This window comes from Rheinheimera soli (assembly GCF_031457405.1).
GTDB classification, from domain to species: domain Bacteria; phylum Pseudomonadota; class Gammaproteobacteria; order Enterobacterales; family Alteromonadaceae; genus Pararheinheimera; species Pararheinheimera soli_A.
On sequence record NZ_JAVDWR010000010.1, the window covers coordinates 57,672 to 115,342 of the forward strand.

Annotated in this window: 47 protein-coding genes (1 of these 47 only partly in view); 16 read left to right on the plus strand and 31 right to left on the minus strand. The window is 45.5% G+C overall.

Annotation, left to right across the window (positions count from 1 at the left end):
- A protein-coding gene (locus J2W69_RS14145; RefSeq protein WP_310279629.1) for an amylosucrase crosses the window boundary here: on the minus strand, nucleotides 1-1,278 show its 5' portion. The gene continues 651 nt to the left of window position 1, outside the view; 1,278 of the gene's 1,929 nt are visible here — the first part of the coding sequence; its start codon is at nucleotides 1,276-1,278; its stop codon lies beyond the left edge, outside the window.
- Nucleotides 1,279-1,472: 194 nt separating this feature from the next.
- Between J2W69_RS14145 and J2W69_RS14150 the strand changes: the two genes are divergently transcribed.
- Nucleotides 1,473-2,423, plus strand: coding sequence for a carbohydrate kinase family protein (locus J2W69_RS14150; RefSeq protein ID WP_310279631.1), 951 nt, complete (start codon nucleotides 1,473-1,475; stop codon nucleotides 2,421-2,423).
- 51 nt (nucleotides 2,424-2,474) lie between these two features.
- Here J2W69_RS14150 and J2W69_RS14155 read toward each other — a convergent pair whose 3' ends face one another.
- The gene (locus J2W69_RS14155; protein ID WP_310279633.1) at nucleotides 2,475-2,675 is read right to left on the minus strand and encodes a hypothetical protein; all 201 of its coding nucleotides are present in this window, start codon (nucleotides 2,673-2,675) and stop codon (nucleotides 2,475-2,477) included.
- A gap of 201 nt (nucleotides 2,676-2,876) precedes the next feature.
- Nucleotides 2,877-3,518, minus strand: coding sequence for a DUF2726 domain-containing protein (locus J2W69_RS14160; RefSeq protein WP_310279635.1), 642 nt, complete (start codon nucleotides 3,516-3,518; stop codon nucleotides 2,877-2,879).
- A 220-nt stretch (nucleotides 3,519-3,738) separates the two neighbouring features.
- On the opposite strand from J2W69_RS14160, the gene aceB reads away from it, so the two are divergent.
- Entirely contained in the window at nucleotides 3,739-5,343 is a 1,605-nt protein-coding gene (gene aceB, locus J2W69_RS14165; protein WP_310279637.1) for a malate synthase A, read from the plus strand.
- Between the two features lie 36 nt (nucleotides 5,344-5,379).
- Here aceB and J2W69_RS14170 read toward each other — a convergent pair whose 3' ends face one another.
- A complete protein-coding gene (locus J2W69_RS14170; protein WP_310279639.1) occupies nucleotides 5,380-6,321 on the minus strand; it encodes a LysR family transcriptional regulator in 942 nt (313 codons plus the stop codon).
- A gap of 180 nt (nucleotides 6,322-6,501) precedes the next feature.
- Between J2W69_RS14170 and J2W69_RS14175 the strand changes: the two genes are divergently transcribed.
- Nucleotides 6,502-8,100, plus strand: a complete 1,599-nt coding sequence (locus tag J2W69_RS14175) for an isocitrate lyase (RefSeq protein ID WP_310279640.1) — start codon at nucleotides 6,502-6,504, stop codon at nucleotides 8,098-8,100.
- Nucleotides 8,101-8,299: 199 nt separating this feature from the next.
- Nucleotides 8,300-8,539: a hypothetical protein gene (locus J2W69_RS14180; protein ID WP_310279642.1), complete on the plus strand. Its 240-nt coding sequence runs from the start codon at nucleotides 8,300-8,302 to the stop codon at nucleotides 8,537-8,539.
- 227 nt (nucleotides 8,540-8,766) lie between these two features.
- Here the strand turns inward: J2W69_RS14180 and J2W69_RS14185 are convergent, their stop codons facing one another.
- The 4 genes from J2W69_RS14185 to J2W69_RS14200 all read right to left on the minus strand — a co-directional run bounded on the left by J2W69_RS14185 (nucleotide 8,767) and on the right by J2W69_RS14200 (nucleotide 12,155).
- Entirely contained in the window at nucleotides 8,767-9,090 is a 324-nt protein-coding gene (locus J2W69_RS14185) for a DUF3718 domain-containing protein (RefSeq protein WP_310279644.1), read from the minus strand.
- Nucleotides 9,091-9,296: 206 nt separating this feature from the next.
- Nucleotides 9,297-10,028 carry a LytR/AlgR family response regulator transcription factor gene (locus J2W69_RS14190; protein WP_310279646.1) on the minus strand — a complete coding sequence of 244 codons (732 nt, stop codon included), beginning with the start codon at nucleotides 10,026-10,028 and terminating at the stop codon, nucleotides 9,297-9,299.
- Nucleotides 10,015-11,100, minus strand: coding sequence for a sensor histidine kinase (locus J2W69_RS14195; RefSeq protein WP_310279649.1), 1,086 nt, complete (start codon nucleotides 11,098-11,100; stop codon nucleotides 10,015-10,017). Before J2W69_RS14195 ends, J2W69_RS14190 begins: the two co-directional genes overlap by 14 nt.
- Nucleotides 11,097-12,155, minus strand: a complete 1,059-nt coding sequence (locus J2W69_RS14200; protein ID WP_310279651.1) for a sensor histidine kinase — start codon at nucleotides 12,153-12,155, stop codon at nucleotides 11,097-11,099. Before J2W69_RS14200 ends, J2W69_RS14195 begins: the two co-directional genes overlap by 4 nt.
- Before the next feature lie 371 nt (nucleotides 12,156-12,526).
- On the opposite strand from J2W69_RS14200, the gene J2W69_RS14205 reads away from it, so the two are divergent.
- Both J2W69_RS14205 and J2W69_RS14210 read left to right on the plus strand, forming a co-directional pair.
- A complete protein-coding gene (locus J2W69_RS14205; RefSeq protein WP_310279654.1) occupies nucleotides 12,527-14,044 on the plus strand; it encodes an alanine/glycine:cation symporter family protein in 1,518 nt (505 codons plus the stop codon).
- Between the two features lie 59 nt (nucleotides 14,045-14,103).
- Nucleotides 14,104-14,628, plus strand: a complete 525-nt coding sequence (locus tag J2W69_RS14210; protein WP_310279656.1) for a GNAT family N-acetyltransferase — start codon at nucleotides 14,104-14,106, stop codon at nucleotides 14,626-14,628.
- 22 nt (nucleotides 14,629-14,650) lie between these two features.
- Here J2W69_RS14210 and J2W69_RS14215 read toward each other — a convergent pair whose 3' ends face one another.
- Nucleotides 14,651-15,826: an MFS transporter gene (locus J2W69_RS14215; RefSeq protein WP_310279658.1), complete on the minus strand. Its 1,176-nt coding sequence runs from the start codon at nucleotides 15,824-15,826 to the stop codon at nucleotides 14,651-14,653.
- Nucleotides 15,827-15,924: 98 nt separating this feature from the next.
- Between J2W69_RS14215 and J2W69_RS14220 the strand changes: the two genes are divergently transcribed.
- Complete coding sequence (locus tag J2W69_RS14220) at nucleotides 15,925-16,812, plus strand: LysR substrate-binding domain-containing protein (RefSeq protein ID WP_310279660.1); 888 nt, start codon at nucleotides 15,925-15,927, stop codon at nucleotides 16,810-16,812.
- Here J2W69_RS14220 and J2W69_RS14225 read toward each other — a convergent pair.
- Complete coding sequence (locus J2W69_RS14225; protein WP_310279661.1) at nucleotides 16,778-17,023, minus strand: hypothetical protein; 246 nt, start codon at nucleotides 17,021-17,023, stop codon at nucleotides 16,778-16,780. The two genes, J2W69_RS14220 and J2W69_RS14225, sit on opposite strands and share 35 nt — an antisense overlap.
- Before the next feature lie 300 nt (nucleotides 17,024-17,323).
- Here J2W69_RS14225 and J2W69_RS14230 point away from each other — a divergent pair, with 300 nt between their 5' ends.
- Together J2W69_RS14230 and J2W69_RS14235 are read left to right on the plus strand one after the other, a co-directional pair.
- Nucleotides 17,324-18,337: a DUF2817 domain-containing protein gene (locus J2W69_RS14230; protein WP_310279663.1), complete on the plus strand. Its 1,014-nt coding sequence runs from the start codon at nucleotides 17,324-17,326 to the stop codon at nucleotides 18,335-18,337.
- 16 nt (nucleotides 18,338-18,353) lie between these two features.
- Complete coding sequence (locus J2W69_RS14235; protein ID WP_310279665.1) at nucleotides 18,354-19,139, plus strand: alpha/beta fold hydrolase; 786 nt, start codon at nucleotides 18,354-18,356, stop codon at nucleotides 19,137-19,139.
- Here the strand turns inward: J2W69_RS14235 and J2W69_RS14240 are convergent.
- From J2W69_RS14240 to J2W69_RS14250, 3 genes are all read right to left on the minus strand, one after another.
- Complete coding sequence (locus J2W69_RS14240) at nucleotides 19,090-19,767, minus strand: tRNA-uridine aminocarboxypropyltransferase (RefSeq protein WP_310279667.1); 678 nt, start codon at nucleotides 19,765-19,767, stop codon at nucleotides 19,090-19,092. The genes J2W69_RS14235 and J2W69_RS14240 overlap by 50 nt on opposite strands.
- Nucleotides 19,768-19,871: 104 nt before the next feature.
- Nucleotides 19,872-21,602 carry a bifunctional isocitrate dehydrogenase kinase/phosphatase gene (gene aceK / locus J2W69_RS14245; protein ID WP_310279669.1) on the minus strand — a complete coding sequence of 577 codons (1,731 nt, stop codon included), beginning with the start codon at nucleotides 21,600-21,602 and terminating at the stop codon, nucleotides 19,872-19,874.
- A 54-nt stretch (nucleotides 21,603-21,656) separates the two neighbouring features.
- Nucleotides 21,657-22,556, minus strand: coding sequence for a hypothetical protein (locus J2W69_RS14250; RefSeq protein WP_310279671.1), 900 nt, complete (start codon nucleotides 22,554-22,556; stop codon nucleotides 21,657-21,659).
- A 206-nt stretch (nucleotides 22,557-22,762) separates the two neighbouring features.
- Between J2W69_RS14250 and J2W69_RS14255 the strand changes: the two genes are divergently transcribed.
- Together J2W69_RS14255 and J2W69_RS14260 are read left to right on the plus strand one after the other, a co-directional pair.
- Nucleotides 22,763-23,701, plus strand: coding sequence for an SPFH domain-containing protein (locus J2W69_RS14255; RefSeq protein WP_233079209.1), 939 nt, complete (start codon nucleotides 22,763-22,765; stop codon nucleotides 23,699-23,701).
- Nucleotides 23,702-23,721: 20 nt separating this feature from the next.
- Nucleotides 23,722-24,195, plus strand: a complete 474-nt coding sequence (locus tag J2W69_RS14260; protein WP_310279675.1) for an NfeD family protein — start codon at nucleotides 23,722-23,724, stop codon at nucleotides 24,193-24,195.
- A gap of 77 nt (nucleotides 24,196-24,272) precedes the next feature.
- Here the strand turns inward: J2W69_RS14260 and J2W69_RS14265 are convergent, their stop codons facing one another.
- The gene (locus J2W69_RS14265) at nucleotides 24,273-26,816 is read right to left on the minus strand and encodes an EAL domain-containing protein (RefSeq protein ID WP_310279676.1); all 2,544 of its coding nucleotides are present in this window, start codon (nucleotides 26,814-26,816) and stop codon (nucleotides 24,273-24,275) included.
- 266 nt (nucleotides 26,817-27,082) lie between these two features.
- On the opposite strand from J2W69_RS14265, the gene J2W69_RS14270 reads away from it, so the two are divergent.
- On the plus strand, nucleotides 27,083-28,144 hold the full coding sequence (locus J2W69_RS14270) for an alpha/beta hydrolase family protein (protein ID WP_310279678.1): 1,062 nt from the start codon (nucleotides 27,083-27,085) through the stop codon (nucleotides 28,142-28,144).
- A gap of 17 nt (nucleotides 28,145-28,161) precedes the next feature.
- Here J2W69_RS14270 and J2W69_RS14275 read toward each other — a convergent pair whose 3' ends face one another.
- The 12 genes from J2W69_RS14275 to J2W69_RS14330 all read right to left on the minus strand — a co-directional run bounded on the left by J2W69_RS14275 (nucleotide 28,162) and on the right by J2W69_RS14330 (nucleotide 48,110).
- Nucleotides 28,162-29,979 carry an Lnb N-terminal periplasmic domain-containing protein gene (locus J2W69_RS14275; protein ID WP_310279680.1) on the minus strand — a complete coding sequence of 606 codons (1,818 nt, stop codon included), beginning with the start codon at nucleotides 29,977-29,979 and terminating at the stop codon, nucleotides 28,162-28,164.
- Nucleotides 29,980-30,080: 101 nt separating this feature from the next.
- Complete coding sequence (locus tag J2W69_RS14280) at nucleotides 30,081-30,566, minus strand: DUF3015 family protein (RefSeq protein WP_310279682.1); 486 nt, start codon at nucleotides 30,564-30,566, stop codon at nucleotides 30,081-30,083.
- Nucleotides 30,567-30,693: 127 nt separating this feature from the next.
- Nucleotides 30,694-31,410: a cupin domain-containing protein gene (locus J2W69_RS14285; RefSeq protein WP_310279685.1), complete on the minus strand. Its 717-nt coding sequence runs from the start codon at nucleotides 31,408-31,410 to the stop codon at nucleotides 30,694-30,696.
- A gap of 5 nt (nucleotides 31,411-31,415) precedes the next feature.
- Nucleotides 31,416-31,667, minus strand: a complete 252-nt coding sequence (locus J2W69_RS14290) for a TIGR03643 family protein (protein WP_310279687.1) — start codon at nucleotides 31,665-31,667, stop codon at nucleotides 31,416-31,418.
- Between the two features lie 78 nt (nucleotides 31,668-31,745).
- Nucleotides 31,746-32,774 carry a DUF2804 domain-containing protein gene (locus tag J2W69_RS14295; RefSeq protein WP_310279689.1) on the minus strand — a complete coding sequence of 343 codons (1,029 nt, stop codon included), beginning with the start codon at nucleotides 32,772-32,774 and terminating at the stop codon, nucleotides 31,746-31,748.
- A gap of 44 nt (nucleotides 32,775-32,818) precedes the next feature.
- Entirely contained in the window at nucleotides 32,819-34,726 is a 1,908-nt protein-coding gene (locus J2W69_RS14300) for a propionyl-CoA synthetase (protein ID WP_310279691.1), read from the minus strand.
- A gap of 264 nt (nucleotides 34,727-34,990) precedes the next feature.
- Nucleotides 34,991-36,403 (minus strand): FAD-dependent oxidoreductase, encoded by a 1,413-nt coding sequence (locus tag J2W69_RS14305; protein WP_310279693.1) that lies wholly within the window; start codon nucleotides 36,401-36,403, stop codon nucleotides 34,991-34,993.
- A gap of 11 nt (nucleotides 36,404-36,414) precedes the next feature.
- Nucleotides 36,415-40,881 (minus strand): glutamate synthase large subunit, encoded by a 4,467-nt coding sequence (gltB, locus tag J2W69_RS14310; RefSeq protein ID WP_310279695.1) that lies wholly within the window; start codon nucleotides 40,879-40,881, stop codon nucleotides 36,415-36,417.
- Between the two features lie 383 nt (nucleotides 40,882-41,264).
- Nucleotides 41,265-42,191, minus strand: coding sequence for a GTP cyclohydrolase FolE2 (gene folE2, locus J2W69_RS14315; protein WP_310279697.1), 927 nt, complete (start codon nucleotides 42,189-42,191; stop codon nucleotides 41,265-41,267).
- A gap of 270 nt (nucleotides 42,192-42,461) precedes the next feature.
- The gene (iadA, locus tag J2W69_RS14320) at nucleotides 42,462-43,643 is read right to left on the minus strand and encodes a beta-aspartyl-peptidase (RefSeq protein ID WP_310279699.1); all 1,182 of its coding nucleotides are present in this window, start codon (nucleotides 43,641-43,643) and stop codon (nucleotides 42,462-42,464) included.
- 9 nt (nucleotides 43,644-43,652) lie between these two features.
- Nucleotides 43,653-45,134 (minus strand): putative basic amino acid antiporter YfcC, encoded by a 1,482-nt coding sequence (gene yfcC / locus J2W69_RS14325; RefSeq protein WP_310279702.1) that lies wholly within the window; start codon nucleotides 45,132-45,134, stop codon nucleotides 43,653-43,655.
- Nucleotides 45,135-45,197: 63 nt separating this feature from the next.
- Nucleotides 45,198-48,110 (minus strand): TonB-dependent receptor domain-containing protein, encoded by a 2,913-nt coding sequence (locus J2W69_RS14330; RefSeq protein ID WP_310279705.1) that lies wholly within the window; start codon nucleotides 48,108-48,110, stop codon nucleotides 45,198-45,200.
- 472 nt (nucleotides 48,111-48,582) lie between these two features.
- Here J2W69_RS14330 and J2W69_RS14335 point away from each other — a divergent pair, with 472 nt between their 5' ends.
- Entirely contained in the window at nucleotides 48,583-50,868 is a 2,286-nt protein-coding gene (locus J2W69_RS14335) for an ATP-binding protein (RefSeq protein ID WP_310279708.1), read from the plus strand.
- A 99-nt stretch (nucleotides 50,869-50,967) separates the two neighbouring features.
- On the opposite strand, the gene arcA is transcribed toward J2W69_RS14335, so the two are convergent.
- Complete coding sequence (gene arcA / locus J2W69_RS14340) at nucleotides 50,968-51,675, minus strand: two-component system response regulator ArcA (RefSeq protein ID WP_008900668.1); 708 nt, start codon at nucleotides 51,673-51,675, stop codon at nucleotides 50,968-50,970.
- 185 nt (nucleotides 51,676-51,860) lie between these two features.
- Nucleotides 51,861-53,474, minus strand: a complete 1,614-nt coding sequence (locus J2W69_RS14345; RefSeq protein ID WP_310279709.1) for an ATP-binding protein — start codon at nucleotides 53,472-53,474, stop codon at nucleotides 51,861-51,863.
- Between the two features lie 151 nt (nucleotides 53,475-53,625).
- On the opposite strand from J2W69_RS14345, the gene J2W69_RS14350 reads away from it, so the two are divergent.
- Nucleotides 53,626-54,024, plus strand: a complete 399-nt coding sequence (locus J2W69_RS14350; protein WP_310279712.1) for a DUF3293 domain-containing protein — start codon at nucleotides 53,626-53,628, stop codon at nucleotides 54,022-54,024.
- Between the two features lie 6 nt (nucleotides 54,025-54,030).
- On the opposite strand, the gene J2W69_RS14355 is transcribed toward J2W69_RS14350, so the two are convergent.
- The 3 genes from J2W69_RS14355 to trmB are packed head-to-tail and all read right to left on the minus strand — an operon-like array spanning nucleotide 54,031 to nucleotide 56,101.
- Nucleotides 54,031-54,324: a hypothetical protein gene (locus tag J2W69_RS14355; protein ID WP_310279714.1), complete on the minus strand. Its 294-nt coding sequence runs from the start codon at nucleotides 54,322-54,324 to the stop codon at nucleotides 54,031-54,033.
- Between the two features lie 12 nt (nucleotides 54,325-54,336).
- On the minus strand, nucleotides 54,337-55,365 hold the full coding sequence (locus tag J2W69_RS14360) for a class I SAM-dependent methyltransferase (protein ID WP_310279716.1): 1,029 nt from the start codon (nucleotides 55,363-55,365) through the stop codon (nucleotides 54,337-54,339).
- Nucleotide 55,366: 1 nt separating this feature from the next.
- The gene (gene trmB / locus J2W69_RS14365; protein WP_310279719.1) at nucleotides 55,367-56,101 is read right to left on the minus strand and encodes a tRNA (guanosine(46)-N7)-methyltransferase TrmB; all 735 of its coding nucleotides are present in this window, start codon (nucleotides 56,099-56,101) and stop codon (nucleotides 55,367-55,369) included.
- A 170-nt stretch (nucleotides 56,102-56,271) separates the two neighbouring features.
- Here trmB and mutY point away from each other — a divergent pair, with 170 nt between their 5' ends.
- Together mutY and J2W69_RS14375 are read left to right on the plus strand one after the other, a co-directional pair.
- Entirely contained in the window at nucleotides 56,272-57,297 is a 1,026-nt protein-coding gene (gene mutY / locus J2W69_RS14370; protein ID WP_310279721.1) for an A/G-specific adenine glycosylase, read from the plus strand.
- Between the two features lie 62 nt (nucleotides 57,298-57,359).
- The gene (locus J2W69_RS14375; RefSeq protein WP_008900661.1) at nucleotides 57,360-57,632 is read left to right on the plus strand and encodes an oxidative damage protection protein; all 273 of its coding nucleotides are present in this window, start codon (nucleotides 57,360-57,362) and stop codon (nucleotides 57,630-57,632) included.
- Nucleotides 57,633-57,671 lie beyond the last annotated feature (39 nt).

The following is a 57,671-nucleotide window of genomic DNA, read 5'->3' on the forward strand; positions in this document are numbered from 1 at the left end:
CTGATTTAAAAACTGGCGGTGATGATCCGGATTGATCCCCAGTTGCCAGGCTATACTGTCATCAAAAGTCCAGCCTATATCGTCATGGCAACGAATGTAATTCACCCAGCTGCACTGGGGGTCAATGTCAAAACGCTTGCGCAAGGATTCTGTTAATAGTCTGGTATTGCGGGTGGCTAAACTATCCCACAACAGCGCCATCAACAGCGGGTTATAGGACAACTGGCATTCTTCTGGTGCTATGTATTTCACCACTTCATCCGGGTGCACTATAGCTTCAGATTTAAACTGCAAAGCCGGAGCTGCAATGCGGGCTACTGCATTAAAAGCTTTAATTAAACTATGGGCTTTGGGCAGGTTTTCGCAGCTGGTGCCCGCTTGTTTCCAGACAAAAGCCAAAGCATCTAACCGCAGTACCGAAGCGCCCTGATTGGCCAGAAACAGCATTTCTTCAGCCATGGCATTAAACACAGCAGGGTTGGCGTAATTTAAGTCCCACTGAAAGCTGTTAAAGGTGGTCCAGACCCATAAGCCAGAAGTCTTGTCCTGAGTAAAACAACCCCGGCGAATTTCCGGGAAAATTTCACGTAAGCTTGGGGCAAATTGATCGCGTTCCTGTTCGGTCAGGAAAAAATAAAACTCACGATACTCTGCATCACCGGCTTTGGCTTTTTCTGCCCAGCGGTGTTCGTCAGAGGTGTGGTTAAAGACAAAATCCAGTACTGGCTTAATGCCTTGCTGGTGCAGTTGCTGCATCAGATCGGATAACTGCTGCATAGAACCCAGCTGTGGCATGGTGCTGCGATAATCTGATACGGCATAGCCGCCGTCGCTGTTAGGTTCTGGCGCTTTAAACAGTGGCATCAGATGCAAATAGTTAATACCACTTTGTTTTAAGTAAGGGATGCGTTTTGCAAGGCCTTTAAAATCTTTGGCAAATAAGTCGACATAACAGGCTGCACCTAAAGCGCTGGGTGCCTTATGCCAGTCTTGTGGCTCTGCATCTTCAAGTCGCAAATAGGCCGGACGCTGCGCCGAGCTTTTTGCCAGCAGCTTTAGCAACTGCTCCAGATGGTAGTAGCAGTCGTAGTGCTCGCCGTATAGGCTTAAATAAAGTTCAAGCAAAGCGGGCAGCTGTTGCTCCAGCCTGGTTTTCAACTCAGGCCAGCTGTCTTTTGCTGCTGTTTTTAAAGACTGGCTTAATCGTTTAAGTGCCTTTTCGCTTTCAAATTGCAACAGCTCTGGGTTTTCCAGCAGCTGTGCTGTGGTTTTTTGCATATAAACTGGTCCGGACCTACAGTGTGATATGCCTAATAGAACTTCATTTTCTCTGTTTTGGCAAGACTTTTAACTGTGAAATGTTTAAATTCAGTGTTGAATATTTACACTTCAGGTTTAAATAGTTAAAGTTAGTCTGAAACGTTTTAGTTTGTTGCCTCATTGTACTGGGGTATTTAAGGGGAATAAGGCAGATGAAACCGACTCCGGTTTGTTGTTTTGGTGAAGTACTGATCGACTTTTTACAGGATAAGGCCCAGCCAGGTCTGTTTCATCGTTTTGCTGGCGGAGCTCCGGCTAATGTGGCTGTGGCAGTGGCCAAATTAGGTGGCCAGAGTAAATTTATCGGTATGCTGGGCAAGGATATGTTTGGTGATTTTTTGCAACAGGAACTGCAAAGTTATGGCGTGGATTGCAGTGCAGTGCGCCAGACTATGGATGCTAAAACGGCCTTAGCTTTTGTGGCATTAAATGATCAGGGCGATCGCAGCTTTTCATTTTACCGGCCGCCTGCCGCAGATTTACTTTATAAGGTGGATCATTGTCCGGCCGACCTTTGGCAAAACAAAGGCATTTTGCATTTATGCTCCAACAGCCTGACAGAACCTGATATAGCCCAAACCAGTTTTGCTTTGGTGCGACTGGCCCAGCAACATGGCTGGCTGGTATCGGTGGATGCCAATTTACGTCACAATTTGTGGACTGAAGGCAAAGCCAGCATTGAGCTGGTGACACAATTGCTGGAAATGGCTGATCTGGTGAAGTTAAGTGAAGATGAACTGACTTACCTGGCTGGTGAGCAAAGTACGGAACACTGGTTACAGCATATTCTGGATTTTCGACCTTCATGGCTGGTCGTCACTGCGGGTGCAGATGAAGTGAAAAGTTACAGTAAAACAGATTCCTTTTCCGTTGCTGTGACTACAGTGCCTGTGCTGGATACTACTGCAGCAGGTGATGCCTTTGTTGGCGCCTGGTTATTTCAGGCAGCGCAGCTGCTGGATTCAGGTTGTAGTGTCGCTGATTTGCTGATGCAAAAAGAACTGCAACAGCAGGTGATCCGCAAAGCCATTAAAGCCGGGTCCCTGACCTGTCAGAAGTTCGGCGCTTTTGCTGCTTTACCTACCGCAAGCGAATGGAATTAAAGCAGTTTGTGTGAAAAGAAGAAGGGCTAACTTGCGTTAGCCCTTCTTTGCTTATACCGTGATGTCAATATTCTGACCCAGGTTGCCGACAGAAACCGGACTTGGCGACTGCAATGCCGGAGACGAATTTACAGCGCTTTCCAGCAACTGCATTGTTTGTCTCCCTTCCTGTTTTTGCTGGGATTTTGCCAGACTGGCACCCAGTAGTTCATAGCTCTGGCTGACTGCAGCTGAGCCTACGGATTGTGTCATAGTCACTCCCATGCCATATTTCCAACCATCTTATCGGCAAAAGGATCGCGGACTTTAGAAAAATTTTCAGGATCTGAGAAAAAATGAAGCCGCTCGTTGCAGCGAGCGGCTTCGGTCTTTAGGCGAGCGGAGTGACTTATGTTCCAAATGCCTGAAGTTGTTGAACTCTTTCTAAAAGTTCGTCTGTTAACAGCTGAGCTGTCAGTGGATCATGGCCGTTGACTGTGAACGAATACCACGCTCCGGAATAATCGAAGGCAAAGTGCTTGCTTCAACCACGGGTTGCAGAGGGCGTATCGGCCGGGTCGGGCTTTTCTTCACAGTGCCTTTTAATATAGGTTCTGGTTTTAGACCACTTTGACCAATTTTCGCCGCTAAACCTTGCTGGATATCGGCTATGGAATAACCTGCTTTAATTTTCATCCGTACGTAAGGAATACCAGCTGCTTCAAAAGCACCGCTGACAAACCAGTCTGGCACAGCTTTATGACCGTCTTTGCTGTTATTGTTCACCAGATCAACAGCAGCAACAATGCTCATGTCATCAGGATCACACAATACAAAATCCAGGTACTTGGCATTCAGCTTTACCGAAGCCGCTATACGGGACTTGGCATCAACATTGCTTTTTAATTCAAGAATATCGGCCATTTTTACTCTGTTCATGACTTTGTACTTACCTTTAACGGCTTGTTCCAGCATGTTCAGGTAAGAGCGTTCGACCTGAGTAAAAAGGCTGCTTTTTTTACTAAATGGAAAGGGGTTGCCATGGCTCATAAAACGGCTGGCTAAAAAAGCGGCAACCACAACCAATACGGCTAAGACTAAAATTAAAACTTCCATTAATGACCTCCGACAAACTTTTGACTCTGCAGCTCTCATTGGTTGACTGCAGAGTAGATAAAGCATAAGACGTGCCAATAAGTTAGTGTTTGTGCTCTAATTTATATAAGTTTGCTGAATGTCTGGCATATGGCCTATTGATGGTTGAAATGGTGGGGTTCGACCTCTGTTCGGCTTATAGTGAAGAGACTTCCTATTGCTACAGACAAGGAGCAACACAATGACAAGCAGCAACACTGCAGGATTAGAGATCAAAGGCCGTTTACCGGCTGAATTCCAGACTATTTTAACGCCGGAAGCTTGCCGTTTGGTGGTTGAACTGACCCGCGAATTTCGTCCTGCTTTAAAGCAGTTACTGCAGCAACGTACAGCAGAGCAGGCGCGTTATGATAGCGGTGCTTTACCGGATTTCCGTGTTGACACTGCTGATATCCGTGCTGGCAACTGGAAAGTAGCTGCTATCCCTGCCGATTTACAGGACAGAAGAGTAGAGATCACCGGCCCTGTCGATCGCAAGATGATCATCAATGCGTTAAACGCTGATGTAAAAGTCTTTATGGCTGATTTTGAAGACTCGCAAGCGCCAAGCTGGGATGGCGTGATAGAAGGCCAGATCAACTTACGTGATGCCAACTTAGGCACTATCAGCTACAGCGACCCGCAATCAGGTAAACAGTACGCGTTGCGTGATAAACAGGCCTTATTGATAGCCCGTGTTCGTGGTCTGCATTTATGGGAAAAACATTTAGAAGTGGATGGCGAGCCAGTTCCGGGTTCGCTGGTTGATTTTGCTTTGTATTTTTTCCACAACTACCAAACCCGTTTAGCCAATGGATCTGGTGTGTATTATTACCTACCGAAGCTGCAAAGCTACAAAGAAGCAGCCTGGTGGGATGCGGTTTTCCGTTTTACTCAAACTAAATTTGATCAGCCTGTCGGCACTATCCGCGCTACGGTATTAATTGAAACCTTGCCTGCAGTGTTTGAAATGGACGAAATTCTGCATGCGCTGCGTGAGCATATAGTGGCGTTGAACTGCGGTCGTTGGGACTATATTTTCAGCTATATCAAAACCTTAAAAAATCATGCTGACCGCGTATTACCAGACCGTCAGGTCGTGACTATGGATCAGCCATTTTTATCAGCTTATTCAAAACTGTTGATCAAAACCTGCCATAAACGTGGTGCTTTGGCCATGGGCGGCATGGCGGCTTTTATTCCGGCTAAAGATCCTGTAGCAAACCAAGCGATTTTAACCAAAGTGACTGCGGATAAAGAACGTGAAGCCAGCAATGGTCATGATGGCACCTGGGTGGCGCATCCGGGTTTAGCTGCTACGGCCAATGGAGTTTTTAACAAATATCTGCTTGATGGTAAAACCAATCAGTTGCATATCAGCCGCGCTGACGATGCGCCTGTGACTGCTGCCGATTTATTGGCGCCAAGCGCAGGTGAACGCACAGAAGCAGGTATGCGTATCAATATCCGCGTGGCTTTGCAGTACATAGCGGCCTGGATCAGTGGTAAGGGCTGTGTGCCTATTTATGGCCTGATGGAAGATGCGGCTACAGCGGAAATTTGTCGTACTTCCATTTGGCAGTGGATTAAACATGGCAAAAGCTTAAACAATGGCCAGCTAGTGACCAAAGACTTGTTTGCCCAAATGCTGCAGCAGGAAGCTGCTGTGGTAAGGCAAGAAGTAGGCGAAGAGTTGTGGCAACAACAGCAGTTTGAGCGAGCTCAGGCACTGTTGCTGCAAATCACCACAGCCGATCAACTGGTCGACTTCCTGACCTTGCCAGCTTATGAGCTGTTAACTGCTTGATACAAGAGGAGCCAGAGCCAAAGCTCTGGCTCCTGATTACAAGTGCAGCTCGTCTGCTACTTCTGTAATTAAGCGCCGCAACCAGATATGACTGGCATCCTGATGCAATAACGGACTCCAGATCATTTTCAGCTCTATTGATGGAATAGGGAAAGGCGGATCCAAGACTTTCATCGTCGCGTCATTCTGATACAAAAGCGCTGCCCGTAAAGGCAAGGTCGCAATTAAATCTGTTTCTACTGCTAAGTGCATAGCCACATGATAATTACGGGTAAAGACGCTGATAGTGCGCTGTTTACCGAACTTTGCTAAGGCTTCATCCACCCAACCCAGTTTTTGCACATCAGCCGGATCCATACCCACACCTACACCAAAGCCGGTTTTGCTGACCCAGATATGCTGGGCTTTTAAATAAGAGTCTAAATTAAAGTTACCCAAAATTGGATTTAAGCTATTGACCAGGCAAGCAAAACTATCGCGCCATATGGTCTTTTGATGAAAAGACTGCGGCAGTTGATCAAAGCGGTTTATCGCCATATCCACTTTGCCGTTTTCCACGTCATGAAAGGTGACATCGGACGGCGTCATAATATCCAGCGAGGTGCCTGGAGCTTGAGCCCGCAGCTTTTTCAATAAGGCCGGAATAAGAGTAGAAGCAGCGTAATCACTGGCCATAATACGAAACACTCGATGGCTGTGTTCTGGCTCAAAATCTTTGTTGGGTTGTAAGGTTTCTTCCAGAGTTAGCAAAACCCCACGCACTACAGGAGCTAATTCCTTGGCTCGTTCTGTCGGCACCATACCGTCCGAAGTACGCACCAGAATAGGATCGTTTAATAAATCACGCAGCCGTTTTAAGCCATTGCTCATCGCCGGTTGGGTGATATTTAACTGGTTGGCAGCCCTTGTCACGTTCTTTTCCCGCAACAATACGTCCAGATACACCAACAAATTCAGGTCAATTTTACTGATATTCATTTGTTTCCACTTTTTATGGCTGATGAAGTCTTGCTTGCATGCTTTCTATATTCACACAATGAATGATGAGAATCAAAAAAATCAGCTATATGAATCTGTATTTTGAAACCTATAGTGAATGTCAACAAGGGTACTTACCAAATGCCAGCTAAACAAAAGACAACATAACGAGGATGCATCATGTCAGCTTATCAACAGATCATTAAACAACTGGAACAAAGCTGTAAAGCGCAAGGAGCAGGCTGGAATGCTATTAATGCTGAGTCTGCTGCCCGCATGCAGTTACAAAACCGCTTTAAAACAGGTTTGGATATAGCGCAGTACACTGCTGATATTATGCGTGAAGACATGGCAGCTTATGATGCGGACAGCAGCCAGTACACTCAGTCTTTAGGCTGCTGGCATGGCTTTATCGGTCAGCAAAAACTGATTGCTATCAAAAAACATTTTGGCAGCACTAAACGAAAATACCTGTATTTATCCGGCTGGATGATTGCAGCTTTGCGTTCAGAGTTTGGTCCTCAGCCGGATCAATCCATGCACGAAAAAACGGCAGTACCAGCTTTAATCGAAGAGTTATACACCTTCTTAAAACAAGCTGATGCCCGTGAATTAGGTGGTTTATTCCGTGAGCTGGATGACGCCCGCGCTAAAGACGATCAGGCCAAAGCTGCTGAAGTACTGGCTAAAATCGACAACTTTGAAACTCACGTCGTGCCAATTATTGCCGACATAGATGCGGGTTTTGGTAATGCCGAAGCCACTTACTTACTGGCGAAAAAAATGATTGAAGCCGGTGCCTGCGCCATTCAGATTGAAAACCAGGTGTCTGACGAAAAACAATGTGGTCACCAGGATGGCAAAGTGACAGTGCCCCATGCTGATTTCTTAGCAAAAATTAACGCTGTGCGTTACGCCTTCTTAGAATTAGGCATTGAAAACGGCATTATCGTGGCCCGTACTGACTCTTTAGGTGCTGGCTTAACCAAACAAATTGCGGTAACGGATCAAGCCGGTGATTTGGGCGATTTATACAACAGCTTCCTGGACGGTGATTACATCCAAAGTGCTGACGATATTCAAAACGGCGATGTGGTGGTGAAAGCCAACGGCAAGCTGTTAAAGCCAAAACGTTTAGCCAGTGGTTTATTCCAGTTTAAGCAGGGCAGCGGTGTGGATCGTGTGGTGCTGGACTGTATTACTTCGTTGCAAAACGGTGCCGATTTATTGTGGATTGAAACCGAAAAACCTCATGTCGGTCAGATTGCTGAAATGGTCAATCGTATCCGTGAAGTGGTGCCCAATGCCAAGCTGGTGTACAACAACAGCCCGTCTTTTAACTGGACACTGAACTTCCGTCAGCAAGTATTTGATGCATGGAAAACAGCAGGCAAAGATGTGTCGGCTTACGACAGAGCCAAGCTGATGAGTGCAGATTACGATACAACAGAGCTGGCGTTGGAAGCGGATAACCGTATCCGTACTTTCCAGGCTGATGGTGCCCGTGAAGCTGGTATTTTCCACCACCTGATCACCTTACCTACTTACCATACAGCGGCCTTGTCGACTGACAACTTAGCTAAAGAGTACTTCGGTGCCGCCGGTATGCTGGGTTATGTCGAAGGGGTGCAACGTAAAGAAATTCGCCAGGGCATCGCCTGTGTCAAACACCAGAATATGTCTGGCTCTGATATTGGTGATGATCACAAAGAGTACTTCTCAGGGGAAGCTGCGCTGAAGGCCTCAGGGAAAGACAACACCATGAATCAGTTCTCCTAACCAACTGATTTATGGCCAAGTAATTGCTGAACTACGTGGTCGGGTAATACTGACATTGGCAGCCGCAAGGCTGCCTTTTTTGCATCTGCACTATCTCTGTACTTAAAGATTTCGTCTTGCCTTTATAGCCTGATTCTGACAATTTACGGCCTGACTATATACTTAATGGACGCTCAATTTCAGTCTGAGGGAGATTTTTATGATAAGTGCGGTACAACAGGCAAAACGTAATGCTTTGAAAAGCAGTTTAAAAATGCTGATGCTGGGCTTTACGGTGTTGGGTATGTTATTTGGTACGGCTTTTGGCGTAATGCTCGGAACTACCTTTGATGCAGAGCAAAGCTTATGGCAGTCCCCAGCGATGCTTCCACTGGTCATTGGTGCTGTGTTTTTAGTGGGCCTTGCCTGGTATTACGCAAAAAAAATAGATCAACTATAGAAGTGACTGAAGTCGCCGTTAAAACAAAAAATGGGGCAACACTGCAAGTGAGTCTTTGATCTCAGCTACAGCTTTGTTGTTGTCAGGCTCCGTAATTTTTCCTGCTGCCCATACCCATTCAATGCAAACAGGCCAGCCTGCTCAGGTGTTCACTGAACTGGCTGACCCACACTGTACCTGGCATGCCGAAATGTAAAACCAAAGACGAATCTCCTGATCTGCAGTGGTTACGGAGCCACTACGTCAGAAATTGACACTTTGCCTTTAGAGCGGTTTTCATAAGGTTCCAGCATAGAGACTACTTTTACTGCATTTGCGTTGCGGGCAAAAGTCACTAAAGGCTGGCCATTACAAACCACTTTATCGACCGCTTTTTGTTTGGAGAGCCGGCTGGCTTTCAGGGTTTTATTTAAGGCGATGCGATCATCATCCTGAGCATGGCTGCAGGTTTCGACCAGGACATTGTAAATATGTGGAGTAAAAGATGGCTCAGCGCTGGCAGCGGCTGATAGGGTCAGTACCGCAGCTGCGAAAAATAATGGTGCTTTCATGGTGCTATCCTCTGAGTTGGGTTATGGCTTTTGCCATAACTGTATTTTGGCGCCCAAAGCCTTGGTTTTCCTGCCTTCTGTGACCAAAGGAATAGCAGAAGTGACCGGAGGTGATGGGTTACTTTTTGTTATTTTTTGCGCAAAAAAGACACAAAAAAAGCCCGGGAATTTTTGACTTTCCCGGGCTTTCCGCCTTCAGTATTTTCCTATTTCGCGGGTAATAATTGTGCTGACCAATCTGCTTTAAAACGTCTGGATGCAGCGACTGTCTGACCATTGGAAAGCAACAACTGGTAGTCATTATTATGAGGTTGCACTTTATGCACATGGTGCAAATTCACTATAGTGGAACGGTGCACCTGAGCAAACTGAGCCGGTAAGCGTTGCATCAGTTCTTTAATGGTTTCGCGGATAATCAGGTTTTCACTTAAAGTGTACACACACATATAATTGCCAGCCGCCTCAATCATCAGAATATCTATATCATCAAGCAGCAAGGTGGAAGCACCGGTTTTAAAGGTCAGTTTATTTTGGGTGATAGCTGGTGGCATATCCTGCTGTTTATCCAAAGCGGTTTTGGCGTCCAGCAAAGTTTGGGCCAAACGCTGACGCGATACAGGTTTGAGTAAATAATCAAAAGCAAAATGCTCATAAGCCGAAAAAGCATAGTTGTCGTAGGCTGTCACCAGAATAATTAAAGGCGCTGCCATGGCGGAAGATTTATTCAGTTGTTTTAATACTTCGATGCCTTTGATCCCCGGCATTTGGATATCTAAAAACACCAGGTCCACAGCATTGCTTTGTAAATAAGCTAATACTTCATCACCATTATCAAAGCAGGCGTCTATCTGGATATTGGGGTAAGTCGCCAGTTTGGCTTTTAAATTACTGATGGCCAATGGCTCATCATCGGCTATTACAGTTCTAATCTGCTGCATGCAGTAACTCCAAAGGTAGGGAGATTTGTCCGGTGAATTTATCTTGTTGCTGACTAAAACTTAAGCTGGCTTTGCCATGAAACAACAAACTCAGACGTTCCGCCAGATTATGCAAGCTGCCAAAACTGGCTTGCTGCGGCCAGCCAGCCGCCAGCTGAGTTCCTGGGCCATTGTCAGACAGCTTTAGCACTAAAACTGAGGACTCCTGGCTTACTTCAATATCAATACAGGCATGGCCTTTCAGTTCTGACACTGCATACTTGATGGCATTTTCTGCTAAAGGTTGCAGCAACAGAGGTGGAACTTTTTGCTGCAAAGCCTGTTCATCCAATTGCCAGTTCACTTGCAACCGCTCGCCAAAACGAACCTGTTGAATAGCCAGATAAGAAGCCAGAGCGTCCAGTTCTTCTTTGAGTGGGATCAAATGTTCAGTATGGTTTTTCAGTGAATGCCGTAAGAAAGTAGAGAGCTGCAGGATCAGGTTTTCGGCATCCAGTCCTTTGTGTTGCACTATCAGTGAATTCAGCGCATTTAAAGTGTTAAACATAAAATGCGGATTAAGCTGATAACGTAATACTTTTAAGCGGGCAATACGTGCCTGACGGGCTAATTCCTGCTGTTGTCTGAACTGAGCTCTGTTTAACAGGTTAGCTTTGTAGACTAAAAACAACGCAAACCAGCCTGCTATCGGCAATAACACCAGATTAAAAGCCAAAGCGTAACGCAGCACAGACTCAGTTTGAATTTGCATAAAAGCGTAAGTCAGCATCAGGTGCTGACGTACTGGCGTCAGTACCAGCCAAAGTGGAATAAGCCAGTATGCCAGTCGTAGTGCCTGCTGTTGGATGCTGATATTCAGCCCCAGCTCTTTTTGCCCCAAATAACCTGTGACTACAAAATTCACCAGACTAATCAAAGCGTAAATCATCAGATAAGGAAATACGGTGCGATTTTCCAATGGCACCAGAACTGCTAAATGGATAAACTTGATCAGCAGATAAATCAACCAGAACAGTAAATGCCAGTACCAGAATCTTTCTTTATCGACCTCAAATCTTGCGACTGAACTCATGCAGTTGCCCCTTGTAACGGCAACTGAATAGACACCAGAAAACCCCGTTGCTTTGCTTGTACTACTAAACTGGCCGCTGTGCCAAAATGCTGATTCAGGCGGTTTTTTATATTGGTTAAACCTACGCCTGAACTTTGTCCCAACTGGGTGATGGCATGTTCGCCCGGACCGTCGTCTTCAACTTGCAGGCAAAGCTGGCCATTGTGTTGCTGTCCGGCAATAGTAATGGTGGCGCCTTGTTGCTGGGTAGCTACGGCATATTTAATGGCATTTTCTACCAAAGGTTGCAGTAACAAAGCCGGGATCAGGTGTTGGCGAACATTCTGATCGATTTTCCAGTCGACTTTGAGTTTGTTGCCAAAGCGGGTTTTCTGCAGCGCTAGATAGGCTTCTATTGCAGCCAGTTCATCGGCCAGTTGCACCAGGCTGTCCGGTGAGCTGCTTAAAGAATAACGTAAAAAAGACGCCAGTTGCTCAGACATCAGTTCGGCATCCTCAAAACGTTCTGCTTCTATTAAAGCGCAGACTGAGTTCAGTGCATTAAAGGTAAAATGCGGGTTCAACTGATGTCGCAGTGCCTGCAATTCAAGTTGTTGTATTTTCTGACTTAAACGAGCTGATTCTGCCATGCGGAAATGGCGTTGCTGATTCAGAATGTAGGCCAGATAAAGTGCTGTCCAGACAAAAAATGCTAAGGTGTGGCTGTCGAGGTTACTGATTAAAAAACGAAGATCAAAGCGTTCATTTTTCATAGTGATCAGCCAGAGCGCATTCTCCAGCGGAATGTAAATACAAGTCAGCAACAAAGCGGCCAGCACTAAATGCCATATAGCAAAATTATGCTGGTTAATTTTATACTGCGACCAGACCAGCAAGACGCCTGTCACCAACATGGTTGCTGCTTCGCTGATAAAACTCATTGCCAGATAATGCAGAGTGTCAGGTTTTCGCCAAATAAAAAAATCCAGCGTCCAGCTAAACACACTGAGTGCAAAAATAATAAACCAAAACAGGCAGTGGTAGCGCAGTAAAGGCTTGATTTGAAGACTAAACACTGGCTTGCTCCCACAGTGGTTGATGTAGCCAGTATAACCAAAGCTTTGATGAAATCGACAAATGCAGTGGTTCACCGGACTTAAAGTTGTGACCAGTGGGGTTTGTCTGGTTATACCTCTGAAGCCTTGAACGTCATTCAGCCTTGTCCGGCAAAATAACAATGGTCCTGCGCTTTTGGCTGCGGTATCTTGTTGCAGTTAAGTTGCGGTATCTTGTTGCAGTTAAGTAAAAGTGTTGATCAAAATGGCCAAAGCAGCGAATTAACGCAGAACTCTGGTCAATCAGCTTGCCGTCTGGCAATTGTGCTTTTGCTATGGCAAATTATGCGGCGTTTTAAAAGTTAAACTCAGAATAATTATAAGGAAGGGAAATGGAAGGCTTTATTAGTACGCTGAACAGCATAGTCTGGAGCCCCGCGCTGATTTACCTCTGCCTTGGTGCAGGCTTGTTTTACTCAATTCTCACTCGTTTTGCTCAGGTGCGTCATTTCAAAGAAATGTGCAAACTGATGCTGAATAACAATGAATCCGACAAAGGGATCTCATCCTTCCAGGCTCTGGCTGTGTCTTTATCCGGTCGGGTTGGTGTAGGTAATATAGCAGGTGTTGCTGCAGCTATCGGCTTTGGTGGACCAGGTGCTGTGTTCTGGATGTGGGTAGTAGCCTTTTTAGGTGCCAGTACTGCTTATGTCGAATCCACTTTAGGTCAGCTTTACAAAGTAGAAGAAAATGGCCAGTACCGTGGTGGTCCGGCTTATTACTTTGAACGTTGTCTGGGCTGGCGCTGGCTGGGTATTTTGTTTGCTATCTCCGCTATTATTGGTTGCGGTATCTTCTTACCAGGTGTTCAGGCGAATGCGGTAGGCAACGCTATTACTCAGGTTTTTGGTGAAGGTACGGCAGTGGTCACCAGCTTTGGTGAAGTCGGAAGTAACAAACTGATTGGCCTCGCTTTTATTCTGATTATTCTGGCTTTTATTATCTTCGGTGGTATCAAACGTATTGCTAACTTTACCCAAATTGTGGTGCCTTTTATGGCCTTGGGTTACATAGTTCTGGCGCTTATTGTGGTATTCCTGAATCTGGACAGAGTGCCGGCAATTTTTGGTTTAATCTTTAGTGATGCCTTTACCGCTCAGGCTGGTTTTGGTGCTGCTATAGGCTGGGGTGTAAAACGGGGTATTTACTCCAATGAAGCAGGTCAGGGCACTGGTCCTCATGCTGCTGCAGCCGCAGAAGTTGACCACCCGGCCCAGCAAGGTTTAGTTCAGGCCTTCTCTGTTTATGTAGACACTTTATTTGTCTGTACAGCAACTGCCTTAATGATTTTGATCACCGGGCAATACAACGTGCAAACTGAAGACTTTAATGCGGTCACAGGTGCTGGCACTATGATACTGCAGAATATTGACGCCTCCACTGTGGTTGCTTCACCAGCCTTTACCCAAATGGCTTTGCATAGTGTGTTTGGACAGTTTGGTCAGGTGTTTGCAGGCATCGCTATTTTCTTCTTCGCTTTTACCACTATTTTGGCCTATTACTACATTACAGAAACCAATGTGGCTTACTTAAACCGTATATTAAACAACAAATTGCCAAATCTGCTGTTTAAATTGATACTGATGTTTATGGTGGCTTACGGCACAGTCAACAGTGCCGGTTACATCTGGAATATTGGTGATTTGGGTGTGGGTATTATGGCCTGGGTTAACGTGGTTGGCATCCTGGTTATTTTCTTTATGTACAAGCCGACCATGCGCTGCTTACGCGATTATGAAGAGCAGAAAAAGAACGGCGGTCCTGTCACCTTTGATCCTGTGAAGTTAGGCATTAAAAACGCGACTTTCTGGGAAAATCGGCTGGAACAACAGCAAAAAGAGCAGAAGTAACTACTGATCTTTGTGAAATAAGGAGCCACATATGGCTCCTTTTTTTTAAGAAGGAATTTATGTTGATTTGTAAAACCGAGCGTTTAACTTTGCGTGAACTTCAGCTAAGTGATGCTGAATTTACCTTACGTCTCTACAACGATCCCAGTTTCTTACAGCATATAGGCGATAAAGGTGTTCGAACTGTTGAAGATGCAGAAAGGAATTTGCAACAGGGTGCTATCGCCAGTTATGCGCAGCATGGCTATGGCATGTGGCTGGTTGAAAATCAGCAGGGCCAGGCCATAGGTTTATGTGGCTTGATTAAGCGCGACTTTTTAGCTGAAACCGATTTAGGTTATGCCTATCTGCCAGAGTTTTTTGGTTTGGGGTATGCGTATGAAGCCGCAAAGGCAGTAGTGGCTTATGCTGCAGAGCACAGCGGTTTAAAAACACTGGTTGCCATAGTATCGCCGGACAATCAGGCCTCTAAGGCTTTGTTGCTGAAGCTTGGTTTTGAGCAGGATGGTCAGGTGCTGGTGCCGGATAAAGACGAAATGGTCGATTTTTACTGTATTCATGTAACGAAAAAGCCTGATCTTTAAAAGCCAGGCTGTTTTTCAGCGATCAGGCTATCTGAGCACTCAGTTTCTGATCCAGTTTGCCGCTGATATGAGTTAAACCATAAGCTAACAATACAATCAAAGCTCCTATCCATGGGGTGTACATTAAGCCAAACTGACTGACCACTACACCGCCGGCCCAGGCGCCAAAGGCTATACCTAAGTTAAAAGCGGCTATATTCAGACCACTGGCAACATCCACTGCTTTAGGGGTATAAATTTCGGCTTGACGTACCACATAAAGCTGCAAACCCGGCACATTACCAAAAGCCACTGCGCCCCATAGCAATACAGTGAAAGCAGCCAAAATTGGCTGAGAGGCGGTAACACTCAACAGCAATAACACGCCAGCCAAACCTAAAAAAATTACTTTCAAGGCTGCTATAGGGCCTTTTTTATCGGCGAGTTTACCACCCCAAATATTTCCTGCTGCCACAGATACACCATAAAGCAGCATCAGTAGGGCAATATGGTCTGTGCCAAAACCCGACACGTCCTGCAATATGGCGGCAAGGTAAGTAAATGCAATAAAACTACCGCCATAACCTAAAGCTGTTGTGGCATAAACCATCAGTAAACGGGGTTCTGTCAGTACCTGCAATTGCTCCGGAAAAGTCGCAGATTTTTGCTGTGCTAAGTTATTTGGCACCAGAATCGCTGAGCCAATCATCGCAATAAAACCTAAAACCGCCACTGCATAGAACACCGCTTGCCAGCCCAGATATTGACCGACAAAAGTGCCCAGTGGTACACCTGTCACTAAAGCAACGGTCAAGCCGGTAAACATTAAAGCTATAGCGCTGGCTGCTTTTTCTTTTGCTACCAGACTGGTGGCTATAGTCGAACCTATGGAAAAAAATACGCCATGTGCCATACCTGTAAGCACACGAGCAAGCATCAGGGAGTAATAATCCGGTGCCATAGCCCCCAGCAGATTACCCAGAGTAAAAAGCGCCATCAGTCCAATTAATAAAGCTTTGCGGGGCATTTTACTGCTCAGTGCCGTTAATACCGGCGCGCCTATAGCAACACCTAAAGCATATAAACTGACCAGCAAGCCAGCTGAAGGTAAAGACACTGCCAGGTCGGCAGCAATCACAGGTAATAAGCCCACTATGACAAATTCAGTGGTGCCTATGGCAAAGGCGCTTAAGGTTAAAGCCCATAAAGCGAGTGGCATATAATTTCTCCGCAAATTTAAAGTGGCGTCAGTGTGCTGGATTTTGTTATTGTGAAAAATAGATGTAATGGCAAATATCTATTGCGAAGAGAGCAACAATGGCCGGACAGACTGAACAGTTAGATACTTTTGTCACTGTGGTAAAAACCGGTAGTTTTACTGCGGCAGCAGAACAACTGGGGCAAGCTACTTCTGTGGTGAGTCGCAGAGTGAAACAGCTGGAACAACGCCTCGGCGTTGCTTTGTTATTGCGTACCACCCGCAGTTTACGACTGACTTCTGAAGGCGAATGGTATTATCAGCAGGCTTGCAGCATTTTGCGGCAACTGAGTCAGGCTGATCATTTTTTAATGGACCGAAGCCACAAGCCTGCTGGCAAATTACGCATTGATTCGGCCACTCCTTTTATTTTGCATCAACTGGTGCCGCTGGTTTCGGAGTTTCTGGCGCTTTACCCTGAAATTGAATTAACGCTGGATTCCTCTGAATCTTTTATCCATCTGATTGAAAAACGGGTCGACGTAGCAATACGTTTTGGTGAACTGACAGACTCCAGCTTAAAGGCACGTAAATTAGGTGCAGGCTTCAGGCGTTTGTTGGCATCTCCAGAGTATCTGGCCAGTTTTGGCACCCCAGACACTTTAGCTGACTTAGCCATACACCGCTGTATAGGCTTTAGCTCTGCTGAGACTTTAAACCGCTGGCCTATTCGGGATAAAGACGGAGAGTTGTATAAAATCACCCCTCATGTCTCAGCCGACAGCGGCGAAACTATTCGGCAACTGGCGTTGCATGGCAACGGCATCGCCTGCTTATCCGGTTTTATGACGCAGGAAGACATCAGGGCAGGGCGCTTAGTACCAGTGCTGGAGCATTTACGTGAGCAGGTACTGATGCCTGTGTATGCAGTGTATTACAGCGAAGGAGAGGCGAACCCCAGAGTGCGTTGTTTTATTGATTTTTTGACTCAGAAGCTGGTGTTGTAGGGGGCTGTTGCTGGCTTTCCTGTTGTTTTAAAAAGTCTTCATAAGTTCCGCTCTGACGTTCCAGGCATTGAGCTTTGATTTGTGCAGGAAGCTGATTGCACTGAGAACGATGATCCCGTTTCATTCTGTCGTACCACCATTCATCAGAGTCCCTGGGGCTGTATGAGCAGGCACTTTGCAACAAAACCAGCAGTAATATGGCAAAACGCATAAAGAGTCTCCATTTCAATAAGTTGATATAGCCAAAGTAATTGGAGTTGCAGCCAGGCGACAAGAGCGTGAGACCCCATGAGCATAGTGTCCTATGTGATTGGGGCGAGAGCACGCAGTCAACAAAGCTGCAGCTTCAAGTACGAAGGCTATAAAAGTATGCATGGCTTAAGGGCTGATTACCAGAGTTTTGTCCCCGCGCTCTAAGGTCATCGCTGTCATTAAAAGTTCATCAAAAAAACTAAAACCTCAGCCTTACAACCTTTTATTCTGTTGATAATTCAATTCATTGGCTTTGACTGTGCAAAACAAAAGACAACGTTCTCTGTTACCTGAACTGATCCGGCTGGAGGCGCTGATCGACACTTTACCTGCCACTGTAAAAACCACAGAACTGGCCCGTTTTAATGCTGGCCTGCATTCATACCCCAGTTACTTAATTGAATTGGCCACTTTTGATGCGACTAAACCTACGCTGCTGTTAACTGGTGGAGTGCATGGACTGGAGCGTATTGGCTCTGCAGTGCTGATTGCCTTTCTGGAAAGTTTGCTGCAAAGACTGGAGTGGGACCATGGTTTACAGCATCAGTTAAGCCAGTTAAATGTTTTATTTTTACCTATGGTAAACCCTGTAGGTATGGCGACTCACAGACGCAGCAATGGCAATGGTGTGGATTTAATGCGTAATGCGCCAGTGCACTGTGAAGATAAAGCGGCGTTTTTAGTGGGTGGGCAGCAGTATTCGGCTCGTTTGCCCTGGTTCAGAGGCAACCCAGAGCAACCTGAAGCCGAAAATCAGGTGTTGTTTGAACTGGTGCGGCAAAAGTTATTTCAAAGCTCTTTTAGTATAGTGCTGGATTGTCACTCTGGTTTTGGTCAGGTAGACAGGATCTGGTTTCCTTACGCCAAAAGCCGTAAACCTTTACCGCATTTAGCCGAACTCTACCGTTTACGCCAGCTGTTATTTGACAGCTATCCACATCAGGCTTATCAGTTTGAACCTCAATCGCTGCATTATTTATGTCATGGCGATTTATGGGATTATTTGTACGATGAGTCGTTGCAGCAGAGCACAGTGTTTTTACCTTTAACTCTGGAAATGGGGTCATGGAACTGGGTGCGGAAAAATCCCTTTCAGTTGTTATCCAGTTTGGGGTTGTTTCATCCGGTAAAACCGCACAGAGTAAAACGGGTGTTGCGTACTCATTTAACCTTGTTTCATTTTTTAATAGCAGCCACAGCGTCACATCAGCAGTGGCGGCGGGTTATGCATCCACGCATGCTCAGACAAGAGGCAATGGAGCTATGGTACTGACTATGGTACTGGCCAGATGGAATTAACGACAGACCAAACACCGGTGCTGTTGCTGCGTGGTCTATTACGCGAAAGCAGGCACTGGCTGAACTTTCCAGCCTTGTTAAGTGCAACACTTAAGCGGCCGGTATTGACGCTGGATTTGCCCGGTTGTGGGGTGTTAAACCAACAGAGATCTGCCACTTCAGTGCCTGCTTTACGGCAACAACTGCAACAACAATGGGCAGAGCGCTACCCACAGTATCAGGGGCAACAGCTTCATCTGGTGGCTATATCCATGGGCGGCATGCTGGCGCTGGACTGGGCGCTTGATGCGCCACAGCAGGTAAAATCTCTGGTACTGATAAACAGCAGCAGTGCGGGGTTAAGCCCGTTTTGGCACAGACTGCAGATGCGTAATTACTTCAAAGTGCTGCTATCTGTGCTGGCAGGCCCGATACAACGCGAAGAGCTGATATGGCAAATGACAGTCAGCTCAGCACTGCAGCCTGAGGTTTTAAAACAATGGCAGCAATGGGCCATAGAACACCCCGTCAGTCGCACCAATGCTTTACGTCAGCTTTGGGCCGCCAGTCGTTTTCGGGCTGAACGCAAGCCACTTTGTCCGGTGTTAATTCTTTCTGGTCTGGCGGATCAACTGGTGTCGCCACAGTGCAGCGTAGCTTTAGCCAATCAACTCAATGCACCTTTACTGACACATCCTACTGCAGGCCATGACTTACCTCTGGATGCGACCCAGTGGCTGGTCAGCGTTATAGATCAAAATTTAAATGAGGTTTACCGGCAATATAATTGCGCCTGAAGGTAGTGAAATAACCAGCTAAATCTTCACTTGCCTGTTGATCTCCGGCCAACTCCAATACGGCAATGCCAACTTCAGCAGTACAAAGCTGGTGCTCATGAGCTGCTTCGCGCAACTGATACAAGGAACTTTTTGCTGGTTGAATGCCAAGCACAGGAAAACCATCTAAATAAGGGCTTTTGCTGAACATCTTTTTCGCTTCACGCCAGGTTCCATCCAGCATCACAAAAAGCGGAATTTTATCGCCAGTCTTGACCCCATTAATACAACGCTCAGCCGCTGCATATTGCTGAGGGAATACCACTATCGGGGCGTAACGAGGATTTTCCAGCAAAGCCAAAAGCTCTGGATCAGGTTGGGTTCTGTCCCAGACAAAGGCAAAGTTTTCCGGCGCTACATCTGCAATTAAACGCCCTGTATTGGTGGGCTTATAAGCTTCGCCTTTATACATGACAAAACAAAAGGCACTGCGGCTGGATGGTTTGGGTTTGGCTGCGCAAATACAATCCGGCACCGGCAATAAACACAAAGGGCAGCGAATAACACGGCTACCACGGGCATTAAATACCCGGACCGTTTTTTGTAATTCGCGCTCTCGCAGCGCCATCACTGAATTGATATGAGACACAAACCGGATCCTTTATTACCGCCAGACACCATGCCTGAACGGGCGGCGGCATTGTACTTAAGCTAATAAAGCTTTGATACCGTTTAATTCATACTCTAAGTGAGTTATCGCGGGTATAGCGATATAAAGCGCTGGCTTTGTGGATAAGGAAACACATCTTCCACTATGCCATCACGAATACGCTGCTGCTTTTGCTGCCAGTAGCTGGCATCCATCAGTTCAGGATGGCTTTGAATTAACATCTGGCGGATATCATTTTGTGCTGTGACATAAGTTGTGATTTGCTCAGGGAATACGTCACCAGGGCCCACCGAATACCAGGGCTCATTGCTTAACATATCATCGTAGTTATCGGTTTTTGGAATAGTGCGGAAATTCACATCCAGCAGGTACTGCACTTCGTCGTAATCATAAAAAATCACCCGGCCGTGGCGGGTGACACCAAAGTTTTTCAGCAGCATATCGCCAGGGAAAATATTAGCAGCAATCATATCTTTCAGCGCCTGGCCATAATCCGCCATCATCTTCACTTTTTGCTCATGGCTTGCCTGCTCTAAATATAAATTCAGCGGCAGCATCCGCCTCTCAATGTACAAGTGTTTGATAATCACCATGTCATCTTCAATCTGCATTGAACCAGCAATGCTTTGTTGCAGCTCTTCCAGCAATTCAGGGCTGAATCTGTTGCGCGGCAGGGCCACATCTGAATATTCCATGGTATCGGCCATGCGGCCAACCCTGTCGTGTTTTTTCACCAACAGATAACGGGCTTTGACTGTGTCGCGGCCAAACTCTTTGGTTGGCGCAAATTTGTCGCGGATCACCTTAAACACATAAGGGAAAGAGGGCAGAGTAAATACCATCATGACCATGCCCCGAATGCCGGGCGCCGCAACAAACTGATCGTTGGATTTATCCAGATGCGTCAGCAGTTCACGGTAAAACTCGGTTTTGCCTTGTTTATGCAGGCCAACGGACGAATACAGCTCGGCCAGGGTTTTATGCGGCAGCAGCTCTTTCAGAAAATGTACCAAAGCCGAAGGCACTGTCATTTCCACCATAAAATATGCGCGGGAAAAACCAAAAATTATGGTCATTTGTTGTGGATCTGTGAGTAAGGTATCCACATAAATACCCTGATCCTCATCGTGCAGCAGCGGAATAATAAAAGGCTGCTGACCGTCTGGTGTCACCACCCGCCCAACAATATAGGCGGCTTTATTACGGAAAAACAGCGACTTTAAAACATCAAAACGCACCAGATGCACAGGGAAATGACCATGGCTGGACTGGCCAATAAAAGTACGCACCAATAAACGGATATCCCGCTCTAAATCAACAAAAGGAGCTTGTAAATGAAAGCTGGCGACAATAGCTCTGATGCTTTGTTTTAAACCATATTGAGCCGGAAAATAACTTTCATACACCGAAGCTATTGGAGCGGGCAGGCGTTGTTTGCTTAAAGTGGACTCAACAAAAATATTCTGATTATGAAAGTACTTGCGTTCGTACAAGCGGCAAAATACCGAGTTGTAAAAGGTTTCAGCCAGTTCAGCTTGCGGATGAAATAATAAATACTGCTGGTACTGCTGCTTCACCTGTTGCCACAAACAGTCATTTAATTCAGTGCCTGTCAGCTTTTGCTGCAGTAAGGCCAGAGTTTCACTTACCCGTAAATCGTAATAAGAAATTCGCTCCGAGCTGATACGTTGCAATTCCAGCCAGTTTTTTTGGGCATAACTTTGCTGGGCCAAAGCGGTGATTTTTTGAAACAAGCTAAAATGGCGGCGAAAGCCTTTTAAAATAAGATCAGCTATATCTGTAGCTTGCAGCATAACCACATTTCCTGAAAAACCTTAGTTCAGAAATAACTGAAATCCGACCAGATATCAATTGCTGCTTTTAAAATCACTGCTTTGAAACCAATATCTGCTGTTATTCACAGGAGTATCAGGGCTTAACAGTGGGTTTTTTATGCTGATCCACTGAGTGGCTGTCTTTTGTTGCAGAGGAAATACATGGCGCGTAAGCTCATGCTGCTGCATATGCTGAAGCAGTTCGCCATCATCAATCATTTGCTCCAGCCCTTGTTCAATCCATAAAGCCAAAGCTTCATTATTTTTATGGGTAAAAAAATAAATGGTAAAAGGGTAGTGCAACATCAGTGAATCATAACGTAGCAGCTCAGGGTATAAAGTGTGGCGTTTTTTCAGTTCAATCACCCCTTCATGCACACCGCGTGGGAAATAATCACAACGTTTAGCTACCATCTGTTTAAATATATTTTCGTAGACAGGAGCTTCTTCCACTTTGAGGCCAGAGTTTCGCATAATCTCTACATCAGGCCAGAAAGCACCCTGACAGGCGGTAAATTGCTGCAGTTGCTGCAGGCTGTGGATGTTATTAAAGTTTGCGATTGAGTCTTTATGCAGAATAAATTTGCGAAAGCCCATTAAACCGCGTTCCAAAGGTATACGGATAGCCCGGAATTCCTGTTCTTTTTTCAGATCTGTACCCACCCAAAATACATCTAAAAACTCACCTTTATCCAGCTGGCGCAAAGCACGGCCCTGTTCCATTATAAAAGTGGTCTTCAGCTCTGGTACTTTGCGCCCGGCAGCAGCTTTGGTTAAAGCTTTCGTTAATAAGCTGCTGTAATACTGATGACCAATATCAAATTCTGAGCGGGGTTTGGGGATCAATACCTGCTTCGGTGTTTCAGAGCTGCTGGCCTGAGTTTCAAAACAGCACATAAATGCGCAGGCAAGCGTCAGTAAAAACAACTTCATAACAAAACCTCAGGGCATCCACAGCGCTAAGTGTAAATGCCCGCAATATAAAGAACTAGTTTTATTGGCTGACGTTTTAGCCTTTAACCCTGGTTTGGCCTGATACGCAATTTAATTGTTAATAAATTGAATATTATTCCTTGAAGGTCGCAAAAATCCGTTAAGCTATAAGCCATATTTAATTAGTTCATTCTTAAGGACAAGTTATGCTTGAAACAAATTTAATTGTCACAGCAGCTCTGGTACTGGCTGTGTTGATACTGATTGGCAAAACTGTGGTGATTTTGCCACAAAATATGGCTTACATTATTGAGCGTTTAGGCAAATATTATGAAACTCAAACGGCAGGTTTGCAGTTTGTTATTCCTTTTATTGATCGTATTGCCTACAAAGTTTCATTAAAAGAAAGCGCCATTGATATTCCAAGCCAATCCGCTATTACCAAAGATAATATCAGCCTGACGATAGATGGCGTGTTGTATATCAAGGTGATGGAACCTTACAAAGCATCTTATGGTATTGATAACTATGTGTATGCCGTGATCCAACTGGCACAAACATCAATGCGTTCTGAAATAGGTAAGCTGGATTTAGACAAAACTTTTGAAGAACGTGACAGCCTGAACGTCAAAATTATCCATGCCATTAATCAGGCTTCTGCCGCCTGGGGTGTGCAGGTGATGCGTTATGAAATTAAAGATATTAATCCTCCGGCTTCTGTTTTGGATGCCATGGAAAAACAAATGCGGGCTGAACGGGAAAAACGCGCTTCTATTCTGGACTCTGAAGGTAAACGTCAGGCCGCAATCAATATAGCTGAGGGTGCCAAGCAAGCGACAGTACTGTCCGCTGAAGCGGAGCGGGAGCAGCAGGTATTAAAAGCTGAAGGTGAAGCTCTTTCTATTACCTTAGTGGCAGAAGCAAAAGCCAGAGCATTAACCATGATAGGTCAGGCAGCAGCTACTACTGAAGGTCAGGCTGCAGTGTTGCTGGATTTAGCCACTGAAGCTATTGCCGCGAAAAAAGCCATAGCCCGTGAATCTACAGTAGTACTGATGGATAACGATAAGTCTTCAGCCGGAAATACAGTAGCTGAAGCTTTGGGTGTGGTGGCTGCTATTCAAAAATCCGGGGTTTTGTCTTAAGGACTATGTAAGGATTATCTATGGAACTGAATCTGTTATCCGGCTTATTACTTCTGGCTTTGTTGTGTCTGGCTTTATTGCCTTTTGCGATTCCTGGTGTATTGGAAGTATTACTGTCTTTGGCTATTGCAGCCTTTGTCAGCGCCGCCCTGATGTGGTTTGGCTGGTTGCCGGATGACACCAGTCTGGTTCTGCTTAGTTTGGCTATGTTAACGGCTTTATCTGCTGTGTTGCTGTGGAAGCCTTTGCGTAAACTGCAAAAAACCGGCATCCGTTTGCAGGAAGACAGCGCTATTTCTGATTTTGTTGGTACAGAGCTGGTGTTGACTGAGCAAGCAAATAAAGACAGTGACAGTCATATTCAGTTTTGTGGTCTGGAATGGCGGGTCAGGTTAGATCCGGAAGATGTCGCCCTGCTTGTCGAACCAGGACAAACAGTAGTGATCAGTTCCGCTATGGTTGGATTGCTGCTGGTAAAAAGCAAAACCAGCTGATGCTGTTTATCCCCTGACTTTATAATGCTACAGAGGCGGGCTTATGCCTGCCTCTGTATCAGCTTGTGTGGCGGAGTTCAGCTTAACCTGAAACCTTGCTGGTCAAAATCAAGCAGCCATTGGCTAAAAGTGGCAAAAGGCATAGGTTTAGCCAGCAAATAACCCTGCACTGCATCAGCGCCTAAACGTCGGGCAAACTCCAGCTCTTTTAAGGTCTCTACTCCTTCTATCACTGTATAAAGTTGCAAAGACTTGCCTAACATGACGGCGTATCTTAAAACCGTATCGTCATTTAACCGCACTGCCTGGCATAACAAATCCCTGTCAATTTTTAGCTCACCTAAAGGTAAACCCTGTAAACGGGCTAAAGAAGATTGCCCCACACCAAAATCATCCAAAGAGATCCGAATATTAGAGCGCTCCAATAGTTTAAGTGCTTGTTCTGAGTCTTTGACTAAATCAACAAAAGCAGTTTCGGTCAGCTCCAGTTGCAGCGGTACACTAGAGTAACTGGTGCTTTTGACCGCTTCTATGACCCTTGAAATTAAAGCTGTGTTACGTAAATCCAGCGGAGATATATTCATCGACAAACGCAGATGAGCGCCGGCATCTGTCAGTTGTTTTTGCAGGATCAGGCTTTTATCCAGCACCCATTCGGTGACCTGACTGATCATGCCGGTTTGTTCAGCTAATGGAATAAAATCATCAGGTGCTATCTGGCCCATTTTGGGGTGATACCAGCGGATCAGTAACTCAGCAGCATGAATTTTTTGTTGTTTCATATCCAGAATAGGCTGCACATAGAGCTCCAGTAAGTCGTCCTGCAGTGCGATATTCAGCTCAGACAATAAGTGGATATGCTCCAGATTGTGTTCCAGATACAAAGGCTCATAAGGCAGGTAGTCGCCAGCTCTGTCGGCATGTTCTATGGCGGCTAAAGCTAAATCCAGAGTATCAACGGCTTTGGGGCAATCGGCCGGATAATGCACAGAGCTGTATACAGTGCCTAAATCCAGTTGCAGATTGTCTACTTTTAACAAAGCGTCCAGTTGGTGCCTTAGTAGTTCAAACTGTGAACGAAAATCCGTTGGAGCAATCAGCACAGCATAACTATCCCGTTCCAGCGCAAACAAACTGGGGTACTGTGCTTCTGTCTGGCGTTGCTGTTCACCCCAGCGTTTGAGTAGTTTGCTAAAACCTATAATGGTGTGATTGGCTTCTTCCACCCCTAAAGCCCGTTCAATCTGCCGAAATCGTTGATGTTCTATCATCACCAGATAAAAATCACTGTTTCGTTGTTGATCCAGTTGTTCCAGCCTGTTGAGTAGCGCTTGTTTATTCGGTAAATCAGAAACATGTTCTTTCAGTGCCAGATCCAGAGCTTTCTGCTGCATGTTTTGAATATGCTGTTGCTGATCAAGAATTTGCTGCTGAAATGCAATTTTTTTATTTTTTTCCATATATAAATTCTGCAGCATGGCAAACACAAAAAACAATGCAGCTAAGGCATTGCCTACTTCCATAGCTGAATTGGTCAGCACTACTTCAGGCAGGTAACCTTTACTACGCAGTATCATCACAGCCACACCAGTCAGCATGGTTAATAATGCCATTGACAGAAACAACGCATGAGCATGGCGTTTATGCAGTAACCAGAAACTGGCAAGCAACATCAGGCAGCCCGTTAAAGCCGTTAACTCTACTCCGGTTTTCTTCAGCCAATAGCCACCCAACCAAGGGCTGGCAAACAGCAATAACACAGCAAAAATCCGGATCAACTGAAAAGGCCACATCAACCAGTTGGGGCTGTCGGTGGTGCGGAAAAATGACAGCATAAAAACAGATGCGAATAAAGAACCCAGCACTGCTCCATATTCAATCACCAGATTGAAGTCAGGTGAGTTTGGCCAGACATAAGCAAACAATAATCCGTTAATTTCCAGCTGTATTAACACCACTGTAAAAAACATGCCGGAAAAAGCCAAAAAATAGCCATGGCGATAAATCAGATAAAGTCCGGCGGAAAGTGCAATCAGGCATGAAAAAATACCGCTGAACAGGCTTTGGATAAACACCGCCTGATGTTCCTGCTGCTCCATTTCCCGGGTGCTGCTGCGTTGCAGCGGCAACATATTGGCTCCCTGATTGGTCACTTTAGCAAAAAGCCACAAATCTTCTGTACTGGCTGGCAGCGGAATAACAAAATTCAGCGTGGGTAAAGGTCGCAGCTTATAGAGTTGCCTGTCTCCAAGCTGATAGCTGTGCAGCAGCTTTAATTGCCGATCCAGTACATAAAGTTCAACCTGATCTAAAAAGGGCGCCTGCACCGACAAGGCTGTTTCTGTGCTGCTGGCGCTCAGCCGGGTTTTATACCAGTAGGAACTTTGCTGATAACCCAGACTGGCGGTTGAGCCCGGCAGGAGTTGCCATTGATCGGTTGGCTGGAGCAGCACCTGCTGTAATTCTGAACTTTGTTCAGTGACAGGAAAATAATGCAGTGGATTGAGGGGTTTTAACATCTGCTGTGGCATCAGATGGACCAGCAGCAATGCAACGAGCAGCCCTGCACATAAGGCCAGAAAAAACAAAGTGTGGAACAAAGGGTTTTGGCGGAAGGTCATAACAGCTCAAGCAGAAAGCACCTGCTCTAACCTTAGCTGGCTGAATGGCAGATGCAACGCTCAAACTGATAAATCCAATAAAATTTCTACACCTAAAAACTCTGTTCGAATTTATTGAACAGCCTTATCAATTTTTATCGCTTTTTAATTGAGCAAGCAAAGCCGATACTTGCGTCACTTGGGTATATAGGACAGATCCTTCTTCAGTTCTGTCCGTACCCAGTCAGGCTGGCAAGTGCTGTCAGATTTTAGTAAAGAGGATTTATATGCGAACTGTGACCGGGATAAAAGCTTTAGGCTTAGCTGCATTAACAGGACTTCTGCTGATGTCTTTAAGTGGCTGTTCGCAAAAACAGGCCTTAACTTCTGTGGTCTGGCAGCAGCAATTAAATTTACCCTCTGTGCTGCATTCTACTGAAGTTGCTCAAAGCTTATCGCTGACTATCGACGAAATCAGTTTTGATTGGCTGGATCAAAGCAGGAAGCGGGTCGTGCCGGCTTTGTTGTTTAAACCTGCCCATCAGAAAAAAGCCAAAGCCTTGATCGTATTTTCTCACGGTTTAGGCGGCTCGAAAGAGCGTTACGCTTATTTAGGTCAGTACTGGGCCAGTCAGGGTTATGCCAGTTTGCATGTGCAACACGACGGCAGTGACCGCAAAGTATGGCGTGGTAACAGGTTGTTATTGCCTTTGCGTTTAATGGATGCTGCGGATGCAAGCGAAGCTTTAGCCCGGGTACAAGATGTGAAGTTTGCTTTGGATAAAATTCTGGCCTCTGAATACGCAGCAGATTTCGACGAGCAGAATATTATGATGGCGGGCCATTCCTATGGCGCTAATACCTCAATGTTATTAAGTGGTGCTCAGGTGGAGCAAAAGGGTGAATTAGTCAGCCTGAAAGATGACAGGATTAAAGCTGCTATTTTAATTTCAGCCCCGCCTTTTTATAACGATCAGCCTTTGGATCAAGTGCTGGCAGCAGTGACTATCCCCACTTTACATATCACCACCACTGAAGATGAAATTAAAGTGCCGGGGTATTATTCATCTCCGGCAGACAGATTTGAGCTGTATTACGCTATGGCCAGCAGTTACAAAGTACTGGCAGTGTTCAGCTCAGGCAGCCACAACATTTTTTCAGGCTGGCGCCGCAGTGAAGACGTAGCGCCACAACAGCAAGTGATCAAAGCCGCCACACAGGCCTTATCCAGCGCTTTTATCGAACAAGTTACCACAGGAGATGGCCGTGCTATGGGCTTGTGGGCGCAACAACATCAGGCTGTGTTATCTGATTTCATTCGCTCAGATTTAGTGGCTGTGGTGAATTAAGTAAAAAGTTGTAAGTGTTACCAATAATATCCAAAAGAGAGACCTACTTCGGTCTCTTTTTGTTTTTCTACACTAAAACGCAGATCCCAGTTTTTGTGCTGGCCAAAACGGTTTAACCATTTGCTGCTGACAAATTTCTGTTGATCACCAAAAAAGTAATATCTGTAACCTAGTTCCAGTTGGCTGCGCCACCAAGGGGTGACATCAGTCACTACACCAACTCTTGGTTCTGCTGAAGTGACACCCGTTTCAAAACGATCCTGGTGCAAACGGCCATCAAGCATTAGATACCAAAGGCTAGCCTGCCATTGAGCTGCGTTGCCTAAACCCGCATTAAATTGCAGGCTCTGACAATACCAGCAGCTTAAATCTTGTGGTTTGTACGCAATATTCATTTTCCAGGCATAACCGCCGTCTGCTGGTAGTCCTGTCACCGATAGGTTCATGTTTTCTATGTTCAGCAGCTCAAAGCTATGCAAGTCAGCTTTGCCATCTTGCCAACGTAATTTCAGATCAAACATCGATAGCGCAGAGTAGGGGACACGGGCTGTATCGCTGGTCAACATATCGTAGTAGGTTGCTCTGAATCTGAGTTGCAAAGCCGCCCGTTGCTGATGGCTGATTGCACTGAGCTGCAGTAATGAAGGTAAAGTGCTTTGGTGAGGAGCTGCGGCAGTGTTATACACAGGGTTTTCTGTAGCCGCAGGCAAAATCAGCCGCGCTTTTAATAGCTCTCTCTTGGCTTGTTCTGAGTACAATTCGTGTTTGCTGATCCGTAAGAACTCAAGATAATCAAACAACAGCTGCAACACTTTTACCTTTTGTGCAACAGGCAACTGTTGATAGTCTGGTAGCTCTGTGATGAATCCTTGTTGCACCATCACTGCAACCAACTCTTTTATTGGCTCTGGCAAATCAAGATAAGCCTGATGAAATCTTTGTTGTCGTGAAGGGTGTTGCACCACATCTTCAACCAAAGGATTTCCTTGCTGTTGTACCGTCGCCAGATTATGGAAAATTGACACAGGCAGAGCCCAGGGCTGATTTTTGTTGATCAGCTCAGCATTGACCACCAGCTCCAGTAATTCAGCCATACGAAAGGCACAGTTTTGTTTAAAGAAAAAGTACTGATAGTTGCGGCCTATCAGCTCCCACGCATGTAAACTAAGACTCTTCACTTGTTCTGGCTGCAGGTCCAATTTGTATTCCCACAGATCCCGTAATTCTGCCTCACCATAACTTTGTACATTCAGATAAAACAGGCCATGTGAAAACATCGCATCGTAACCACCGAATATACCTTTGGTGATGTAAATCAAAGGATTTTCTTTCTCAGGTACAGCGGCACCAAAGTTAAGGCTTTGTTGCTGAAGAATATTTTTCGACCCGGAGGAACTGTTAAATTTCAATAGCACATGGCCATAAAATGAAGCAGGGTTACCAAGGTAACCACTGGCAAAAATAGCGCTGACAGAACTAATTTGATCTTTATCCGTCCATTCACTCAGTAAAGGGCATTGGATTTGTGGAGCCTGTGAAAGCAGTTCTGGTAATTGCTGTTTTAACCAGTTAAAACGTGCAGGAAAACGGCATTGGCTATGTGTATTTTTGTCGCTTTCTGCCGCCATAAAAAAGCTGTGCAGAGTTGTTGCAAGCTCAGCTTTTGCATCCTGAGAGCCTTTTGTTGCAAGAAAAAACTCTGGGTCTATTATTTCGCTGCCTGAGGTAGTGTCCCTCATATGTAATAAAGCCAGCCAATAAGGGTCTTGACTCAATTCAGCTATTTTGACTGGTGTTGGCCAAAGAAGATTGGCCTGAACAATAAGCGGAAGCATAAACAAGAATGCAACAAAAGAATATATTGAAAATATATACATACAGAGCCACAAAAATAAAAACCCGCAGCGAAGCGGGTTTGTTGAGATCAAATAGCCAGTTAAATCAACTTACATTGAGCCGCAAAGTCACCTGATACTTTAGCGTCGAGCTGCAGGTAAAAAGCTTCTGCTTTTGCTGAGTTGCCTTCAATGTCTAAATCAATATCAGTACGAACCTGTTCAATAATGGCTGAATGAGCTTCTGCGTCGCAACCCATCATATTTAAAGCGGCAGTCAGATACTCACCGTGGCCAGATACAGTCTCTTCTTCAATAGTCACTATAGTGTCATTGATAAACTGAGCTGCAGCTACGCGGCTACCTTTACATGAGCTATCAGAGCTGATGTTAGATGAAACAGCTGTAGTACCTAAGTCCCAAATGATATTTGAGATGGCAGCAGCTGTTCCATTGTCATCAAAAATCATGGCGCCGATACCACAATGTTTCCATGGATTTATAGAACCAGATTGAGCCTGGACTGTTGGGGATGTAACTAAAGATAACAACACAGCAGAGGTTGCAGCAACCAAAGTTAATTTCATAAAATCTCCGTATTTTTATAATTTATTGCGCCCAGAAGCGCTAACGGAAATTACGATATAGTTTGAAGTTGGTCAATATAATCTTTATATAATACTTTCATTTTTCATAACATTTCCCTTATCAGGTTTATTTGTTAATAAAGCCCTCGTGCAATTGTGCCCCTAAATGCCCCACTTTGACATAAATCAATGCGCCTTCGCTGCCGGTAAAAGGCTGGTGTTTGCTTAAGCCAGGGTTGCGTAACCAACTGCCTTTAGGGTAGCTACCAAACTCGTCCTGAAACAGACCTTCGAGTACATAAATTTCTTCACCCCCTGCGTGCACATGAGGCTGAAAGTGAGTATTGGGTGCCCAGCGCACTAAGGCTGTGTTGATGCCATCAAACTGATGCAAAGGCAGAACCTGCAAGCCTGGCGCTAAACCTGGTAGCCACTGTTGTTGTTCTGGTTTGATACAAAGCTGTTCCGTATCGCCTTCACTGAATTGCCATAGTTTTACCAACAGTACACAACCCTCTTTGGAAAAAGGGGCGTGTGAAGTGCCGGGTGGATTACGTAAGTAAGTACCAACTGGGTAATCGCCATGTTCATCAGAAAAGGTGCCTTCCAGTACCAGAATTTCTTCGCCGCCGCCATGCTGATGTGAGTCAAACTGACTGCCGGCTAAATAACGCACTATGCTGGTGGCTTTGGCCACTTCTGCACCTATTCTGTCTAAAGGCCTTCTGTGAATATCTTTGGCAGGAGACTCATACCAAAGCGCTTGCTCTGGACTTTGTACAATACGCTGACTCAAATCAGTATTTATTTCGCTGCTCATTTGAGCCCAGGGTAATAAAGTCATACTGTTTATCTCTTGTACTGGGTAGGGCAGTAAGCACGATTAATTTCAGGCGAGCGTAGCTTTAAATGTTTAGTCGTACGGCCTGTTGTACGTTTACGCCATAGTTTAAAAGAGCCGCTTTTCAGCTCTTTACGCATCAAATCAATCAGTTGGTGCTGGTTTAAGCCGTATAAGTTTTCTATGGCTTCAAAAGGTGTTCTGTCTTCCCATGCCATTTCAATAATGCGGGATAAATCTTCAGGGCTATAAGTGTTCACTACGTATTTACTTGATATGTTGGACAGGCATTTGCATACGTTATTTTTTGCCTGGCGGACCAGTAGAAAATCGCTAAGTTACCACTTGGCATAATGATCTTCTGCCAACCCTTTTACTTTATTCAGTTGTAGTGTGCTGCCATTTTGAAGTACCACAAACCCAGTATAAAGCCCAACATACTGGCGGAAGTTACTGGCAAGTAAACCTATATTGACCTTTTCCTGACGGCAATACAAAGGGGTAAATTCAAGCTGAACTTCGCCGCAGAGACTGCTGACTTGCCATGGTTTTGTATTGTCTTTGCGATCAAACACAAAAGAGGCGGGGCTTAGATGCTGAATGTGGCCATCAAACCAAAGCGCATTTTCACAAAGGCCGGTTTCATTGACACCTGCGGCCATATTCAAACCAAAAGCTTTGCCGTCAACCATGGCACTGATACTGGCCCAGCGCCAACTGGTTTGGCGGCGCATAAAACCAGCTGAAAAATCATAACCAGCTAAAGCCAAAGTTAAATCTAATGGGTGACCCTGAAGTTCGATCGAACCTGAAACCTTCAAGGCATTGGATTTTTCGGTATAAGTAAAGCCGTTATAGCCTGTGGGGGCACATAAAGCTAAAGGCATCTGGCTGGATTTTTCTATGGTTAAATTTGCCTTTAACTCATTGGTATTTATGTTTAATTGCCAGTCACTAGGGCTGGTTTTTATTGTGACTTTATAAGCAGCAAACTGCTGTTTGGCTTCACCTGCTGATGGTGAATCACTCATTTTACAGCCCAAAGCGCCAGGCAATAACAGCCCTTTGCTGACAGTCTGGTTTGTGTCAAAACGATACAAATAAGCAAAACCTGAATTGGCATACCGAATATCGGCAATAGCCACGGCCAGCACCCAGTCTGAGCCTGTGACACAAATAAACTGAAATTGTTTGTAGTGAAAATAACGGGCCAGGGTGTTGGCTTTTTTGTCCATCAAATTCTGATAAACAAAAGTCTGCAGATTAAAATCCGGGACTGAACCATCAAACAAGCCAAAGGCCGGTTGGCCATTGGCTTGGATCAGTTGTGCTGGTGCTTTGGTCAGTAGTGGCTGATAACTGCTCATAATGCTTCTTAGTAAAAACTTTGTTTTACTTTACTGCAAAGTGATCAGGCTGTGCCAATTAAATCCTTTTGCTGCATCAGCTCTGCAAGCTCAGGTAAACAGGCCGGGTCGTCTATAGTGGATGGCACCGCATAGTCGCTGCCAGTGGCTATTTGTCGCAGCAATTTACGTAAAATTTTGCCGGAGCGGGTTTTAGGTAAACGTTGGACTATAATAGCTTTTTTAAAGCAAGCCAAAGCGCCTATTTCTTGTCGTACCATAGCAACAAGTTCAGCCTCAAGCTGGCTTTCACTGATATCCACACCATTTTTCACCAGCACCATAGCCAAAGGTTGTTGGCCTTTAATGGCCTCGTAAATACCTATCACACAACATTCGGCGACGGCAGGGTGGCTGGCAACTATTTGCTCCATTTCACCTGTGGATAAACGGTGGCCTGCTACGTTAATTACATCGTCAGTGCGGCCCATCACAAATAAATAACCGTCTTCGTCTATGTAACCGCCATCGCCACTGGCGTAATAACCTGGGAAAGTGGATAAATAACCATCGACAAAACGTTCGTCATTGCCCCAGATACTGCTTAAGCAGCCAGGCGGTAACGGCAGTTGCAGCGCTATATAACCTTGTTGATTGGCAGGCACAGGCAGGCCGCTTTCATCCAGAATTTCAACCTTAAAACCCGGTACAGGTACTGTGGATGAACCTGCTTTGGCATTCATTAATTCAAGCCCGGCCGGATTGGCGCTGATAGGCCAGCCGGTTTCAGTTTGCCACCAGTGATCGATCACTGGTTTGCCAATCTTTTCGACCACCCAAAAATAAGTTGCCGGATCAAGCCGCTCTCCTGCCATAAAAATATACTTCAGTGCAGATAAATCATAAGTTTGCAGCAGCGCTTGCGGATCTTCTTTGCGAATAGCCCGAAAGGCGGTGGGAGCTGCAAACAATACATTCACTTTATGTTCGGCGCAGACCCGCCAAAAAGCACTGGCATCTGGGGTAAATACAGGTTTGCCTTCGTACAGCACTGTAGTGCAGCCAGCCAATAAAGGCGCATACACAATATAAGAATGACCAACCACCCAGCCGACATCTGAGGCTGCCCAGAATACATCGCCTGGCTTAGTGTCATACACAGCTTGCATACTGTAATTTAACGCCACAGCATGGCCACCATTGTCCCGCACAACGCCTTTGGGTTTGCCTGTAGTGCCTGAGGTATACAGAATATAAAGCGGATCTGTAGCAAGCACCGGCACACAAGCTGCTGGTTCTGCTAATAGCATTTGCTGCTGCCAGTCCAGATCCCGCCCAGCAACTAAATCGCAAGGCTGCCGCGCTCGCTGATAAACAATACTGCACTGCACCTTGTGACTGGCTTTTTGCAAAGCTTCATCCAACAGCGGTTTGTAGGCAATAATGCGGTTAATTTCGATACCGCAGGAGGCGCTGATAACAAGTTTTGGTGTTGCATCATCGATACGCATCGCCAGTTCATGCGACGAAAAACCACCAAAAACAACAGAATGCACTGCACCTAAACGAGCCACGGCCAGCATAGCTATGGCCGCTTCTGGGATCATCGGCATATAAATCACTACCCGATCACCTTTTTCCAGACCATTGGCTTTGAGCACACCAGCAAAAAGCGCGACCTGATCCCAGAGCTGCAAGTAACTATATTTTTTGGTTTGCCCTGTGACGGGGGAGTCGTAAATCAAAGCGGTTTGATTACCACGGCCTTGTTCAATCTGATGATCCAGCGCCATATAACAGGTGTTCATCACGCCGTCGCTAAACCATTGGTAATGATGATCATCCAGCTTTTTTAAGATGCTGGTCGGCTTTTGATACCAGGCCAGTTTATTGGCCTGCTGGCTCCAGAAATGCTCTGGATCATCAGTGGCCAGCCGCTTGTGCTGCTGATAAAGCGATGTAATTGATGTCATAGAGTACCCTGTCAGTTTTTAGTTATAGCTATGCTTTTATTATCGCCTTACTTTAGCGAATTATGATGCAAAGCGAACTTAGACTTAAGGTGCATATACTTTAGGTGTAGCTCGGACGAAAAAGGAAACAAAAAAGAAAACAAAAGGGCATCAGTGTTAGCCGATGCCCTTGGATTTATTCGAATTTAAGAAGAGCAGGTACTGTAGGGGCTGGGCTTGTCCCTGCCCGTAACCCGCCCCCTACAGCAAGTGCGAAGGCCTAAATCAGACGTTTAGGTAATCCAATATCCCCTCAGCCGCTTTACGGCCCTGGGCTATAGCTGTGACTACCAGATCTGAACCTAAGACCATATCGCCACCTGCGAAGATTTTTTGCTGGTTGGTTTGAAGTGGGTAAGTGCTTTTTTCACTGGCCACGACGCGGCCTTTGTCGTCGAGCTCTACACCCATATCTTTTAACCACTGTGGTGGGCTTGGCTGGAAACCAAAAGCGACAATGACAGCATCTGCCTCTAATACCTGCTCTGAACCCGGCACTGCTTCGGCGTTACGACGGCCTTTGGCATCGGCTGCTCCCATAGCAGTTGTCACTACTTCTATACCACAAGCATGGCCTTCGTCGTTTAACCTGATGCCAAGTGGCTGCAGGTTAAACATAAATTCCACACCTTCTTCGCGGGCATTTTGTACTTCTTTGCGTGAACCCGGCATGCTGGCTTCGTCGCGGCGGTAGGCTAATGTGACTTTGCTGGCGCCCTGACGAATCGCAGTACGCACGCAGTCCATTGAGGTGTCTCCACCGCCTAATACCACTACTTTTTTACCGGCAAGGTTCACATACTGGTGTTCTGTCTGCCAGCCCATCAGATGGTTGATATTACCAATCAGATAAGGCAAAGCTTCATAGACACCAGGTGCTTTTTCGTTAACTAAACCACCTTGCATTGGGGTGTAAGTCCCTAATGCAAGAAATACTGAGTCGTATTCCTGCAGCAGGCTGTCAAAACTGACATCCACACCCACAGTGGTATTTAAACGGAACTCAATGCCCATAGCAGTGAAGATTTCACGGCGTAGTTTCAGTACATCTTTTTCCAGTTTAAAAGGTGGAATACCAAAGGTTAATAAGCCACCAATTTCCGGATAACGGTCAAATACCACAGGGGTAACGCCATTACGAATAAGTACGTCAGCACAAGCTAAACCAGCAGGGCCTGCGCCTATCACCGCAACTTTTAAGCTGGTTTTGACTACGGCCGATAAATCCGGCCGCCAGCCCATTTCAAAGGCTTTGTCGTTAATGTACTTTTCAATAGAACCTATGGTGACTGCACCAAAACCTTCGTTGATGGTACAGGCGCCTTCGCACAAACGATCCTGCGGGCAAACCCGGCCACAGACTTCAGGTAAGCTATTGGTTTTATGCGACAATTCAGCCGCTTCAATAATCTTGCCTTCGTTCGCCAGCTTCAGCCACTGCGGAATATAGTTATGCACAGGGCATTTCCATTCGCAGTAAGGGTTGCCACAGTCCAGACAGCGGTCAGCCTGACCTGATGCCTGAGTGTCTGTCATAGGCTGATAAATTTCTACGAACTCAATGGTCCGCTCGCGGTGTGACTTTTTTGGTGGGTCAACCCGCTTTACGTCGATAAATTGATAAACATTCTGTGCCATAGTTGCCTCCCTTACATCGCCTGAACCCGCAGCTCATCAGAAGAGCGTGCGCGGTGACCAAGCAAGGTGTTGACGTCACTTGTTTTGGGTTTAACCAGTTTGAACTTGCTTAAGTAGTTGTTGAAATCCGTCAGGATCCGGTGCGCTTTTTCGCTACCGGTAGCCTCAACGTGTTGATGCAACAAGCTACGTAAGTGTTCCTGCAGAATTGGTGTGCTGACATCCAGCGCTTCCACCAGTTCAGGGTTCACCCGCAGGCATAAGTCATCCTGTTCATCTAATAAATAAGCAAAACCGCCTGTCATACCAGCACCAAAGTTAACGCCGGTCTGACCTAATACCATCACTACACCACCTGTCATATATTCACAGCAGTTATCGCCTGTGCCTTCTACAACGACTATGGCGCCTGAGTTACGTACGGCAAAACGCTCACCGGCACGGCCAGCAGCGTAGAAACGGCCGCCAGTTGCACCATATAAACAGGTGTTGCCTGCAATAGTGGCGTCGTCTTTGGCATAGCTGACTCCCTTAGGCGGGAATATAGCAATTTGGCCACCTGTCATGCCTTTACCTACATAGTCGTTGGCATCACCTTGCAGAGATAAATGCAAACCACCGGCGTTCCAGACACCAAAGCTCTGGCCTGCAGTACCTATGCAGTTAATCACAATAGGGTCGGTCGCCATGCCCTGATTGCCATGATGACGGGCAATAAAACCAGACAAGGCCGCACCCACTGAACGGTCTGTATTGCGGATAGGCACAGTTAAGCGGCCACCGGTTTTATACTTCACCATATCGGCGCAGCGTTTCACCAGTTCCTGATTTAAAGCGCCATCATCGAACGGGTTATTGTTTTGTACGCAGAACAAGGATTTATCTGATTTAACACCAGAGGCCAATAAAATCGGGCTCAGGTCTAACTTCATTTGTTTCTGCGTTTGGCCTTCGCGGATAGACAATAAATCAGTACGACCTATTAACTGTTCCAGTGAAGTGACGCCCAGTTCAGCCATCAGCTCACGCACTTCGTGCGATAAGAACTTAAAGTAGTTCATCACCATTTCTGGTAAGCCGTTAAAGTGATCGCGGCGTAAGGTCTCATCCTGAGTGGCTACACCGGTCGCGCAGTTATTCAGGTGGCAAATCCGTAAGAATTTGCAGCCTAAAGCCACCATAGGGCCGGTACCAAAACCAAAGCTTTCTGCACCTAAAATAGCGGCTTTAACGACGTCTAAACCGGTTTTTAAGCCGCCATCTACCTGCAGCCGAACCCGGTCACGTAAACCATTTTCAACCAGAGCCTGATGCACTTCAGCTAAACCCAGCTCCCATGGTGAACCAGCATATTTGACCGACGTCAGCGGGCTTGCACCTGTGCCACCGTCATAACCTGATACGGTAATTAAATCGGCGTAGGCTTTAGCCACACCGGTCGCAATAGTACCTACGCCTGGTTCAGACACTAATTTCACTGAAATCAGCGCTTCAGGGTTCACTTGTTTTAAGTCAAAAATCAGCTGAGCCAAATCTTCAATTGAATAAATATCGTGATGTGGCGGCGGTGAAATCAGTGTCACGCCTGGCACTGAATAACGCAGACGCGCAATTTCAGCTGTGACTTTTTCACCTGGCAACTGGCCACCTTCGCCGGGCTTAGCGCCTTGGGCTACTTTGATCTGAATCACTTCAGCATTCACCAGATAATGAGGTGTGACGCCAAAACGACCCGAAGCGACCTGTTTGATTTTACTGTTTTTCTCAGTACCAAAACGGCGTGGATCTTCACCACCTTCACCTGAGTTAGAACGGCCACCTAAACGGTTCATTGCTATAGCCAAAGCTTCATGCGCTTCAGGGCTTAAAGCACCGATAGACATAGCGGCGCTGTCAAAACGCGGATACAGCTGCTCAGCAGCTTGCACCTGATCTAAAGCGACAGGAGTGGCATTGGCTTTGTTTAAGCAAAATAAGTCGCGTAAATGCGCTACAGGGCGCTGATTTACGAAGTCGGAATAGACTTTGTAATCGGCATATTTGCCACTGCGGACGGCTTTTTGCAGGCTTTGCACTACATCAGGGTTATAAGCGTGGTATTCGCCATCATGTACGTACTTCAGCTGGCCACCGTGATTCAGTGGTTTGCGTTTCAACCAGGCGCTGTTGGCGCGGATTTGCACGTCCTGCTGGAAGTCAGCAAAGTCGGCACCCTGAATACGTGAAGGTAAATCAGGGAAACACAGCTTCATCACATTCTGATGAATACCCACAGCCTCAAACAGGTTCGAACAGCGATAACTCGCTACAGTCGAAATCCCCATTTTTGACATGATTTTGTACAGGCCCTTGTTAATACCTTTACGGTAATTCAGCACGGCCTGACGGGCGGTCAGGTTCAGACTGCCTTTTTCCACCAGTTGCTCAATAGTCTCATAAGCCAGGAATGGATAAATACCTGTAGCACCTAAACCTACCAATACAGCAAAGTGATGCGGGTCACGGGTCGTTGCAGTTTCGATAATAATGTTCGAGTCGCAGCGTAACTGGTTATCCACTAAAGCGTGATGTACAGCGCCCACAGCCATAGCGGCCGGAATAGGGATCAGGCCTTGTTCAATACGGCGGTCTGTTAAGATCACCAGCACCACTTTATCTTCACGCACCACACGCACAGCTTCAGCGCAAACACGGCGCACAGCTGTTTCCATATCTTCGTCATTTGGATCGAAGTTCAGGGAAATAGTGTGATGTTTGTAATATTTCTCGTCAGCCGCTTTTAACTGTTTTAAATCGCTGTACATCATCACAGGAGATTCAAACTGAATACGGCGGGCATAACCTGCAGTTTCACTGAAGACGTTGTGTTCACGGCCTATGCTGGTCGCCAGCGACATGACGTGGGCTTCACGTAGTGGATCTATGGGCGGGTTAGTCACCTGCGCAAACAACTGGCGGAAATAGTCGTAGAAAGTACGGGTTTTTTGCGACAATACAGCCATTGGCGTATCGTCACCCATAGAACCTACCGCTTCCTGGCCGTCTTTTGCCAGTACTGTCACGACCTGTTCAATTTCTTCATAGCTGTAGTTAAACAGCTTATGGAACACCATCATCTGATCGTCAGTAAAGACCCTTTTGCCTATCAGGTCAGTTTCAAACTGTTCGTAAGGTACTAAACGTTGTACGTTAGCTGACAACCATTTGCGGTACGGGTGGCGAACCATTAAATCCTGGTCAATTTCTTCTGAGCGCCAGATTTTTCCTGTCTGCGTATCCACAGCCAGCATTTCGCCCGGGCCAACGCGGCCTTTTTCCTGCACTTCATCAGGTGTGTAATCCCAAATGCCAACTTCAGAAGCCAGCGTAATTAACTTATCTTTGGTAATAACAAAGCGGGCAGGGCGCAAGCCGTTGCGGTCTAAGTTACAGGCCACATGCTGACCATTGGTCATGACTATACCGGCAGGACCATCCCAAGGCTCCATATGCATGGAGTTAAACTCGTAGAAAGCCTTTAAGTTATCGTCCATCACCTTATTGCCTTGCCATGCTGGTGGCACCAGTAAACGCATAGCACGGAATAAATCCATACCACCGGCCAGCAGCAATTCCAGCATATTATCTAAAGAGCTGGAATCTGAACCCGACTGGCTGACAAAAGGTGCAGCAGTGGCTAAGTCAGGTAATAAAGGCGAAGAGAACTTGTACTGACGGGCGCGGGCCCATTGTCTGTTGCCTGTAATGGTATTAATTTCGCCGTTATGCGCTAAAAAGCGGAATGGCTGAGCCAAAGCCCAACGTGGCATAGTGTTAGTAGAGAAGCGTTGGTGAAATACGCAAATGGCGGTTTCCATCCGAACATCTGCTAAGTCCAGATAAAAACGCGGCAGATCTGCCGGCATCATCAGACCTTTAAATACGGTCACCAGACAAGAAAAACTTGGAATATAAAAATCCGCATCATCTGTCAGCTGCTTTTCGATACGGCGTCTGACCATATAAAGGCGACGCTCTAAATCGTGTTCGTTCCAACCTGGCTGGGCACTGACAAAAGCCTGCTTAATTTGTGGCATAGAAGTAAGTGCCAAATCACCCAGCACTGATGTGTCCGTTGGCATATCACGCCAACCGACTAAAGTCAGTGTCTCACGGGTAATTTCTTGTTCAATAATAGCGCGAGCCAGTTCAGCCTTCACCGGATCCTGACTAAAAAAGAAGATGCCCACCCCATACTTTTTGCCCAAAACCCAGCCTTTCTCCTCTGCTATTGCACGGAAAAAACTATCGGGTTTTTGCATTAACAGGCCACAACCATCACCTGTTTTCCCATCCGCTGAAATTCCACCTCTGTGCTGCATGCGGTCTAAACCGCTGATAGCAGTGCGCACAATACGGTGGCTGGCGACGCCTTCTAAATGAGCGATCAGACCAAAGCCACAGTTCTCTCTTGCCTGACTGTGGTGATACAACGCCATGACTCTTCCTCCAACCTGTCCTGAAAACTAAAAAGTAAATAAAAATGTATATTTTGTGAATTATTATTCTTGTGTTTGGCGTTTTTATCCCTGAAAGAAAACAACAGCTCTGCTTTCAGTCAGTTAGGTGGTCCGCATCGTTGTTTTTATGGCGTTTAGACGTCTATCCATAAATAACCAGTTAGATATACCCAGTTCAGGCGGAAATTGCAAGACCAGTCTGGCGCATTTAACTGACTATTTTATCTGAAGCCCTGAACAGACTGATTTGTAATAAAATTACAGAAAGGGGCGGTTTTTACTGGTTTAAAGGCAAAAGAGCGAAAAAAAAGGCCGCTGATGCGACCTTTTTTTGTAATTTACACGATATTTTTATGCGAAACTTATGCGTGATAGCCGTTTGAAACACCTTTGACTGTGACTGCAACTGCGTCATGTGCATGCAGAGACTCATAGTGGTTTACCCGCAGCCAGAAATCATCAAATTCAGACAATTGGTTCAGCGCGTGTTTTAAACGACGGGCTGCATCTTCGCAAAACATCAGGTTTTGACCGTTTAAACGGGCAAACTCTTGTTCGTCAGCGCGTTTAACTGCAGCCTGAACCGGCGTTTGTAAAGCATCTTCAATAGCGTCTATTAAAGCAATCACAGGGAAGTCAGCTACTTTGTTATTCAACTGTACTTTTATCTCAGCGATGGAGCGCTGGCTGTGTGGTGTTGCTACTATGCCCTGAGTGGTGCCTAACCAGTCTTTTACCAGTTCAGCACTCACTTGCTGGTGACCGGCAAACTTAGCGACAAAAGCTTCCTGAATAAGCTGGCGGGCTAAAGCTGCAGAGCAAGGGCAAGTTGAAGAGTAAGGCACGTTCACCTTCATTTCTACGCCTAATTTGCCCTCTTTTAACTGGCCTGTGATAGTCACAGGGTAAGCTTTCCAGCCTTGTTTTTCTGTGATTAAAGCTTTGCGGCGTAAATGCAATTCGAAATCAAACTTTACAAAAGCATGAGTACTTAAGTCTTCATGGCTGCTGATAAACTCGTTTAAGAGCTGACTTAAGCTGGCGAAACTTAAACTGGATTCTGTCGACAGCTGATCCAATAACAGATAAAGCCGTGACATATGAATGCCTTTGGCTTTTGGATCTTTTAAGTTCACAAAAGCTTCAACTTTGGCGCTGACCTGGCGTGGTGCTTCGCCTGCCACACTAAACATCAGTGGCAGTTCAATATGGCTCATGCCAACCCAATCCAAAACACCTTCAGTGGTGGCGGAAGAATGGTTAGCTACATCTGGCATAGTGGTCGGCATGAATACTCCAATGTCCGTCAAATGCATAGATTTTTTATCTCCGTCCTTGCTGAAGCCGCAGCATCAATGGGTAGGCTGTATAAAAAACCTTGCTGAAAATTTGGCGCACTTTATACCATATTTTGCCGCGTTGGCCGGTATAAAATATGTGCTATATAAGCTGATTTTTTTCGAATAGCTTAAGCGAAAAAAGCGAATACCCGACTAAATTTGTCGGATATTCGCTAAATTGGGATGATGGAACAGAAAATCAACTCTTTGGCACTGAAGTTATTGCTCGAAGGTACCTTTGACTATAGCTTTGCCGTTTTTGACCAATTGACGGCCTTTGGCAAAAACATCACGGATGGTTAAATCACTTTTATGCAAAAGCACTAAGTCTGCGTCCATTCCTGCTGCAATACGGCCTTTTTGCTTTAGCCCCAATATTGCTGCTGGTGCTGCAGTAATAGCGGTAATGGCATCAGATAAAGGCACCTGATATTCAAGCACTGCCTGGCGGGCGACCTGATATAAAGTTTGTACCTGGCCTACCTCAAGCCCAACTAATTCTCCATGGTCGTTATAGACTGGCAAACTGGCATTGCCATCTGAGCTTAAGGTCAGGTTCATGGCTGGAATACCTGCCGCTAAAGCTCTGGCTAAAGCCGCTGCAGCTGCTACTTCGCCATGTTGTAAGTCGTAGCTGGTTGTGCTGGTGGTAAAATCAATAACACCACCCGCTTTAGCAAACTCAAGACCGGCCTGAAATACAGCTTCATTGCGGTTAATATGAGTAGGGTAGAACTGTGACAATTTTAGCTCTGTACCTTCAACTGCTTGCCATAGCGGCTGTAATAAAGAATCTCCGCTCCCTACATGTACACTGACCAGGCCAGCTTTGCCTGATAAAATGCCACCCACTTTAGCCGCAGCTGCCACTTTACGGATTTCGTCTTTAGTGGGTTGAGAAGAACGGAAATCGCTGATGGCAATTTCGCCCACGCCAATAAACTTGTCGATCAGGATCAAATCATCCGTGATAGTGCCCATTAAAGTCCGGCATGGAATTTCGTAAGAACCTGTATGGCAATAAGTACTGATGCCTTCAGTTTCCAATGCATGAGCTTTGGCCAGCAGATTAGTTAAAGTTCTGGTAGTGGCGTCTGTGCCCAAAACGCCAATAGCTGTAGTGACTCCACCTAAAGTGGCATCTGTTAATTGCATCTCAGGAGTGCGGCTGGCAAAACCACCTTCACCGCCACCACCAATAAAATGCACTAAAGAATCAACAAAACCCGGCACTAAATAACAATCGCTGGCATCAATCACTTCGATGGGCAAATTACTGCTGCCAGTATCAAAACCAGGCTGCAAAGCTGCGATCTGTGAACCTGCCATTAAAAGATCCATTGTGCCCAAATCCGCAGGGCTTATCAGATGGGCATTTTTAAATAGTTTTACTGTGCTCATTTTATGTCCTTATTGATATTCAATGGCTACTGCGACCAGCATTGCTGTGCTTGCAAGCGCAAAAAGCCAGAGTTGCAAGCGCCAGGCAAACTTTGCCCATAACATCCAGTCGACCCGTACTACCCCTAAGCAACCAATTAAAGAAGCTGATGTAGGCACTATGCAGTTGGTTAAACCATCGCCCAGTTGAAAGGCCAAAACGGCGATTTGCCTTGATACACCCACTAAGTCGGCCAAAGGCGCAACCAGAGGCATAGTTAAAGCAGCCTGGCCTGAACCTGAGGTGACAAAGAAGTTAAATACCGATTGGAAAATCAACATAAACCAGGCAGAAACATAAGCTGAAAAACCATCAAAGCTACTGCCGGCATAATGCAGTAAAGTATTGAGTATTGAAGGTTCTGTTGCGTCGTCTCCCCCTAAAAGCAGCACTATGCCTTTGGCCATACCGACAATCATGGCGGCAGGCAATAACTCAGCGGCGCCGTGTTTAAAGGCATCAGCTGATTCGTTCACCGTCAGTCGTTTGCCAATTACAGCTAAAATGGCTGTGGCGACACCCAATGCAAAAAACTGAGTGGCAATTTCAGGGATATAATAACCCCTGGCTACTACGCCCCAAATCACCCAGATAATGCCTGCAACAAAGAGCAATAAAATAGCGGCGTCTAACTTACCGAAGCTACTGCTTTGTTGTTCCTGCTGCTGAACCCGCAGCTTTTGGTCTGAAGCAAAACTGACAGAAAGTTGTGGGTTCTTTTTAATTTTTGCCGCATAACGCATAGTAAAAACGATGCCGAAAAGGGTAAACACAACCCAAAGCGCAATACGATAATCCGCTCCAGACATCAAGGGTAAACCCGCTATGCCCTGAGCAATAGAAACACTGAATGGGTTCATCCAGGACGTAGCAAAACCAATTTGGGTGGCTATGTAAGTAACCAGTACAGTGGTAATAGCGTCGTAGCCTAAAGCCAGCATTAAAGGCAATAAAACGATACAGAAAGCTATGGCTTCTTCACCCATGCCAAAAACTGCACCGCCTAAAGAAAACAGAAAAAACATCAGAGGTATAAATAAAAAGTCTATGTCTTTGGTTTTGGCTATTAAAGCCAGAATGCCATTATTCACAGCTCCCGTTTTCATAATGATGCCAAAGGCACCACCTGTCAGCAAAATAAAGGCAATAACCCCTATAGCTGCACCCATTTTGTCGCCTGAAACCATGCCCTCAAAGGCATAGTTCAGAAAGCCAACTTCACCTCCTTCGCCAAATAAAGGCACTGCTTTATTTTGCTCAGCCGCCAGTTGAAAACTATTTGGGTCAATACGTGCTTTAACCGTTTCACCTGCTGCATTTACTGTCTCCGGTAACATTTGAAAGTAACCAGCCGGAATAAGGTGAGATGCAATAGCTGCCGCTATCATCACAAAAAAAAGTATGACAAAGGCGTCCGGCATGCTGACCGGTTTTTTGCTTGTAACTTGCATGAGATTTACCTGTTAAATACAGCCGGGTTTGACCCCGGCTTCTGCTATTCGCTTCGCTTGCTGTTAAAACTTATGGCTTAATGCAATACGGAAGCTGCGGCCTAAAGCGTCATGGTTAATCGAGTCAAAACCACGGCTTGAACCATAAGCTGCTGGTGGATCCCGATCAAACAGATTGTCGATATTAAAGCTGATTGTGGTTTGGGCAAAATCATATCCCAGATTCATACGCCATGTAGTCCAGGACGAGACCTGTCGGCTGCCATCTGCGTTTAATTCACCCAGTTCATTCAGTTCTCTGAGTTCTCTGCGGCGTAAACCGGAAATGTCATCTTCATAAGAGTCTGTGTAGTTGGCCGAAATACTGCTGAAGAAATCACCTTTAGACCAGTTGAAACGCACACCAGCTACAGTTTCAGGGTAACGCCAACTACCAATCAACTCTTCAATTTCGTCTGAGCCCGCTTTGTTGCGTTCAAAAGACAAATAATGAGTGGCATCCAGGCTCAGGCCAAAAGTACCAACTTCTGTATTAAATCTGTGATCGTAAGCCAGATCGATACCGCTGACAGTTTGCTCGCCGGTATTTTCCAGCAGCAATACGTGGTCACGGAACAGTGGTAACTCTGCAAAACGTGGGTCGTCGTACGCTACCCAGGCATCCAGTATTTCTGCCATATTGGCACCGCTTTGCTCTATATTCAGGCCTGCACTGTCCGTTACATCACATAAAGCTGCATCAAAAGAGATGCCCTGTGCACCTTCAGGTACTAAACCACAATGACGTAATGAAGCGTCCCCAATGGCTCGGGCTAAAACCCCGGTCATATTGGTATCAACCAGATTTTCATGTTCAAAGCGCCAGTAATCTACTGTTAAAGTGCTGTTTTCTGACAAGCTTAATGCAAAACCTAAACTGATGGAGTTGGATTCTTCAGCTTTAAGTTGTGGGTTGCCAAGTTCCAGCACATTGTTGCCGCGTTCATCACCAAAACCTTCACAGAATAAATCGGCTACCGCCTGATTAGCTCCACAATCAAAACGTGCAGTGGTGGTACGAAGTTTTACGCCAGCCTGAGTCAGTGAAGGTGCGCGGAATGAAGTAGCGTAAGAGGCCCTGACAATCAGCTCTTCTACCGGACGATAGCTAAAGCCAATCTTGGGGTTAAAAGTGCTGCCAAAGTCATCAAAATGGTCATAACGTGCCGCCAGTTGCATATCTAAAGTACTGGCCAGTGGCACGTTAAATTCAGAGAATGCAGCCCATTGAGTGCGTTCAGCCGCCGATAAACTGGAACCAAAACCAAATACATCCACCAGATAACCATTCTCAGCCCTGGCTATTGCGTTGTCTGAAGGGGTATCAGTGATTTTTTCTTTACGGATCTCAAGGCCAAAAGCAGAGCTTATCACGCCATCGTTAAATTCCATCAAATCGCCATTAAAGCGCGCATCCCAGCCCATTACAGTGCTTTTGCCTTTGCGGGTAGGCATTTCCTGAGCCAGAGCTAACAAAGCGTCGTTGTTGCTGTCATTTTGCAGGAAAGGGTTATACATAGCACCTAAAGAGCCGCTGGAGCAGCTTAAAGTACCAGTTGTGGTGTTATAACTTGCGATAGTGCCATCAGAACATAGTTCTCCGGCCAAGGCTGCATGGTATTTATATCTGTTATAGATCCCCTTGGTAGCCACCTGATCAGATTTTGATTCTGAGTAAATCACAGCTGACTCCCAGCCCCAATCGCCAATAGAACCTGACAAAGCACTGACTAAACGCAAAGCATCAGTTTCTATTTCTACTGTACGAGGTGTGCCAAAACGGGCATCAAAAGCAAAACCACGAAGCTCGCGGCCAGCCAGTGTTTCAAAGCGTGATATCCTTAACTGGTCGAGTAACTCGTCACGGATGGCCGGGCCAAAAATATCCAAAGCGCTTTCGTCGACATAAGGGCCTTCACTGTCATCCAACTGGTTAATTGGCGCAGGGCTTGAAATAGCGACAGACTTGGTATTGCTGAAAAATACATCGGTATTCCAACTGATATCACCAAAGTCTTTTTGGAAAATGGCGCCAGTGGAATAACTGGTTAAATCTGAGTTTAACTGATCGTCTTCATTGGGGTAATAAGCGCAAATTTTTTCACCAAACTCTGTGGTTACAAGTGCTGTCGCACAGCCCGGCGTGGCCAGTTCATCACCTGAGCGTACAGAGTCGTAATAAATGTTGGGTGTGTTTTTTGGCAGATAAGAGTATGAGCTTTTTAACAGTGGAGAGCGGGTAAAATCTCTGTCCTGGGCACTAAAGGCATTACGGTCAAAATAATCGGCAAATACTGTTAACTGACCACCAGCCACTTGTTGACCAACCACCAGATTCAGGTTGCGGCGGCTTTCATCGCTCGACGCCATGCTGTCGCCATAAGAGGCATTAAGCTCCACGCCTTCGTAATCTTTTTTCAGTATGTAGTTAATAACACCAGCTACGGCGTCTGCACCATAAATGGCCGAGGCGCCTGTGGCTAATACTTCAATACGCTCGATAGCGGCTAAAGGAATACTGTTGACGTCAACAAAGTTCTGAGTGCCAGCGGCAAAAGAGCTGGCTGCAACACGGCGGCCGTTAATCAGAGTTAAGGTGGATGCCGGGCCCAAACCACGCAATGATGCTGCGGCCTGACCTGCAGGTGTTGAAGTTGAAGTGGCGCCACTTTCAGAGGTAGAGAAAGTACCTTCACCGCCTCTCAATTGCCCTACGTCTTTCAGTAAATCAAAAATAGTATTGGCGCCCGATTTTTTAATATCGTCGCTGCTGATCACGACCAGAGGCTGAGCGCCCTCTAAATCGACACCCTTGAGGCGGGAGCCTGTGACTTCGATTTTTTCTATTGAATCGTTTTCTGTTGTAGTTTCAGTTTGAGCAGATACGGAAAAGCAGCAAGCCGCAATGGCCAGCGAAAGCATAGATGGTTTAAACATTTTTTATTACCTGTTGCTTCATTACAGCACTGTCTGCTCTGGCAACCGGGTTGCAGAGTGATATTCAGCAGGCTGTTAGTTGTTATGGTTTAGTTTTAAATAGCAAAACACCCAGCAGTGAGCTGGTGGTTTGGCTACTCGTTAAACCACTCCGACAGGTAGTAGGACGAGTAGTAATATGTAGAGAGCGATACCGCTTTTTTTAGCATATTACTTTGCAGATGCTTAAATTCAGATGGCTTTAAGATTTAACCGCTCTGTCATCTTCTGTCAATCATTCTTCGTCAGTAAAACTGATGTTTGGTTAAAAAACGCCCACAACCATGGTTCTTTACCTGTTTTAGCTCTGTAGAGGACAAAATTTAGCAGGACAAAAAGCTGCTGGATCTGGCAGACTTGCTGGACTAAAAACAACACTATGTATCGGGTAGTTTACCCCTTGTTGTGACGAAATGATTTTCAAAGGCAGATAATGCAGCAAAGTGTTCACCCGCTAGTCCGGCGTTTAGCCGGGTTTTTAACTCAATGGGGCTGGTTACAGTGTTTTTGCCTGTGCTTTATCTTGTTGCAGGCGCTGACAGGTGTAATGACAGGCCTGTATAGTCTGCTGATCCACGATATGGTGCTTTGGTCCATGGTTCTGGGCGCTTTGCTGTTTTCTGCTTCTGTCACTCCCGCCTTTTTGTTAAGTAGTTTTTATCTGGTACGGCATTTAGATGAAGCGCTGTTTTATTTGCAGGATTCTATCCGGCAGGAAAAACTACTGAACCAGAACATGCAGGAAACCATTCGTCAGTTGAACTTTGAAATTGAAGAACGAAAAAAAGCCTTTCAGGCCAAACGCCGTGCTGTGGACGAGTTACGCCGTGAAATTACTGAACGCCGTAAAACCCAGCAAGAGCTGGAAGAACAAAGTTTATTAATCCGCTCTATAGTCGACAGCTCGCCTGACTTATTTTATTACCGCGACGAAACCGGCCGTTTTGTCAGCTGTAATAAGATGTTTGAAGTCATTATGGGTAAATCCGCCAAAGAGTTGATAGGTCATTATCCGGCAGAGCTCTATGACGCTGAATCAACTCCTATAGCTATTCTTACGGATCAGGAAATTTCTGCCAGTCGGGCAGAACTGACATTGGATGTGGATTATCAAACTCCCGATGGCCGCATGTTGTGGTTTGAAATGCGTAAAGTACCATTTTTTGATAAACAAGGCCGCTATATAGGTTTGCTTGGTTTTGGCCGGGATATTACCTCCCGTAAACTGGCCGAGCAGGCACTGGAAAAAGCTTATCAGGACAAAGGCAAGTTTATTGCCACCTTAAGTCATGAACTGCGTACGCCGCTCAACGGTATTGTAGGTTTAACAAGGCGTTTATTGGAAAGTCCGTTATCCACAGAGCAACGCAGCTGGAGCAATACCATCTTCAGCAGTGCTGAAACCTTAGGTAATATTTTTAACGATATTATCGACTTAGATAAAATAGACCGCCAGGATTTGGATATTGTTTATCAGTCGGTACCACTGAATGATTTTGTCCACGATATTTGTAATTTTGCCCACTTAATCTGTCAGCAAAAAGGCCTGTTGTTTATTGAACCTGAAGTTGTGCCAGGCCAGCTTTATGTCCGTCTGGATCCAACCAGAGTCCGGCAAGTGTTATGGAATCTAATTAATAATGCAGTGAAATTTACCGCCCGTGGTTCTGTGCAACTGGAGGTTTCATTAACAACTGATGATCCGGCTGAGCTTTGTTTTAGCGTCACAGATACAGGCATAGGTATAGTGGAGGCTGAACAGCAACGTATTTTTGATATGTACTATAAATCCAGCGACGGCCGGCGTTTAAGTATAGTGGGCTCAGGCATAGGTTTATCTGTGTCCCGTGCTTTAGTTGAAGCTATGTCCGGTCAGATTAAACTGAGCAGTGTGCCAGGACAGGGCAGCACTTTTAGCATGTCTTTACCTGCACAGCTGACATCAGCGCCAGTTGCAGTACCGCAGGCCTTGTATCCGGCTTTAACTATATTGCTGGTGGAGGACGTGCCTTTAAATGCTGAAATTGCCACTAACTTGCTGGAGCAGCGTGGTCATCAGGTCATTCTGGCGGAAACCGGCGAAGATGCCATGGCTTTGCTTGAAACCGAAGATGATATAGATCTGGTGCTGCTGGATATGCAATTACCTGATATGTCGGGTGATCAGGTGGCGCGTTTTATCCGCTCTGAACCCGCTTTAGCCAGACTACCAGTGGTGGTATTAAGCGCTAATGTGCGTAAAGCCGAGCAACAGTTGCAAGATGTGCGGGTGGATGGCTCTTTAGCCAAACCTATTAATACCAATAAGCTGGACCAAATTTTACATCAACTTTTTGGTGCTCCTGCACCTAAAGAAATCACCGCCGAAAAAGCTCATGATCAGCAAATTCTGGATCAGCAAACCCTGGACGACTATCTGCAGTCTTTAGGTAAAAAGACCATGTTACGCAGTGTGCAGCTATTTACCCAATTGTTGCCTGGTTACATTAATAAAATGATGGAGACAGCTGTGCAGCAGGACGTTACAGAGTTTCAGGAGGCGGCTCATAAGCTAAAAGGGGCTGCAGCTTCGGTGGGACTATTGTGGGTGCAGCATCAGGCAAAACTACTGGAACAAAGTATTGAACTGCAAGGTATGGAAAATCAACTGATCAATTTCCATATAACAATAGAGCGGCACCTGGCCGCTCTGGAGGAATATATAGAAAGCTGGACTTAATCCGTTTGCTTCTATTTGAATTTTAGAGGGGCGGGGATAAACCCTATCCGGCATCGGATTGGAATTTGAGACGGGCGGGTACAAGACCCGCCCCTACAATTATTTCTCTAACTTGCCTACAAAGCGGTAACCTTCACCGTGAATGGTGCTGATTAACTCTGGGCTATCCACGTCGGACTCAAAATGTTTACGGATACGGCGAATGGTTACATCCACAGTTCTGTCGTTTGCTCTGAGTTCGCGGCCTGTCATATGACGGATCAGTTGTTCACGGGTGAAAATTTTACCCGGGCTGTCCAGCATTAAACGTAAGGCACGGTATTCACCTTTAGGTAAACGGCGTGACACACCTTCAGGAGATGTCAGGTTGCGGCTGTTTTCATCCAATACCCAACCATTAAATTTCACCACACTTTTATGCTCTTCCACTACTGGTTGAGAGACTGTGCGGTTTAACAGGTTGCGGGCACGAATGGTCAGTTCACGTGGGTTAAAAGGCTTGGTCAGGTAATCGTCTGCGCCAATTTCCAGGCCTAAAATGCGATCGACTTCACTGTCACGTCCGGTCAGAAAAATCAGACCTACATTTTCTTTCTGGCGTAATTCACGGGCAAGGATCAAACCGTTTTTGCCAGGCAGATTGATATCCATAACAATCAAATTGACTTTGTGCTCAGACAGTTTCTGGTTCATTTCTTCACCATTCACTGCTTCAACCACATCATAGCCTTCGCCTTCAAACAGGCTGACCAGATTCAGTCGTGTTACTTCTTCATCTTCAACAATCAGAATAACAGGGGTCTGCATTATGCTTAAACCTTATGTGAACGTAGTTAAGTATTTGATTTGTATCTTTTTAGAAAGAAAGTGACCCATGGTCATTGTCTGAACAATTATATAGACCACAGATTTTGTTAACAAGTTTATTTGTTAACAATTAGCCAGAGCTCAATTAAGTGTTTGAAAAACATATTGTTGTTTATACATTTATCTTATTTAGGGATCACAGGAAAGTCGATTTGAATGTCGATACCATGATCCAAAGAGCTTTCCAGATGAATTTTCCCGTTTAAAGCCTGAGTCACCAGGTTATAAACCAGATGCATACCTAACCCGCTGCCACCTTCGCCTCTTTTGGTCGTGACAAAAGGGTCAAAAATGCGCTTTTTAATATGCTCGGGTACACCAGCACCATTATCCTGATAATGCAGGTAACAACGGCTATTGGCCAAAGTGACGCTGATGGTCATGGTACCTTGCTCTATATTCTCAAAAGCATGGATCAGGCTGTTCATAATAAGGTTTATTAAAATCTGACTTATAGGGCCTGGTTTACTTTCCAGTTCCAGTTTTTCATCACAATTGAGTATCACCTGATGTTGAGTCTTTTTCAGATTAGGCCGCAATGACAACAGCACTTCATTGAGCAACTGATACATATTAAAGTATCTTCTGTTGTCGTTGGATTGATCCACTGCCACTTGCTTAAAGCTACGGATAAGGTTAGCTGCTCGTTCAAGGTTGCGGTAAATAATGCCAAGGTTTTCAGCGCTGTCACCAAGAAATTTTGCCAGTTGATTTGAGGTTAACTTCTTATCATCAAAAGCTTTTTGTATTTCGGCCAGCTTGTCCTGCATTAAAGTAGAAGCTGTAACGCCAAGCCCTATAGGCGTATTTACCTCATGGGCTACACCAGCAACCATTTGACCTAAACTGGCCATTTTTTCAGTTTCAACAATTTGATTCTGATACTGGTGCAGGGTGGATAAAGTGTTTAATAGATCCTGATTTGAAGTTTTCAGTGCCAGGGTTCTGTCATTAATTTTTTGTTCTAAATCCTGATTAAGCTGACGTATTTCACTTTCGGCGCTACGCAGTTTGGTCATTTGCTGTTCAGTTCTGTCCAGCATAGTATTGATCGCTCTGCCCAGATTATGAAACTCAACTATTTCCATAGTGGGTACGCGGATTTGATAATCTTTTTCTTTGGAAATTTTTTGTACTAAAGCCAGCAAGCTGTACAAGGGTTTGGTAAAGCGCCGTTGTAATCTGTTGGCAATAATAAAAGCACCTATTAAAGAGCAGAGGGCAATTAAAATATCGAATAACACTCTGTTTTGCACATAGCGGCTCAGTTCATCCAAACTGGCACGCATATAGACATAACCTATTAACTTACCGCCAGATTCTATTTTTTTAGTCAGTTCCATTACCCCATCGCCTATGGTGGCGTTTTGGTACTGTTCTACTTTGTTGAACTGGGTAGGATAGGGGCCAACGTCTCTTCTGTTGTAACTGGCAAAAAAGCTCAGCTCGCCGTTTTCCTGAATTTTATAGATATGAATGTTGTGCAGTCGGGATTCGGCGGCAAAAGACGCGATACGTTTGTCTTCTACTTCTGAATCATCTGTTTCGATAGAGCCTACAGCGTTAAAGGCAATAATGGCGGCATAAGAGTGCAGTTGCTCAGACAGGTTTTTCTTTTCAGCTTTCACATCTTGTAAGGTGGCAATGGTCAGGGACACACAAAGAGTGATGCTGCAAATCAGCATCACAACCCAGATCAGTGCGCTTTTAATTGAACTCACTTTTAACGCTGGGCCCATGAATCCTTCCGTCATCCGTCAATCTTCTGTCAAAGCTATAATATTGAAGTTACACGCATTTGCAAACTTTCACCAGTAACAGCAGCTAATCCCCTGACAAAAAATAAAAACAGGTTTATAGTTGACGCACTTGTGGCGATGAGGACAAACCATGGACTTATGGGATAACTACAAAACGAGTGTTTTTTTGTGCCATCAACCCCTTGGTGATCAAATTAACTTTGCTATTATCAGTGCCCAAAATCCTTGTGGCCATCTGCAAAACCCTTCCAGAAATCTATTACTTGATAATCACTTTGCAAACACCCTCGACAGCATGAATGTGCCTTACCGTGAGATAGTTGGTTGTTCACCTGATCTTCGTTTTCAGGAGAAAAGCTGGGCCGTGCTTTGCGATAAAAGCAAAGCCATCAAGCTGGCTATTATGTTTGAGCAAAATGCTATTTATTGGGTAGAGCAGGGTAAGTTATTTTTGGTTCCTGCGCTGTTGCAACAAGCCGAAGAGTATTTAGGCGAATTTAATCCACGTCAGATTGTATTGGGACAATAAGCAGAATTAGTTTCTTAATACTTGCAGTATGGGTTCTATTTTTTGACCTAAAGCGTACTCCAGCTTCAGGCGTTTCAGCTTTTGTTTATGTGCTTCCTCTTCGTCGGCAGGTACAGTTAAAAACTCTTTAAAATCAGCAGCGCAGATACATAACATGGCGGGTTTTGCCATGTTCTCCAGTTGACCAAGCCGATAGATCTGATGAGGACAGGCTTGGGTTCTCTCTGGCGACTGAATACAGTTCGCCAAAGCGCCAGTGCTGAAGGTTAATCCAGCCAGTACAACCAAAACCAGTCTCATCAGCAGATCCTTTTATTTGCGGTCTCTTTTACAATAATAAACCACAAAACCGTCGCGACGACCAAGCTCTTTTACCTGACCAAAAATTTCAGTCAACTGAGCCACGTAGGGTAAATGCACGTTCGCCACTAAAGTTAATGTGCCACCTGGCTTTAACTCATTAAAAGCGTCACGGAAAAACTGCTCACTGATGTGATAGTCGGTTTTTAAACCTGTATGGAAAGGTGGGTTGCTGACAATATGGTCGTAGGCTGCGCTGCGTGATGGAATACCATCAGCTGCAATAGCTTCGCCCGGCAACTTATTCGCCTTTAAAGTGGCAGCTGTAGAACTGACCGCGAAAGTACTGATATCAGAAGCTGTCAGTTTAATTTCCGGATGCCTTTTTACTAAAAACGCACCGATAAAACCTGCACCACAAGCAAAATCCAACACTTTACCTTGCTGAATATGACCCAAATGTTCCAGCAATAAGTTAGTGCCTAAATCCAGTTTGCCGTGGTTAAACACGCCAGGCAGAGAACAGAGCTTTAAGCTGATACCAGCTTTTTCGATACTGAACTCGTGAAACTCTGAGGTTTTTAACTCGCTTTGTAACAAGCCATCCAGTTCAAACCATAAGCAGTGTTTGGCATTGTCGTGTTTAAAGGCTTTTAGTCCGAGTTTTTCTGCCTGATTCCCCAGGCTTTTAATGCCGCCTTTGTTATCACCCACCAGATAGACTTCGGTTTTGTCATTCAGCGCTGTTTTGATCTGAGCTAAAGAGCTTTGCAGCTGATCTTTGCTTTTAGGGTAAAACAGCACCACTTTGTCTACTGTTAAATCAGCTGGTAAAGCATCACCCAGATAACAAGGGCTTTTGCTTTGCTGCTGCCAGTTATTAGCCACAGCGAAGTTGGACGTTAAACAAAACAGCTCCAGCTCTGGCGCTTTTTGTTTTAACTCTGCCGCCAGACGGTCGGCCATAGGTTCTACCAGCAGCACTTTGCCTGATAAAAAATCAATATTACGCAGCAACAGCTGACTGGTATTGTCCAACATATTAATCAACCTTCTTAAACATCAGATCCCAAACACCATGGCCTAAATTAACACCACGGTTTTCGAATTTGGTCAGAGGTCTGTGATCAGGGCGAGGTACATAGTCGTTAGTTTCTGAAAGGTTGCTGTAACCTTCGGCAACTTTCATCACTTCCAGCATATGTTCAGCGTAGTTTTCCCAGTCGGTTGCCATATGGAATACACCGCCAATTTTTAACTTACGGCGTAATAACCGGGCAAACTCAGCCTGCACTATACGTCTTTTATGGTGACGCTTTTTATGCCATGGATCAGGGAAAAACAGCTGCACAGTGCTTAAGCTGTTGTCTGCAATAGAGTCGTTTAAAATTTCGATGGCATCGTGTTCAAACACCCGCAGGTTTTTAACACCTTCAGTTTCGGCTTCACCTAAACATGCGCCTACACCAGGTTTATGCACTTCGATACCAATAAAGTCTTTATCTGGTGCAGCTTTAGCCATTTGCACCAAAGATTTGCCCATACCAAAACCAATTTCCAGCACTAAGTCGGCTTCACGGCCAAAGACTGCTTTCATATCGTAAGGCGTAGCCTGATGTTCAAGTCCCATAGTTGGCCAGAACAAATCTAAACTGCGTTGCTGGCCTTTGGTCAGACGACCTTCCCTTAAAACAAAGCTACGGATACGGCGCAGGTATTTGTTTTCCTGAAGCTCTTCGTCCTGTGGCTCTGTGTTTGGTTGTTCCGGGTGGGTCATCTTGGTCTCCAAAAAATGTGATGCAGCTTGTTTTTATAGCGCTGCGAATGCGGCGCACATTATCCTTGTTCTGCCGCTAATGCTCAACCGCTAATCTTGATTCAACAAAAATGGCAAAAAATGCTAGGCTAAGCGCCGTTTCGAAAAACTAATTTTGAGTGCTTAACACTGTGCTGACTTCTGAGTATTTAACCTGCCCTGATCTTTTTGCTGATACTGTTGTCGACTGGCAAAAAACCGATGGCCGTAATGCCTTGCCATGGCAACAAGACCCAAGCCCTTACAGAGTAATGGTCAGCGAGCTGATGTTGCAGCAAACTCAGGTCACTACAGTGATCCCCTATTTTCAGCGCTGGATGCAAAAGCTGCCTGATATTCATGCTTTAGCCGCCGCCGATACCGACACTGTGATGGCGTTATGGCAAGGTTTAGGTTATTACGCCAGAGCCCGTAACTTACATAAAGCAGCTAAATACATAGTTCATGATTTAGGTGAGTTTCCTTTTGAATTAAACGACTTATTAACCATTCCCGGTATAGGCCGTTATACAGCTGGAGCTATCCGCTCTTTTGCTTACGATGCTTATGGCCCTATAGTAGATGGTAATGTAAGGCGTTTATTCTGCCGTTTATTTGGCATCGAAGGTGTACCAACCACTTCTGCTGTAGATAAAAAACTCTGGGCTTTGGCTGATTTATTAACGCCAAAACAAAACAACAGACGTTTCGCTCAGGCCCTGCTGGATTTAGGCGCTACTGTCTGCAAACCCAAACAAGCAGATTGTTTAAGTTGCCCTCTTCAAACTCAGTGTGTAGCTTTTAATACGGGCCGGGTAACTGAGTTACCAACAGCTAAACCTAAAAAGACCACGCCAACTAAAGCAGGGCATTTTTTGTGGATAGAGCAGGGCGATAAGCTGTTGCTGCAAAAAAGGCCGGATTCCGGTATCTGGGCTGATTTATGGTCTTTACCTCAAGTGGACGAAAGCGCTGAAGCCTTGTTACAAGCTAAGCTGCAAGGTCAGTTTCAGCATGTGTTTTCACATTACAAGTTAGATGCTTCGGTTTGGCATCCGGTGTCTGGTGTGGCAGAACCCTCAGGCAGCAGTTGGTATAACAAAGCGCAAGTGATGGAGATTGGTTTACCTGCTCCTATTCGCAGCTGGATTGAAAAAAACTGGCTGAATAAAAACTAACTGCTGACGATGAAGTCGTTTACAATATCGGCCTTTTTAAAAGCTAAGCAATGAGGTGAATAATGTCCCGTCAGGTATTTTGTGTTTATTTGCAAAAAGAAGCAGCAGGTTTAGATTTTCAGCTGTACCCGGGTGAGCTTGGCAAAAAAATCTTCGACAGCATCAGCAAAGAAGCCTGGGCTTTATGGCAGTCAAAACAAATTATGCTGATCAATGAAAAAAAGCTGAATATGATGAATCTGGAACACCGCAAATTGCTGGAAGAACAGATGCAGCAATTTTTATTTGAAGGCAAAGAAGTTCAGATCGAAGGTTACGTTCCTAAAGCTAAATAATTCTGGCAGATCCCGAAGGCGTGACTGGTTTAAAGTTGC

Coding starts and splice junctions, on each gene's coding strand:
- J2W69_RS14270 (WP_310279678.1), top strand. CDS start 27,083: ATGCGAACTGTGACCGGGATAAAAGCTTTAGGCTTAGCTGCATTAACA.
- J2W69_RS14360 (WP_310279716.1), bottom strand. CDS start 55,365: ATGTTGGACAATACCAGTCAGCTGTTGCTGCGTAATATTGATTTTTTA.
- J2W69_RS14160 (WP_310279635.1), bottom strand. CDS start 3,518: ATGGAAGTTTTAATTTTAGTCTTAGCCGTATTGGTTGTGGTTGCCGCT.
- J2W69_RS14250 (WP_310279671.1), bottom strand. CDS start 22,556: ATGAAGTTGTTTTTACTGACGCTTGCCTGCGCATTTATGTGCTGTTTT.
- J2W69_RS14155 (WP_310279633.1), bottom strand. CDS start 2,675: ATGACACAATCCGTAGGCTCAGCTGCAGTCAGCCAGAGCTATGAACTA.
- J2W69_RS14195 (WP_310279649.1), bottom strand. CDS start 11,100: ATGAGTTCAGTCGCAAGATTTGAGGTCGATAAAGAAAGATTCTGGTAC.
- J2W69_RS14210 (WP_310279656.1), top strand. CDS start 14,104: ATGTTGATTTGTAAAACCGAGCGTTTAACTTTGCGTGAACTTCAGCTA.
- J2W69_RS14330 (WP_310279705.1), bottom strand. CDS start 48,110: ATGTTTAAACCATCTATGCTTTCGCTGGCCATTGCGGCTTGCTGCTTT.
- gltB (WP_310279695.1), bottom strand. CDS start 40,881: ATGGCGTTGTATCACCACAGTCAGGCAAGAGAGAACTGTGGCTTTGGT.
- J2W69_RS14345 (WP_310279709.1), bottom strand. CDS start 53,474: ATGGGCCCAGCGTTAAAAGTGAGTTCAATTAAAAGCGCACTGATCTGG.
- J2W69_RS14180 (WP_310279642.1), top strand. CDS start 8,300: ATGATAAGTGCGGTACAACAGGCAAAACGTAATGCTTTGAAAAGCAGT.
- J2W69_RS14300 (WP_310279691.1), bottom strand. CDS start 34,726: ATGACATCAATTACATCGCTTTATCAGCAGCACAAGCGGCTGGCCACT.
- J2W69_RS14355 (WP_310279714.1), bottom strand. CDS start 54,324: ATGAGACTGGTTTTGGTTGTACTGGCTGGATTAACCTTCAGCACTGGC.
- J2W69_RS14285 (WP_310279685.1), bottom strand. CDS start 31,410: ATGACTTTATTACCCTGGGCTCAAATGAGCAGCGAAATAAATACTGAT.
- J2W69_RS14260 (WP_310279675.1), top strand. CDS start 23,722: ATGGAACTGAATCTGTTATCCGGCTTATTACTTCTGGCTTTGTTGTGT.
- J2W69_RS14235 (WP_310279665.1), top strand. CDS start 18,354: ATGGAATTAACGACAGACCAAACACCGGTGCTGTTGCTGCGTGGTCTA.
- J2W69_RS14375 (WP_008900661.1), top strand. CDS start 57,360: ATGTCCCGTCAGGTATTTTGTGTTTATTTGCAAAAAGAAGCAGCAGGT.
- J2W69_RS14350 (WP_310279712.1), top strand. CDS start 53,626: ATGGACTTATGGGATAACTACAAAACGAGTGTTTTTTTGTGCCATCAA.
- J2W69_RS14150 (WP_310279631.1), top strand. CDS start 1,473: ATGAAACCGACTCCGGTTTGTTGTTTTGGTGAAGTACTGATCGACTTT.
- J2W69_RS14185 (WP_310279644.1), bottom strand. CDS start 9,090: ATGAAAGCACCATTATTTTTCGCAGCTGCGGTACTGACCCTATCAGCC.
- arcA (WP_008900668.1), bottom strand. CDS start 51,675: ATGCAGACCCCTGTTATTCTGATTGTTGAAGATGAAGAAGTAACACGA.
- yfcC (WP_310279702.1), bottom strand. CDS start 45,134: ATGCAAGTTACAAGCAAAAAACCGGTCAGCATGCCGGACGCCTTTGTC.
- J2W69_RS14335 (WP_310279708.1), top strand. CDS start 48,583: ATGCAGCAAAGTGTTCACCCGCTAGTCCGGCGTTTAGCCGGGTTTTTA.
- J2W69_RS14305 (WP_310279693.1), bottom strand. CDS start 36,403: ATGGCACAGAATGTTTATCAATTTATCGACGTAAAGCGGGTTGACCCA.
- J2W69_RS14295 (WP_310279689.1), bottom strand. CDS start 32,774: ATGAGCAGTTATCAGCCACTACTGACCAAAGCACCAGCACAACTGATC.
- J2W69_RS14220 (WP_310279660.1), top strand. CDS start 15,925: ATGGCCGGACAGACTGAACAGTTAGATACTTTTGTCACTGTGGTAAAA.
- J2W69_RS14225 (WP_310279661.1), bottom strand. CDS start 17,023: ATGCGTTTTGCCATATTACTGCTGGTTTTGTTGCAAAGTGCCTGCTCA.
- folE2 (WP_310279697.1), bottom strand. CDS start 42,191: ATGCCGACCACTATGCCAGATGTAGCTAACCATTCTTCCGCCACCACT.
- J2W69_RS14215 (WP_310279658.1), bottom strand. CDS start 15,826: ATGCCACTCGCTTTATGGGCTTTAACCTTAAGCGCCTTTGCCATAGGC.
- J2W69_RS14170 (WP_310279639.1), bottom strand. CDS start 6,321: ATGAATATCAGTAAAATTGACCTGAATTTGTTGGTGTATCTGGACGTA.
- J2W69_RS14175 (WP_310279640.1), top strand. CDS start 6,502: ATGTCAGCTTATCAACAGATCATTAAACAACTGGAACAAAGCTGTAAA.
- aceK (WP_310279669.1), bottom strand. CDS start 21,602: ATGCTGCAAGCTACAGATATAGCTGATCTTATTTTAAAAGGCTTTCGC.
- aceB (WP_310279637.1), top strand. CDS start 3,739: ATGACAAGCAGCAACACTGCAGGATTAGAGATCAAAGGCCGTTTACCG.
- J2W69_RS14205 (WP_310279654.1), top strand. CDS start 12,527: ATGGAAGGCTTTATTAGTACGCTGAACAGCATAGTCTGGAGCCCCGCG.
- trmB (WP_310279719.1), bottom strand. CDS start 56,101: ATGACCCACCCGGAACAACCAAACACAGAGCCACAGGACGAAGAGCTT.
- J2W69_RS14275 (WP_310279680.1), bottom strand. CDS start 29,979: ATGCTTCCGCTTATTGTTCAGGCCAATCTTCTTTGGCCAACACCAGTC.
- iadA (WP_310279699.1), bottom strand. CDS start 43,643: ATGAGCACAGTAAAACTATTTAAAAATGCCCATCTGATAAGCCCTGCG.
- J2W69_RS14265 (WP_310279676.1), bottom strand. CDS start 26,816: ATGACCTTCCGCCAAAACCCTTTGTTCCACACTTTGTTTTTTCTGGCC.
- J2W69_RS14255 (WP_233079209.1), top strand. CDS start 22,763: ATGCTTGAAACAAATTTAATTGTCACAGCAGCTCTGGTACTGGCTGTG.
- J2W69_RS14280 (WP_310279682.1), bottom strand. CDS start 30,566: ATGAAATTAACTTTGGTTGCTGCAACCTCTGCTGTGTTGTTATCTTTA.
- J2W69_RS14190 (WP_310279646.1), bottom strand. CDS start 10,028: ATGCAGCAGATTAGAACTGTAATAGCCGATGATGAGCCATTGGCCATC.